Origin of the sequence: Chryseobacterium ginsengisoli, from assembly GCF_039542325.1 — a bacterium.
Taxonomy (GTDB): domain Bacteria; phylum Bacteroidota; class Bacteroidia; order Flavobacteriales; family Weeksellaceae; genus Chryseobacterium; species Chryseobacterium ginsengisoli.
This window is the reverse complement of record NZ_BAABHX010000008.1, coordinates 173014-230684: the sequence shown is the minus strand read 5'-3', so window position 1 is coordinate 230684 and position 57671 is coordinate 173014. Positions and strand designations below refer to the sequence as shown.

41 protein-coding genes, 8 tRNA genes and 1 other RNA gene (2 of these 50 only partly in view) are annotated in these 57671 nt (G+C 34.5%); 14 read left to right on the top strand and 36 right to left on the bottom strand.

The window, feature by feature from the left end; genetic code table 11:
* The 19 genes from ABD940_RS20160 to tuf all read right to left on the bottom strand — a co-directional run.
* On the bottom strand, nt 1–394 hold the 5' end (the start) of the coding sequence (locus ABD940_RS20160) for a hypothetical protein (RefSeq protein WP_345207872.1). It extends 1469 nt beyond the left edge of the window; the window shows 394 of its 1863 coding nt (coding positions 1–394); it begins with the start codon at nt 392–394; its stop codon lies off the left edge, out of view.
* Between the two features lie 25 nt (nt 395–419).
* A complete protein-coding gene (locus ABD940_RS20155) occupies nt 420–1214 on the bottom strand; it encodes a T9SS type A sorting domain-containing protein (RefSeq protein WP_345207871.1) in 795 nt (264 codons plus the stop codon).
* A 144-nt stretch (nt 1215–1358) separates the two neighbouring features.
* The gene (locus ABD940_RS20150; RefSeq protein WP_345207870.1) at nt 1359–2003 is read right to left on the bottom strand and encodes a Crp/Fnr family transcriptional regulator; all 645 of its coding nucleotides are present in this window, start codon (nt 2001–2003) and stop codon (nt 1359–1361) included.
* A gap of 266 nt (nt 2004–2269) precedes the next feature.
* Nucleotides 2270–2575 (bottom strand): DUF3467 domain-containing protein, encoded by a 306-nt coding sequence (locus tag ABD940_RS20145; RefSeq protein WP_034702050.1) that lies wholly within the window; start codon nt 2573–2575, stop codon nt 2270–2272.
* A gap of 87 nt (nt 2576–2662) precedes the next feature.
* Nucleotides 2663–6928: a DNA-directed RNA polymerase subunit beta' gene (gene rpoC / locus ABD940_RS20140; RefSeq protein ID WP_345207867.1), complete on the bottom strand. Its 4266-nt coding sequence runs from the start codon at nt 6926–6928 to the stop codon at nt 2663–2665.
* A 106-nt stretch (nt 6929–7034) separates the two neighbouring features.
* On the bottom strand, nt 7035–10856 hold the full coding sequence (gene rpoB / locus ABD940_RS20135; RefSeq protein WP_345207865.1) for a DNA-directed RNA polymerase subunit beta: 3822 nt from the start codon (nt 10854–10856) through the stop codon (nt 7035–7037).
* Between the two features lie 409 nt (nt 10857–11265).
* Nucleotides 11266–11802, bottom strand: a complete 537-nt coding sequence (locus tag ABD940_RS20130) for a hypothetical protein (protein WP_345207863.1) — start codon at nt 11800–11802, stop codon at nt 11266–11268.
* Between the two features lie 24 nt (nt 11803–11826).
* Nucleotides 11827–14337, bottom strand: a complete 2511-nt coding sequence (locus tag ABD940_RS20125; protein ID WP_345207861.1) for a beta strand repeat-containing protein — start codon at nt 14335–14337, stop codon at nt 11827–11829.
* Nucleotides 14338–14794: 457 nt separating this feature from the next.
* Nucleotides 14795–17398: a T9SS type A sorting domain-containing protein gene (locus ABD940_RS20120; RefSeq protein WP_345207859.1), complete on the bottom strand. Its 2604-nt coding sequence runs from the start codon at nt 17396–17398 to the stop codon at nt 14795–14797.
* Between the two features lie 169 nt (nt 17399–17567).
* Nucleotides 17568–20153, bottom strand: a complete 2586-nt coding sequence (locus ABD940_RS20115) for a T9SS type A sorting domain-containing protein (protein ID WP_345207857.1) — start codon at nt 20151–20153, stop codon at nt 17568–17570.
* A 35-nt stretch (nt 20154–20188) separates the two neighbouring features.
* Nucleotides 20189–21382: a hypothetical protein gene (locus tag ABD940_RS20110; RefSeq protein ID WP_345207855.1), complete on the bottom strand. Its 1194-nt coding sequence runs from the start codon at nt 21380–21382 to the stop codon at nt 20189–20191.
* A gap of 547 nt (nt 21383–21929) precedes the next feature.
* On the bottom strand, nt 21930–22298 hold the full coding sequence (rplL, locus tag ABD940_RS20105) for a 50S ribosomal protein L7/L12 (RefSeq protein ID WP_345207853.1): 369 nt from the start codon (nt 22296–22298) through the stop codon (nt 21930–21932).
* A gap of 44 nt (nt 22299–22342) precedes the next feature.
* Nucleotides 22343–22939 carry a 50S ribosomal protein L10 gene (gene rplJ, locus ABD940_RS20100; protein ID WP_345207851.1) on the bottom strand — a complete coding sequence of 199 codons (597 nt, stop codon included), beginning with the start codon at nt 22937–22939 and terminating at the stop codon, nt 22343–22345.
* A gap of 17 nt (nt 22940–22956) precedes the next feature.
* The gene (gene rplA / locus ABD940_RS20095) at nt 22957–23649 is read right to left on the bottom strand and encodes a 50S ribosomal protein L1 (protein WP_062697382.1); all 693 of its coding nucleotides are present in this window, start codon (nt 23647–23649) and stop codon (nt 22957–22959) included.
* An 11-nt stretch (nt 23650–23660) separates the two neighbouring features.
* Entirely contained in the window at nt 23661–24107 is a 447-nt protein-coding gene (gene rplK, locus ABD940_RS20090) for a 50S ribosomal protein L11 (RefSeq protein WP_047399346.1), read from the bottom strand.
* Nucleotides 24108–24325: 218 nt separating this feature from the next.
* A complete protein-coding gene (gene nusG / locus ABD940_RS20085; RefSeq protein WP_072883530.1) occupies nt 24326–24868 on the bottom strand; it encodes a transcription termination/antitermination protein NusG in 543 nt (180 codons plus the stop codon).
* Between the two features lie 21 nt (nt 24869–24889).
* Nucleotides 24890–25096: a preprotein translocase subunit SecE gene (secE, locus tag ABD940_RS20080; protein WP_029295580.1), complete on the bottom strand. Its 207-nt coding sequence runs from the start codon at nt 25094–25096 to the stop codon at nt 24890–24892.
* A gap of 12 nt (nt 25097–25108) precedes the next feature.
* Nucleotides 25109–25179 (bottom strand) — tRNA-Trp (locus tag ABD940_RS20075).
* Between the two features lie 54 nt (nt 25180–25233).
* Nucleotides 25234–26445 carry an elongation factor Tu gene (tuf, locus tag ABD940_RS20070; protein ID WP_345207845.1) on the bottom strand — a complete coding sequence of 404 codons (1212 nt, stop codon included), beginning with the start codon at nt 26443–26445 and terminating at the stop codon, nt 25234–25236.
* A 329-nt stretch (nt 26446–26774) separates the two neighbouring features.
* Here tuf and ABD940_RS20065 point away from each other — a divergent pair, with 329 nt between their 5' ends.
* Entirely contained in the window at nt 26775–28280 is a 1506-nt protein-coding gene (locus ABD940_RS20065) for a DUF4394 domain-containing protein (RefSeq protein ID WP_345207843.1), read from the top strand.
* An 86-nt stretch (nt 28281–28366) separates the two neighbouring features.
* Here the strand turns inward: ABD940_RS20065 and ABD940_RS20060 are convergent, their stop codons facing one another.
* The 5 genes from ABD940_RS20060 to ABD940_RS20040 all read right to left on the bottom strand — a co-directional run bounded on the left by ABD940_RS20060 (nt 28367) and on the right by ABD940_RS20040 (nt 36188).
* A complete protein-coding gene (locus ABD940_RS20060) occupies nt 28367–31465 on the bottom strand; it encodes an efflux RND transporter permease subunit (RefSeq protein ID WP_345207841.1) in 3099 nt (1032 codons plus the stop codon).
* A gap of 212 nt (nt 31466–31677) precedes the next feature.
* A complete protein-coding gene (locus tag ABD940_RS20055; protein ID WP_345207839.1) occupies nt 31678–32763 on the bottom strand; it encodes an efflux RND transporter periplasmic adaptor subunit in 1086 nt (361 codons plus the stop codon).
* Nucleotides 32764–32765: 2 nt separating this feature from the next.
* On the bottom strand, nt 32766–34007 hold the full coding sequence (locus tag ABD940_RS20050; protein WP_345207837.1) for a TolC family protein: 1242 nt from the start codon (nt 34005–34007) through the stop codon (nt 32766–32768).
* Nucleotides 34008–34141: 134 nt separating this feature from the next.
* Nucleotides 34142–35506, bottom strand: a complete 1365-nt coding sequence (locus ABD940_RS20045) for an ATP-binding protein (protein WP_345207835.1) — start codon at nt 35504–35506, stop codon at nt 34142–34144.
* Between the two features lies 1 nt (nt 35507).
* Complete coding sequence (locus ABD940_RS20040; RefSeq protein ID WP_345207833.1) at nt 35508–36188, bottom strand: response regulator transcription factor; 681 nt, start codon at nt 36186–36188, stop codon at nt 35508–35510.
* 280 nt (nt 36189–36468) lie between these two features.
* Here ABD940_RS20040 and ABD940_RS20035 point away from each other — a divergent pair, with 280 nt between their 5' ends.
* Nucleotides 36469–36984 carry a TIGR02594 family protein gene (locus tag ABD940_RS20035; RefSeq protein ID WP_345207831.1) on the top strand — a complete coding sequence of 172 codons (516 nt, stop codon included), beginning with the start codon at nt 36469–36471 and terminating at the stop codon, nt 36982–36984.
* Nucleotides 36985–37173: 189 nt separating this feature from the next.
* Here ABD940_RS20035 and ABD940_RS20030 read toward each other — a convergent pair.
* From ABD940_RS20030 to rpsU, 10 genes are all read right to left on the bottom strand, one after another.
* A tRNA-Thr gene (locus ABD940_RS20030) sits at nt 37174–37245 on the bottom strand.
* Nucleotides 37246–37288: 43 nt separating this feature from the next.
* Nucleotides 37289–37361: transfer RNA gene (locus ABD940_RS20025), tRNA-Gly, on the bottom strand.
* 86 nt (nt 37362–37447) lie between these two features.
* A tRNA-Tyr gene (locus ABD940_RS20020) sits at nt 37448–37528 on the bottom strand.
* A 21-nt stretch (nt 37529–37549) separates the two neighbouring features.
* Nucleotides 37550–37623 (bottom strand) — tRNA-Thr (locus ABD940_RS20015).
* Nucleotides 37624–37714: 91 nt separating this feature from the next.
* Nucleotides 37715–37787 (bottom strand) — tRNA-Gly (locus ABD940_RS20010).
* A gap of 87 nt (nt 37788–37874) precedes the next feature.
* Nucleotides 37875–37955 (bottom strand) — tRNA-Tyr (locus tag ABD940_RS20005).
* A gap of 18 nt (nt 37956–37973) precedes the next feature.
* Nucleotides 37974–38047: transfer RNA gene (locus ABD940_RS20000), tRNA-Thr, on the bottom strand.
* A gap of 111 nt (nt 38048–38158) precedes the next feature.
* The gene (locus tag ABD940_RS19995; protein ID WP_345207829.1) at nt 38159–38449 is read right to left on the bottom strand and encodes an HPF/RaiA family ribosome-associated protein; all 291 of its coding nucleotides are present in this window, start codon (nt 38447–38449) and stop codon (nt 38159–38161) included.
* Nucleotides 38446–39333: a tyrosine-type recombinase/integrase gene (locus ABD940_RS19990; protein ID WP_345207827.1), complete on the bottom strand. Its 888-nt coding sequence runs from the start codon at nt 39331–39333 to the stop codon at nt 38446–38448. Before ABD940_RS19990 ends, ABD940_RS19995 begins: the two co-directional genes overlap by 4 nt.
* A gap of 82 nt (nt 39334–39415) precedes the next feature.
* The gene (gene rpsU, locus ABD940_RS19985) at nt 39416–39613 is read right to left on the bottom strand and encodes a 30S ribosomal protein S21 (protein WP_062162413.1); all 198 of its coding nucleotides are present in this window, start codon (nt 39611–39613) and stop codon (nt 39416–39418) included.
* Nucleotides 39614–39981: 368 nt separating this feature from the next.
* On the opposite strand from rpsU, the gene ABD940_RS19980 reads away from it, so the two are divergent.
* Both ABD940_RS19980 and ssrA read left to right on the top strand, forming a co-directional pair.
* Nucleotides 39982–43809 carry a T9SS type B sorting domain-containing protein gene (locus ABD940_RS19980; RefSeq protein ID WP_345207823.1) on the top strand — a complete coding sequence of 1276 codons (3828 nt, stop codon included), beginning with the start codon at nt 39982–39984 and terminating at the stop codon, nt 43807–43809.
* Nucleotides 43810–44214: 405 nt separating this feature from the next.
* Nucleotides 44215–44612: a transfer-messenger RNA gene (gene ssrA / locus ABD940_RS19975) on the top strand.
* Between the two features lie 177 nt (nt 44613–44789).
* Here ssrA and ABD940_RS19970 read toward each other — a convergent pair.
* Nucleotides 44790–45317, bottom strand: coding sequence for an antirestriction protein ArdA (locus ABD940_RS19970; RefSeq protein ID WP_345207821.1), 528 nt, complete (start codon nt 45315–45317; stop codon nt 44790–44792).
* Between the two features lie 1092 nt (nt 45318–46409).
* Here ABD940_RS19970 and ABD940_RS19965 point away from each other — a divergent pair.
* The 10 genes from ABD940_RS19965 (at nt 46410) to ABD940_RS19920 (ending at nt 56599) form a co-directional block, all read left to right on the top strand.
* A complete protein-coding gene (locus ABD940_RS19965) occupies nt 46410–47126 on the top strand; it encodes a hypothetical protein (RefSeq protein ID WP_345207819.1) in 717 nt (238 codons plus the stop codon).
* A 157-nt stretch (nt 47127–47283) separates the two neighbouring features.
* Complete coding sequence (locus ABD940_RS19960; RefSeq protein ID WP_345207817.1) at nt 47284–47916, top strand: hypothetical protein; 633 nt, start codon at nt 47284–47286, stop codon at nt 47914–47916.
* Between the two features lie 516 nt (nt 47917–48432).
* Nucleotides 48433–48777, top strand: coding sequence for a hypothetical protein (locus ABD940_RS19955; protein ID WP_345207815.1), 345 nt, complete (start codon nt 48433–48435; stop codon nt 48775–48777).
* Nucleotides 48778–48781: 4 nt separating this feature from the next.
* Nucleotides 48782–49585 carry a hypothetical protein gene (locus tag ABD940_RS19950; RefSeq protein WP_345207813.1) on the top strand — a complete coding sequence of 268 codons (804 nt, stop codon included), beginning with the start codon at nt 48782–48784 and terminating at the stop codon, nt 49583–49585.
* Between the two features lie 339 nt (nt 49586–49924).
* Nucleotides 49925–51400 carry a DNA cytosine methyltransferase gene (locus ABD940_RS19945; RefSeq protein ID WP_345207811.1) on the top strand — a complete coding sequence of 492 codons (1476 nt, stop codon included), beginning with the start codon at nt 49925–49927 and terminating at the stop codon, nt 51398–51400.
* Complete coding sequence (locus ABD940_RS19940) at nt 51400–53076, top strand: GmrSD restriction endonuclease domain-containing protein (RefSeq protein WP_345207808.1); 1677 nt, start codon at nt 51400–51402, stop codon at nt 53074–53076. The genes ABD940_RS19945 and ABD940_RS19940 overlap by 1 nt, the downstream gene beginning before the upstream one ends.
* Entirely contained in the window at nt 53073–54074 is a 1002-nt protein-coding gene (locus tag ABD940_RS19935) for a DUF3696 domain-containing protein (RefSeq protein ID WP_345207806.1), read from the top strand. Before ABD940_RS19940 ends, ABD940_RS19935 begins: the two co-directional genes overlap by 4 nt.
* A gap of 1 nt (nt 54075) precedes the next feature.
* Nucleotides 54076–54975, top strand: coding sequence for a hypothetical protein (locus ABD940_RS19930; RefSeq protein WP_345207804.1), 900 nt, complete (start codon nt 54076–54078; stop codon nt 54973–54975).
* 11 nt (nt 54976–54986) lie between these two features.
* A complete protein-coding gene (locus ABD940_RS19925) occupies nt 54987–56114 on the top strand; it encodes an HNH endonuclease (RefSeq protein ID WP_345207802.1) in 1128 nt (375 codons plus the stop codon).
* A 56-nt stretch (nt 56115–56170) separates the two neighbouring features.
* On the top strand, nt 56171–56599 hold the full coding sequence (locus ABD940_RS19920) for a very short patch repair endonuclease (RefSeq protein ID WP_345207800.1): 429 nt from the start codon (nt 56171–56173) through the stop codon (nt 56597–56599).
* Nucleotides 56600–56629: 30 nt separating this feature from the next.
* On the opposite strand, the gene ABD940_RS19915 is transcribed toward ABD940_RS19920, so the two are convergent.
* On the bottom strand, nt 56630–57671 hold the 3' portion of the coding sequence (locus tag ABD940_RS19915) for a BT4734/BF3469 family protein (protein WP_345207798.1). 272 nt of this gene lie beyond the right edge of the window; 1042 of the gene's 1314 nt are visible here — the last part of the coding sequence; its start codon lies off the right edge, out of view — the gene reads right to left on this strand; its stop codon occupies nt 56630–56632.

Sequence of the window (57671 nt, the reverse complement as noted above, 5' to 3'; positions counted from 1 at the left end):
CCGGAGAATTAAATACGAAACCATTACAGCCACCATATCCACCGGTAGACGGCGTAGGTGATAAAAGCCATAAAAACATTTGCTCTGTCCATCTATAAAAGTTCAGATTTATAAATGCATTTGCAGGATTTGAAGGATGTAATGGTACCGGATTAGCCGCAGCATCATTAAAAGCTAAACCATCAGCAGGCTTTACAAACACATTCTCAACAGGTGTTACTCCAGTTGGCAGCCAAGTATCAAATTCGGATTGAGGAACTATATTTCCTGTATCCATTGCATTTGATGGCATAATAGTACTTTTGAATCCCTGATAGATATCAGAAGTCTTTACAAAGTTATATGTTAATAAAATAGCAGAAGCAAAAGAAATTGTTAATAATATCTTTTTCATAATATTCAAGGTTATTAGTTATAGATTAGTTTTTAATTAGCTGGTGCATGGTAGATTGTTTACCGTCGTATATTTTTACATAATATATTCCGGGAAGCTGATTGCTTAAATCAATAAAGGTATCTTTTGATATCTTATCCATTTTAATAACTCTATTTCCTCTTATATCAAAAACTTCGCAATTCAAACTACCGGAATCCGACGTAATCTGGAATACCCCTTTTGTAGGATTTGGGTATAATACATTCGTGTTACGGCTTAAATTTTGAATATTATCTTTTGCTTTAAATATCATCACCTCATCCAAAACAATCGGATTGGCGCTCTCTGTTTTGTATTGAGTTGAAATAAATCTTACAGCGGACTTATTACTTTTAGAATAATCAGTTAAAGGAATTCTTATTTTTTTCTGTCCGTTATTTTTATTGGCACCGAGAGTTAAAACATTTCGCCATTTTCCGTTTTCCTCAAGAATTTCAACGGATAAAGTGTTATCTGTTCCGTTTTCCTTTTTCTTTTGTAAATACAGGAATTCCAATACTACATTCCCATTTGATAAATCAATAGGTTGAGTACTTAATGATGTTGAAACGGGATGCGTTGCCAAACCATTAAAAAAAACAGCACTGTTTTTACCTTTTAATGGAGACTCAACTCCTATTGCAGAAATTCCAAAATCGATCCAGGTTGTTTCCTGATCAATAAAGTCTTGGGTAAATTTACCTGGAAATCCCCTTTCGAAGTTTTCTTCAAAAATAATTTCCTGTGCATCTAAAAGTGAAAAAGATGCCATGATAGTTAATAAGATAGTTTTTTTCATGATATATTAGTTTTTAAATATATTTAATATTTAATTGATGGTATCACAAACATATAGACTTATTTATTCATAACTGTGTGATAAATGTCACTTATTATATTGTTTTTATCAATTAAATTTAAAAAATACCTAAAACTTTATAAATCAAAATTTCTTAACCAGCTCATTTATACTTATACCTTCTTTCTTCTGAACAAGCTCCCCTTCGTTTTCCATTTTTTTCAATACTCTACTGATAACTTCACGGGAAGTTCCCAAATGACTGGCAATTTCTCTGTGTGTAAGTTTAATCGGATTGTTTCCTGTGATCGAAATCTGTTGTCTAACATAGTTTAAAACTCTTTTATCAAGCCTGTGAAAAACAGCATCATTTACCATATTCATGATATCGGAGAATCTTTTTTCATATTCACTATAAAAAAGTCTGTTGATTTGTGGGAATTTAATCAGCCATTCATGAACTACAGAAACCGGAATTAACATCACCTCTGAATCTTCTTCTGCAACAGCATAAATCCTACTCACATAATCTGTAAAAATTGACGAAAACGTCATCATACAGCTATCATTTTCCCGAATGTAATAGTAAATAAGCTCTCTTCCGTCATTTAATGTAAAAACTCTGATCGAGCCTTTTATTAAAAATGGAACAAATTTATTTTTCTGCCCTTCCCTTACAATTTCAGTTTTTGCTTTAATATCAGTGATTATGGCATGTCTATTAAGTTCATTTGAAAAATCGGCACCCAAAAAGCCGAATTTATTAAGAATAAATTGATTATTTATCATATCGTTATATCATATCTAAAAACAAAGATATAAAATTGGGGAATTCTTATGGAGAATTTTTAATTATTAAATATATATTAATGATAAGGATAGATTTTTAGATTAATTTGAATGCTTAATAATAATTAATACCGTCTTGATAAATGCTATATGTCTTAACACACCAATTTTAGTTCTGTTAATTTTTATTTTGGCTTCATTAAAATTTAAGACAAAAAAAATGCTTCAACCGAAATTGAAGCATCTTATGTATGTTTAAGAAAATCTTAAGCTTGTACGTTGTTACCTCCTAATACGAAAGGCTCAACTTCTTTGATTTCTCCGAATTGCTGCTCGTAGTTTGTAATGTTTTGTTGAAGAGCAGAAAGTACTCTCTTAGCGTGAAGAGGAGCAAGAATGATTCTTGATCTTACTTTAGCTTGTTGTACTCCAGGCATTAATTGGATGAAATCTACAACGAATTCAGATGGAGAGTGGTTTACTAAAGCTAAGTTTGCATAAACTCCAGCAGCTACCATTTCGTTTAATTCGATGTTGATGTTTCCGTCTTGCGGATTTTGATTGTTGTCCATTGTTATAAAATATTTTTTTTATTCGAAATTTTGAGGTTGTGAAAATATAAAAATAAATCCAAACCTCAAATTTCCGAATCATTAATTTTAGTTAAGATCTTCGAATTCTTTCTTAGAACCTACGATCACATTCTGATATTCTTTAAGACCTGTACCTGCAGGAATTCTGTGTCCTACAATTACATTTTCCTTAAGACCGTTCAGATCATCTACTTTACCAGCTACTGCAGCTTCATTAAGAACCTTAGTAGTTTCCTGGAATGATGCAGCAGACATGAATGATTTAGTCTGAAGAGCCGCTCTTGTAATACCTTGAAGTACAGGCGTTGCTGTTGCAGGTAAAGCTTCTCTTACTTCAACTAAAGCCTGATCTTCACGCTTCAATTTAGAGTTTTCGTCTCTTAATTCTCTTGCAGTGATCATCTGACCTGGCTGGAATACTTTAGAATCACCAGCTTCTACAACTACTTTAAGTCCGAATACTCTGTTGTTTTCTTCCAAGAAGTCATACTTGTGCTCAAGAGCTCCTTCAAGGAACTGAGTATCACCTCCATCAACGATAGATACTTTTGTCATCATCTGTCTTACGATGATTTCGAAGTGCTTGTCGTCGATTTTTACCCCCTGAAGACGGTAAACTTCCTGAATTTCATTTACTAAATATTCCTGAACCGCAGTTGGTCCTTTGATTTTCAAGATATCGTCCGGAGTAACTGAACCGTCAGAAAGTGGCGAACCAGCTCTTACGAAGTCATTTTCCTGTACTAAGATCTGGTTTGATAATTTAACTAAATAAATTTTTCTTTCACCAGTTTTAGCCTCAACGATAAGTTCACGGTTACCTCTCTTGATTTTTCCGTAAGAAACTACCCCATCGATTTCTGTAACTACAGCTGGATTAGAAGGGTTTCTTGCTTCGAATAATTCGGTAACTCTCGGAAGACCTCCGGTGATATCCCCTGTTTTCGCAGCTTTTCTTGGGATCTTGATTAAAACTTTACCAGCCTTAATTTTTTCACCATCGTTTACCATTAAGTGGGCTCCTACCGGTAAGTTGTATGCTTTCTGCTCAACACCTTTAGAATCTACCACCTTCAAAGTAGGTACGGCTTTCTTATTTCTAGATTCAGAGATTACTTTCTCTTCAAATCCTGTCTGTTCGTCAATCTCCAGTTGGAATGAAATACCTTGGATAATATCCTCATATTCTACCTTACCTGCAGTTTCTGCAATAATAACCGCGTTATACGGATCCCACTTACAGATAACGTCTCCTTTTTTCACTCTATCACCTGGTTTTACAGCTAATATAGCTCCGTAAGGTACGTTGGCAATCATCAATGGAGTTCTAGATTCGTTATCAGCAACCAATCTAAATTCAGTTGTACGTGAAACGATTACTTCAGCAGTATTACCATTTTCATCTTCAGATGTAATTGTTCTTAATTCATCCAATTCAACGATACCGTCTCTTCTAGCTACAATAGATGGATTTTCTGAAACGTTTGTAGAAACCCCTCCTTGGTGGAAAGTTCTCAACGTAAGCTGAGTTCCCGGTTCCCCAATTGATTGTGCTCCGATAACCCCTACAGCTTCACCCATGTGAATCATTTTACCTGTTGCTAAGTTTCTACCGTAACATTTCGCACAGATACCTTTTTTAGCCTCACAAGTAAGTGGAGAACGTACTTCAACTGATTCTAATCCTGCTTCCTCAATTATCTTAGCTAATTGCTCAGTAATTACCTGATCAGCTTCAGCAATAATTTCATCACTTTCAGGGTCATAGATATTATGTAAAGAAACTCTACCTAAGATTCTTTCAGAGATTCTTTCAACGATCTCGTCATTTTTCTTAAGTGCAGTAACTTCTGTACCTCTTAAAGTTCCACAGTCTGTTTCTGTAACGATAACATCCTGAGCAACGTCTACCAATCTTCTCGTTAAGTAACCTGCATCGGCAGTCTTAAGAGCGGTATCCGCAAGACCCTTACGAGCACCGTGAGTAGAGATAAAGTATTCTAGGATGGAAAGACCTTCCTTAAAGTTGGCAAGGATCGGGTTTTCGATGATTTCCGCACCAGTAGAACCAGCTTTTTGCGGTTTTGCCATCAAACCTCTCATCCCCGATAACTGACGGATCTGTTCTTTAGAACCCCTCGCTCCAGAATCAAGCATCATATATACAGAATTGAATCCACCTTGGTCAACTTTCATTCTGCTCATGATCATTTCAGTTAATCCAGCGTTGGTATTTGTCCAAACGTCGATTACCTGATTATAACGTTCTGTATCGGTAATTAGACCCATGTTATAGTTAGCTCTAATTTCGTCTACAGTTTCAATAGATGAAGCAATCATTTGCTTTTTCTCAACAGGAACTACGATATCACCTAATGAGAATGAAAGACCTCCTTTGAATGCATTTGAATAACCTAAATCTTTCATTGCATCCAAGAACTTCACAGTTGTAGGGAAATCTGTATCAGCAAGTACTTTACCAATAACATTTCTTAATGATTTCTTAGTAAGAAGTTCATTAATATATCCTGACTGTTTAGGAACGATCTGGTTGAATAAGATTCTACCTACAGAAGTTTCAGTTAATTTCGTTGTGATTTCACCGTTTTCTTTAATAGGAAGTCTACATCTTACTTTAGCGTTCAATGAAACTCTACCTTCAGCATAAGCGATCTCCGCTTCTTCCGGAGAATAGAATGCTAAACCTTCCCCTAAAACTTTCTTCTCATCTGTAGAGCTTAATTCTTTAGTCATGAAATAAAGACCAAGAACCATGTCCTGAGAAGGTACCGTAATTGGAGAACCGTTTGCAGGGTTCAGGATGTTTTGAGAACCTAACATCAATAATTGAGCTTCAAGGATTGCTTCTGGTCCTAACGGTAAATGTACCGCCATCTGGTCACCATCGAAATCGGCGTTGAAGGCTGTTGTTACTAATGGGTGTAGCTGGATTGCCTTACCTTCGATCATCTTAGGTTGGAAAGCCTGAATACCTAGTCTGTGAAGCGTAGGTGCTCTGTTCAATAGAACAGGGTGACCTTTCATCACGTTTTCAAGGATATCATAAACTACTGGTTCTTTTCTATCAATAATTCTCTTTGCAGATTTTACTGTTTTTACAATCCCTCTTTCAATCAGTTTTCTGATGATAAACGGTTTGTAAAGCTCAGCTGCCATATCTTTAGGAATACCACATTCGTGAAGCTGCAAGTTTGGACCTACAACAATTACCGAACGCGCCGAGTAATCTACCCTTTTTCCTAATAAGTTCTGACGGAAACGACCTTGCTTACCTTTCAATGAATCTGAAAGTGATTTCAATGGTCTGTTTGATTCAGATTTTACAGCTGAAGATTTTCTTGTATTATCGAATAATGAATCTACTGATTCCTGAAGCATACGCTTCTCATTTCTCAAGATTACTTCCGGAGCTTTGATCTCCAATAATCTCTTCAAACGGTTGTTTCTGATAATAACTCTTCTGTAAAGGTCATTCAAATCGGAAGTAGCGAAACGTCCACCATCCAATGGAACTAATGGTCTTAATTCTGGTGGAATAACAGGAAGTACACGCATGATCATCCACTCCGGTCTGTTGATCATTCTTGTATTAGCACCTCTCAATGCTTCTACAACGTTCAATCTTTTCAGAGCTTCAGTTCTTCTTTGTTTTGAACCTTCGTTGTGAGCTTTGTGTCTCAAGTCGAAAGACAATGCATCAAGATCGATTCTTTTTAATAATTCCTCAACAGCTTCAGCACCCATTTTAGCGATGAATTTGTTTGGATCAGAATCGTCAAGATATTGGTTCTCGATAGGAAGAGTTTCCATGATATCAAGGTACTCTTCTTCTGTTAAGAACTCCATGTTTTCGAAATCAGAACCGTCTAATTTCTTAGCAATACCTTGTTGGATCACCACATATCTTTCGTAGTAAATGATCATATCTAATTTCTTAGAAGGAATTCCTAAAAGGTAACCGATTTTGTTCGGTAAAGAACGGAAATACCAAATGTGAGCGATTGGAACAACAAGGTTGATGTGTCCGATTCTCTCTCTTCTTACTTTTTTCTCCGTAACCTCTACACCACAACGGTCACAAACGATCCCTTTGTAACGAATTCTCTTGTACTTACCACAAGCACATTCGTAATCCTTTACCGGACCGAAGATTTTTTCACAGAACAACCCGTCTCTCTCAGGTTTGTGCGTTCTGTAGTTAATAGTTTCCGGCTTAAGAACCTCCCCTCTTGAGTCTTGTAAAATAGACTCCGGTGAAGCTAAACCGATGGTTATTTTATTAAATCTACTTGATTTATTTTTATTTGACATAATTTTATTTTTGATTAAAAGATTAAAGATTGAAAGCTTTTACACTTTCTCTCTTATCATCTCGGAGTTAATTAATACTTTAATTTTTAAATAATTAAATCTTAATTTACTCCTCCAATCTTACGTCTAATCCAAGACCTTGTAACTCGTGAAGTAATACATTGAATGATTCCGGAATACCTGGTTCTGGCATAGATTCACCTTTTGCAATTGCTTCATAAGTTTTTGCTCTACCAATCACGTCATCCGACTTCACAGTAAGGATTTCTCTAAGGATATTCGATGCTCCGAATGCTTCAAGAGCCCAAACCTCCATCTCCCCGAATCTCTGACCTCCGAACTGAGCTTTACCTCCTAACGGCTGCTGAGTAATCAATGAGTAAGGACCAATAGAACGTGCGTGCATTTTGTCATCAACCATGTGTCCTAATTTCAACATATAGATGATACCAACTGTCGCAGCCTGAGTAAATCTTTCTCCGGTACCACCATCGTAAAGGTGAGTGTGACCGAATTTAGGAACTCCTGCTTTCTCCGTATACTCAGTGATTTGATCAAGAGTAGCACCGTCGAAGATTGGTGTAGCGAACGTCAATCCTAATTTCTGACCAGCCCATCCAAGAACTGTTTCATAGATCTGACCGATGTTCATACGAGAAGGTACCCCAAGTGGATTCAATACGATATCTACCGGTGTTCCGTCTTCAAGGAATGGCATATCTTCTTCACGAACAATTCTCGAAACGATACCTTTGTTACCGTGACGTCCTGCCATTTTATCTCCTACGTTTAGTTTACGTTTCTTAGCGATGTAAACTTTAGCCAACTTCATGATACCTGCCGGAAGCTCATCTCCGATAGAAATTGCAAATTTCTCACGGTTTTTAACCCCTTGAATATCATTGAATTTGATTTTGTAGTTGTGAATTAATTGTTTAATTAATTCATTTTTATCGTTATCAACAGTCCAATCTGAACCGCTAACGTTTACATAATCTTCAACTGAAGTCAATAATTTATGAGTGAATTTCACACCTTTACTGATGATCTCTTCATCTAAGTCATTAGTAACTCCCTGAGAAGTTTTACCGCTGACAAGAATATTTAATTTTTCAATTAAAGTATTTCTCAACTCATCAAACTTAGCCTTGTAAGTGTTTTCAATTTCTTCAAGTTTAAGTTTTTCTTCAGTTCTTTTCTTTTTATCTTTAATGTTTCTTGAGAACAATTTTTTGTTGATAACAACACCTCTCAATGAAGAGTCTGCTTTCAATGAAGCATCCTTTACATCACCAGCTTTGTCACCGAAGATTGCTCTCAAAAGTTTTTCTTCAGGAGTTGGATCAGATTCACCTTTTGGAGTGATCTTACCGATCATAATATCTCCAGGCTTCACTTCAGCACCAATTCTGATCATACCGTTTTCGTCAAGATCTTTAGTAGCTTCTTCAGAAACGTTAGGAATATCTGCTGTAAGTTCTTCCATACCTAATTTAGTATCACGAACTTCAAGAGAATATTCATCTACGTGAATTGAAGTAAACCAATCTTCACGTACAACTTTTTCGTTGATTACGATCGCATCCTCGAAGTTGTATCCTTTCCAAGGCATGAACGCAACCACTAAGTTTCTACCAAGAGCCAATTCTCCTTTTTCAGTAGCATAACCGTCGCAAAGTACCTGTCCTTTTTCTACTACATCACCTACTCTTACGTTTGGTCTTAGTGTAATTGTTGTACTTTGGTTAGTTTTTCTAAACTTAGTCAATTTATATGTTTTAGTTGCAGACTCGAATTGTACTAAATCTTCGTCCTCACTTCTTTCATATTTAATTGTGATCTTATCAGCATCTACATATTCTACAGTACCTGCACCTTCAGCATTAATCAAGATTCTTGAGTCTCTTGCAACTTGCTGTTCCAGACCTGTTCCTACGATTGGAGCTTGTGGCTTCAACAAAGGAACTGCCTGACGCATCATGTTCGATCCCATCAATGCACGGTTCGCATCATCATGTTCCAAGAAAGGAATCAATGAAGCCGAAATACCAGAAATCTGGTTTGGTGCAACGTCGATAAGATTAACCTGAGACGGCTCAACTACCGGGTAGTCACCATCTAGTCTTGCAATAATTCTGTCTGTTAAGAAATCACCATTATCACTCAATTCAACGTTTGCCTGAGCAATTACTTTGTCTTCTTCATCTTCTGCATTTAAATAAATAGGATCTGCAGCAAGATCGATCTTACTGTTTTCTACTTTTCTATATGGAGTTTCGATGAAACCAAGTCTGTTGATTTTAGCATAAATACCTAAAGATGAAATCAAACCGATGTTTGGTCCTTCCGGAGTTTCAATCGGACAAATTCTTCCGTAGTGAGTATGGTGAACGTCACGAACCTCGAAACCTGCTCTTTCTCTTGATAAACCACCAGGTCCTAGTGCAGAAAGTCTACGCTTGTGCGTGATTTCTGATAGAGGGTTGGTTTGGTCCATGAACTGAGAAAGCTGGTTGGTACCAAAGAACGAGTTAATTACAGATGTTAAAGTTTTAGCATTAACTAGATCAAGCGGAGTAAAGATCTCGTTATCTCTAACGTTCATTCTCTCCTTAATAGTTCTAGCAATTCTTGAAAGACCGACACCAAACTGTCCTGCTAATTGCTCACCAACAGTTTTAATTCTTCTGTTTGATAAGTGGTCGATATCATCAACCTCAGCTTTAGAGTTTACAAGCTCGATCAAGTGTCTTACAATCGCAATGATATCTTCTTTTGTAAGAACCTCAGTAGTTTTAGCAATATTAAGACCTAACTTTTTGTTTAGTCTGTAACGTCCAACTTCACCAAGAGAATATCTTTGCTCAGAGAAGAATAATTTTTCAATGATTCCTCTTGCAGTTTCCTCATCTGGTGGATCTGCATTTCTCAACTGACGGTAAATATACTCTACCGCTTCTTTTTCAGAGTTAGTAGGGTCTTTTTGTAATGTATTCTGAATGATAGAGAACTCGTTGCTGTTTTCTTTGTGAATCAAGATAGATTTCACACCAGCATCCAAAATAAGATCTAAATGTTCTTTTTCAAGAATCGTTTCTCTGTCTAGGATGATTTCATTTCTTTCGATAGAAACAACTTCTCCTGTATCTTCGTCTACGAAATCCTCGAACCAAGTGTTCAATACTCTCGCAGCCAATGTTCTTCCTTCTACTTTTTTAAGGGCAGCTTTAGAAACTTTCACTTCTTCAGCAAGGTCGAAGATCTGAAGGATGTCCTTATCAGATTCATAACCGATAGCTCTTAATAGAGTTGTTAATGGTAACTTTTTCTTACGGTCGATATACGCGTACATTACGCTGTTGATATCTGTCGTAAATTCCATCCAAGACCCTTTGAAAGGGATAATTCTTGAATAATACAATTTTGTTCCGTTTGCGTGGTAAGTCTGTCCGAAGAATACACCAGGTGAACGGTGTAACTGCGTAACGATAACTCTTTCAGCACCATTGATGATGAAAGATCCACTAGGCGTCATGTAAGGAACCGGCCCCAAATATACATCCTGAACTACCGTTTGGAAATCCTCGTGTTCAGGGTCTGTACAATACAATTTAAGTCTTGCTTTAAGAGGCACTGAATACGTCAATCCTCTTTCCACACACTCATCGATTGAATAACGTGGAGAATCTACCAAATAATCTAAGAATTCCAAAACGAATTGGTTTCTAGAATCGGTAATCGGGAAATTTTCCTGGAAGGTTTTGTACAAACCTTCGTCAGTTCTGTCTTCAGGAAGAGTGTCTAATTGAAAAAACTCACTGAAAGACTCGATTTGGATATCCAAGAAGTCCGGAGTGATGATCTTTCCTTTCGCTGAAGAGAAGTTAACTCTCTGATTTCCCCTAATTGTAGGTGTTGTTTTACTCATAAAACTTTTAAGAAAGGTTAAAAAATATTTTGATTCATTAAAAAATATCAGAAAAAAGAAAATTGAGAAGGAAAAACCTAAAAAAGACCTTATAATATTGGCGCTATTAGAAACTGTCTTTAATTTTTTCTCTTGATTCTCAGAATCTTATTCCTAACTGCAACGCTGGTATATCTTTTCACAGCGTAATGCAAAATATTTTTATTACTTTTGAGGCAGAGTCGCCGCAAGATCTATACACATGAAAGCCCTTTCATTTAAATGAAAGAGGTGATATTCAATATTTTATAGATTTACAAACAATTATTCGCGCCAAAAGAGACTGCAAATTTACAAAAATTTATCAATACACACAAATAAAAACCACTTCAAAATGAAGTGGTTAAATTATTTTCAACTAAAAATTATTTTATTGTTTCCAAAATGTCCAAGCTGTACCGTTGAAAACTGCAAGCTGTTTATTGGTTGTATCATACACCATCATTCCAGGTGCAGGATTAATAATATTAAGATGCGGGCTTGCTACTTTAGGTAAAATCATAGCTCTATTTGTTGCCTCTAATACTAAAATACCCGGAGTAGAAGTCAGCGTACCGATAGCCATTTTTGCATTTGCATTTTCTGTAGCTGCATTTTGAATCAAAACTCCGTCTACACTTGTTAAAGGATCAACAGTAGTTCCCGCAGCTGCATTTATTGAAAGATCTTTCCAAGCACTTGCATATTTAATTTTTATTTTTTTATCTGCAAGATCATAGATCATTGTTCCGTTCACCACTCCAGTTACCGAAGCTGCTGAAGTTACCCAAGGTAAAATAATTCCTCGGTTTGCTGTTCCAAATTCTAAAGAAACCGATGCTGAAGAAACCGACGTTTTCCCAATAGCTACTTGTGAAAAAGCAATTTCTGAAAACACCATGAATACTATAACAAATATGTTTTTCATTTTTTATTCTTTTCAATTTTAAAATTAATTAGTAGGACACGTCTGTATATTAAAACAAGCCCAACCTCCTGCAGTACCTGTAGTATTTACCTGTAAACAATCTAATGTTGTATTGTAAACCATCATTCCTTCTACGAGATTAGCAGCTGGAATTGCTGCGATTTGTGCCGTTGTCAATCTGTTAATAACAAATCCTTTAGTCTTAGATTCCAATGCTGTCCAAGCTCCTTTTCTTACCATTGGCCAATTAGCACTACTCGCTCCTGCTCTTCCCAAAGAAGTAACGCCCTGAAGTGTATTCAAAACTGTTCCTCCTGTTGTAACAACCGGTTTATAGCAATAACATGAAGATATCAATGCATTTTGAGAATCACCAATTCCCTGTCCTTGAGTTCCCGCTATATCTGCAGCACCTCCTGCATTTACCTGATTTGGAACACCATTCGCATTTACACAACTTGCTGTTGCACATAAGTTCTGATTTGAAGCTGAAGAACCTGTACCCACACTAAGACCCGCCTGTGCATTTACCAACATACTATACGCAACATTTTCATCGCCCTCCATCGCGTCAAGACAACCATCATTATCAGAATCAAGATCCAGACGATTCGGAATACCGTCACCATCCGCATCCGCTGTACAATTTGCATTATATACACCAAATATAATTCCGTGAGGATCATTATTCCCCGTCCAAGTCATAGTTAAAGAAGCTACATCTGCAGGTACAAGGAAAAATGTATATCCTTGCGCAGTACCTAAAGGTGTATTCGTAGTAAAAACAGTACCTGAAGCTCCTGGTGTGGTAGAAACTGTACCATTTAATAAAGAATACAAATTCGTATTAAATACATTCGCATTACTTGCAACTGTAAGCGGAACAGAGAAAGTATTAGTAACAGAATTACCTTCACCTCCTAATCCAGCTATACCAATAACATATTGATATTGATTATTATTTGAACTGATTGAGTTTGCCGTAACTCCAAAATTAATATTTAAAGTTCTTGGAATTGTCCCTGTAAGATCCAGATATGTTGTTGAGAAAGAAGAAGTCTGAGATCCATTCACAGTCATCGTTGCAGTTGTCACACCAGGAGTAAATGTACTCCATGTATTTCCTGTACCTGCAGTTTTCGTAAGTGTTACTCCACCTCCAGGCAATGTAGTTCCCGGAGGAACTAAAGGAACAATCGCAGTATTTGTATTCGTTAAACTTGTCGCCGTTGCTCCAGAAACCAAAGCCATTGTTACCGTTGCAGTACAACCTTCTGCGCTATCTAATATTCCGTCGTTATCATCATCAAGGTCTACACTATTCAGAATACCGTCTCCGTCAGAATCTGCATCAATAAATGCTTGGTAAGTACATGTTGTTGTACTTCCATTCAAATCTACTGTTAATGTACGATAACCTCCTTGTCCCGTTCCATTATATACAAGCGGCACATCAATAAATGTTGAAGTAGAAGTAATCGTCGCTGAATATGCAGGATTGGTAAAATCCGTCCCTGTAACATTAATCGTATAAGTTCCCGGTGCATAAATATTTGAAATAGGAATTCTCAAAGTTCTTGTTGAAGAAGTTCCTGCCACATAAGGAGAAGTTCCCTGCAATGCGATAGATCCGCAAGTAAATGTAAATGGCTGAAAATAATCTACAGAAGCCAAATCAATATTTGATGCGCTCAAACCTGTAGCAGTATATTGTGCCAAATATTCCGAAACCCCTGTAGCAATATTTATTCTATATAATGTTACACCATCGTTACCATTTCCCGAACTTGCAAATACATAGCCATTTAGATACGCAGTTCCTCTGACGTTACCCGTATTGGTATTGGTACTAGTATCAGCATCTGTATTTCTTACTCCAACAGGTCCTGAGATCGTAGCTACCTGCGTCGCCGTTGCCGTTGTTGCACTTGTAATTGCTATACGATATAAATACCTTGTGTATGTTGTTCCTACTACATTTTGAAGAAGTGTATATACATTATTTTGATAATCATAAAATGTATCACTTGCAAAAACAGTTGAAGTTGCAGCATTCCAGATAGCATCACCTGTAATTGCCATTGGGGTCGCAGAAACAGTTGGGTATAATCTATAAAGGTTTTTTCCACTAAACCCGAAAGCCTGACCAAAATATGAACCAATTACATTATTAGTACCCAGTCCACCGATTTGGATTGGTAATGTTAAACCTGTAGCTACACCATTTTTTAATATTGGACTACTAGCCGCTGTATTAGAATTCAGAAAAACTAAAGGTCTACTTGCCTGTGTATCATCATATCCAACCGCCAAATTACTGACAGCCCCCGCATTATTTGCATTATAATAAGAAGGTGTTGTAATACCTGCCGGCAAAGCTGCGGATACAGTAGATGGTGTAGAACCTGTAATGTCGTATACAAAACCTGTTCCTGCAGAAGAAAGATAAAGTTTACTTGAACTTTGAGAAAACAAAAAAATATTCGCACCAAATATTAAAAACAAAGAGAACAAAATACTATAATTAATCTTCATTTTCTTTGAATTTGAAAATTGAACAAAAATTTTAGTTTTAATAAAATCGAATTTTCTAAATAAAAAATTAGCAAACAAATCATCCAAAAATGAAAAATTCCTAAAATTCCTTCGAAATAAATTGTGAACAAATTGTAAATTGAGGTACATAGAGAGTTTATATTAAAATTTTTAATTATATAACGTATTTATATTAAAATTTTTCGCAAAAATATTAAATTATACTTATAAAAATCACCACATGGTGTTAAATCATGTTGACAAACAAAACTTTAACACTTTTTTATTCATCAAAAAGCATTATATGTAGATTTTTTTAAACAAATAAATGATTATTAGTTAAAAATATTAATCATATTTTAAATATGCATTAATGAAAACATAGAAATATTTCTATAAACCATAAAAAAAGGTCATCCATTTCTGGATGACCTGCCCTTATTAATTTACCTCAAAATTACTTCACTATAATTTTAAAAGATTTCGAAGTCGATTTTGTATCAATCTTTATCAAATACATTCCTGAAGGTATTGAAGAAGTGTTGATTTCGGAATTTCCTGAGAATTTCCCTGATCTAATCAATTGTCCCTGCGCTGAGAACAATATATAATTTCCGTCTTCATTAAATCTAATATTAAGATTTTCTCCAGCTTTTACAGGATTTGGATAAATTTTAATATCATTAATGATTGTTTCCACAGGTTTTGTTTCTGAAATTTTTTCAGCTGTTTTTGCCATTTTTCCTGCAAGTTTTTTGACCGAAGCAAAAGGCGAAAGCGGAGAATTCGGAGAACCCCTTTGCACAAGATCCGTATCTACAACTGCCTGAATTCCATCTCCATCTGAGTCATTTATTGTTGAGATAAATCCGGCTCCAAGAATATCAAGATTATCTTTTCCAATTAAGTAAAGATCAAAATCTGTATTATTAGATTTTAAATCAACAAAATCAGCTTTATCGTCTCCATCCGTATTTCTCAATGCATAATTCATAATTCCGGAATCTGGGAAAGTTTCCAGAACATCTGCAATTCCGTTGTTTCCAACTGCAACTCCACTGTCGATAACTCCGTTATGGTCTGCATCAATCTGATCGATCACAGCACTTGAAATTCCAGATTCAAATAAATCTAAAATTCCATCATTATCAGAATCAAGATCCAAATAACTTGAAACACTGTCACCCAACACAGGAATTACCAAGCTGTCACCATCCACATCATCATCTTCGAATCTTCCATTTCCGTTCAGATCTTCCCAAGCATCAGGAATCCCGTCATTATCAGAATCCAGATCACAAGCATCAGGAATTCCGTCTCCATCAGAGTCTATTGTCGAACTTTTATCACTGTTGGAAATACAGCTTTTCGTATCACAAGCATCAGGAATTCCATCTCCATCTGTATCGATATTATCGTCACCATTCGGGCAAATATCTTTACAGTCAGGAACTCCGTCTCCATCAGAATCTATTTCTACAAAAGCATTGTAGATATAATAATTAATACACTGACAAATCTTCGCAGTATGTTTTATTGAAATTCTGATGCGGTTAAACTGTTTTGTAGATTTAAATCCAACCATCGTTTTTCCTCCTGAAATTGTGATCAATTTCAGATCACCTGAAGTACTTTTTTGTTCAACTAAAGTATTTCCATTATATAATTGAATCGAAATTGTTCCCAAAGAACTCCAATCTGTAGAAATATTTTTACCAATTGTGAAACCTGCGAACGTTCCCACCGGATAAATTGTTCCGACAGATTCTACCGTGACGCTTCCTGTTAAATTATTTTTATTGGAAGGAATAGAAAAAGTTGCATACGTTGAAGGATTTGAATCTGTTACATATTCCGCATTATACATCCCTAAATATGAAGATGAAGTACTCCAGGTTCCTGTCCAAGGTTCACGTTTTCCACAATAATATCCACCGTTCGGAAGATTTCCCGAAACGATCATACCCTTATAAGGCGCTGCTTTATTACACTGAAGATATTGAATACAGTCACAACTCTGAGGCTCTTCAAAAGCATAATATACTCTGATTGCCCCCATATTCGAGCAAGAAGAATTCTGAATAATTTTTAATCTTACTTCGTTGAAAGGTTTCGTAGTTGTAATAGAAATTTTCTGTTTGTTTCCACCAAGACTCATTGCAGAGATATTCATTCCGTTGGCATAAGACTGAGAATCTTGTAACTGACCAAACATATAGGTTTCAACGACAAAATTATTCAACACTTTTTCTGTAAAAACAGAATTTGAATTTGCCGGAGAAATCACAAATCCAGCTTTATTTCCCGCCGGATAATATTGGCTTTTATCGAAAACTCCAATGCTGTAACTTCCCGTAAAACCTGAAGGTAACGTTATTGTTCCGTAAGAACTTTTGTCGCCATCGCTGATTTTATCTCTGTCCGTCACAACCGAAGTTGACGAAATCGAGCTGCTACAAGAAATATTTGTGTCTAAATCTGCAAATGAACCTCCGATAATATCGTCGCAAATTCCATTGTTCTCAAGTTTTACATTGGGAGCACAAGTGAAAGCGTAATACACATTCAAGGAATTGCAAGAAGTATTGTTTGATCTTAACAATCGAACTTCGTTGAAAGCTTTTGTTGTTTTAAAATGTAAAAACGATCTGGATTTTTGTCCTCCATAAGCCGGAACAGAAGACAAAGTAGAAACAGAAGAGGTTTCCTGAAGAACACCGTTTTTATATGTTGCGATCGAAAGTGAACTTAATGTAGCAGAAGTCATTGAATTATTAGTAACATCAACATTAAATCCGGCAATTGAACCTGCAGGATATGTTGTGTTATTATTAACAACCGAAATTCCGTTCCCTCCATTGTTCAAAAGAGTTCCGAAACAAGAACCTGTTTCTGTATCTGCATCAATTACATTATTGATATTGGAAGAATTTGCTGTTACACATTGTCCGTTTTGAGCAAGATATGCCCGAATTCCCATTCCACGAATAGGTTTGTAATTTTGTCCGAATGTTATGGCCACAAATAGCATTGTAGTCACTAAGGAGAAAATTTTCTTCATTTTTGTTTTTTTTGTGTTTAAATTTTAATTTGAATAATAACCAAAATATTCCCCGATATCATCCTGAAGAATAATATCTGTTTACATTCTGTGAAAAATATAGTATTGATTTTAAGGAAGAACCACCCTTTCGAGTGGTCCGTAAGTAGAAACGTTTGCTCTTAAAAAACTATTGTACGATAACCTTATACGACTTTACTGTCGATTTTGTTTCTACTTTGATAATATACATGCCTGTCGGCAAAGAGGATGTGCTGATTGTAGCATCACCTGAAAATTTGCCTGATTTGATTAATTGTCCTTGAGCTGAGAACATTGTGAAAGTTCCCTCTTCTCCAGATTTTACATTTAAGTTTTCTCCAGATTTTACAGGATTTGGAAATACCTTAATATCATTCGCAACAGATTTCACTTCAGAAATTGAAGACTTAGCCGTCATTTCACCTTTTTTAGCGAAAGAAGCATAAGGAGAAAGTGGCGAATTTGGAGCACCTCTTTTTACAAGATCTGTATCTACAACCGTCTGAATTCCATCTGCGTCTGCATCGTTAATTGTTGAAATAAACCCACCGCCTAATGTATCAAGATTGTCTTTTCCGATTGTGTAAAGATCATAATCAATATTATTAGACATTAAATCAACAAAATCTGGTTTGTCGTCTCCATCTGTATTTCTTAATGGATACTTCATAATTCCTGAATCTGGTGAAGTTTCTAAAACATCAGCGATTCCGTTGTTTCCAACTGCAACTCCATTGTCTATAACTCCATTGTGATCTGCATCGATTTGATCGATCACAGAAGTTGGGATTCCGGATTCAAATAAATCTAAAATTCCGTCATTATCAGAATCAAGATCTAAATAACTTGAAATTCCGTCACCTAATTCTGCGATAACTAATTTGTCACCATCCACATCATCATCTTCAAATTTTCCATTTCCGTTAAGATCTTCCAATGCATCAGGAATTCCATCATTATCAGAATCTTTATCACAAGCATCAACAATTCCGTCTCCGTCGCTGTCTAAACTTGATGATTTGTCATTTACAGCAGAACAACCCTCCGCACAATCAGGAATACCGTTTCCATTATTGTCAATACTGTCATTTCCGTTCGGACATCTATCGTTACAGTTTGGAACTCCATCCTGATCATCATCAAGCTGAACAAAAGCATTATAAATGTAATATTGTTGAGCCAACGTAATCCCAATTCCCGGGTTGATTTCAATTTTCATTCTGTCAAACGGTTTTGTTGCCGTAAAACCTACATAAAACTGATTGGAAGCCGAAGTAATGAACTGCCCGCTGAATAATCCGCCGGCAGTTCTGGATTCTGTAGCTGTTGTTCCTTTATAAAAAGTAATTGTAATATAATCTAAAGCATTAATTGTAAATAAATTAGCACTTTTTGTCAATGTAAAACCTCCGAAAGTTCCTACAGGATATTCTCCCGTATTACTTTTCACCGTTAATCTTACCGTTGGAGTTAAAAGATTTATTGGCGAAAAATTTACTGTTGCAAAGTTTGAAGTATTTGTATCAACTACGTTGTCTGTATTGGTAATATTTGTCAGTCCGAAAATTGTGCCCGAAGCTCCTGTCCAAGATGCACCGGGAACAATTTCTCCCAATCTTGCAGTTCCTGAAGTCTGAATATATTCATTACAGTCACAGCTTTGAGGTTCTTCAAATGCATAGAAAACTTTCAAAGCACCAAAATTTACACCCAGAGTCTGAGTTATTTTTAATCTAACCTCATTAAAAGGTTTAGTTGTTGTAAGGGAAATTTTTTGTTTGTTGGAACCAAATCTCAATACTTTAATATTGATTAGTCCTCCTCCATCAGATAAGTTTTTAGAATCTTGCAGCTGCCCGAATAAATAGGTTTCGATAGTGATGTTTTTTAAAAATTCAGCACTTAATAATTTCCCCTGATCATCAGGTTCAATTACAAATCCGGCTTTATTTCCTGAAGGATATACCTGGTTTTTATCCAAAACACCCACCGAATAAGATCCTAATAATCCAGCCGGCAAAACAATAGAACCGTAAGAATTTTTATCTCCGTCTCCAATTTTTTCTCTGTCATTCACATAAGAAAGAGGCGCAAGGAAATTACTGCTTCCTGAAACATTTCCGTCTACTCCGCTTCCTGCGATAATATCGTCACAAATTCCGTTGGTTTCCACAGGAACTTTGTTCGGATCAAAAGCAAAAGCATAATAAACATTTAGCGCACTGAAAACAGAAAGCACATTTACCTGATACAATCTTACTTCGTCAAAAGCCTTAGTTGTTTTGAAATGCAAGAAAATTCTGGTTTTCGTACCGCCAAAAGCAGGAACAGAAAGTAAAGTCGAACTATTTGAAGTTTCCTGAAGAACTCCTGCTTTATAAGTACTGATTCTTAAGTTGCTTAAAAAACTTGCTGTAATAACGCTTGTCCCCAAGTCAACATTAAAACCTGTAATAAAACCGGCAGGATATATTGTATTTGTGTTTTTTACAGAAATGCCGTTTCCGCTTACCAAAGTAGCAAAGCTACCCATACTTACGCTGTTATCTAGATTTGCATCTATAACAGGATTCATGCTGCCATTGTAGCATGCAAGACAAATTCCGCTTCCGTTGACAGGTTTTGCTTCTACACCCATTCCTCGAATCGGTGTGTAACCCTGTCCGAAAGCCGTTACAGACATTGCCAATAGCATCAGCAAAGCCGCAACTTTCTCGAATAATTTTTTTGTCATTTTGAATTAATTTATGTTAGAGTTTGTGTATTTTTTTAAAGTGTTTGCCAAGTATAGACTCCTGATGAAATTTTGCAGCCGTAGAAATTTCCTGATGTTCCCGATTTTCCATAAACAATAGCTCCTTCATTACTTGCGTTACAATCTGTTGTCGCCGGAATTCCCGTTGATTTTATTAAAATACCCTTGCTTACTTCCAAATCAGGGATATTAGTTCCGCTAGGTGTCATATTGATCCCAACATCAGTTATTGCCGTTCCAATTACGCCCTGTCCCGAAAAAGCATGAGCCGTATTTGCATAAACCGTCTGATTAGGTATCGTTGCATTAGCATTTGTACCAAAAGCGATTGCACCTCCCGCTCCACTTGCTGTGTTGGCATTACCGAAAGCGTAATTATTAGTTGTAACATTATTTCCCGTTCCAAAAGCAAAACCACCTGAGTTCACATTTGAGTTCCCTACATTTATTCCACTTACATTGACGCTAGCTGTTCCATTGTTATTACCTAAAACAACCGTATTTGCATCTGTTGCAAAATTGCTATTACCAATAACTTTTGCACCATTTAAAGCACTATTCTTTGCGCCGATTGCCGCTCCGGGAAAATTCGCAGCCTGTGCAGCGACCGTATTATCTCTTCCTAATGCTATATTCGATGAAGTGTTGTTTGATAAAGTATTATTTGAACCCCAAGAAATAGAAGCATAAGGAGATGAAGTATTCGAATTTCCTCCTCTTAAATTTCCATTAACGTCAAGAATTGCTTTTACGGAATTATTTGTACTTAAAACTAAGTTTTGATTATCCGTAGTTCCTAAAAAATTACCTGATGAAATCGTAGCTCCCAAAGCTGATGTGGTAGCCGTTGTTCCTGAGTTCCCCACAATTTTCCAATCGGATGACTGAGGTTGTGTAGTCTGCATCCAAACTGTTCCGTCAAAATAATAATATCCCGAACTTGTAACATTGATTGTTTGACCAGCAGGAGCCGTATCCGAAGTTGTTATATACACCATTGCTCCAGTCTGAGCAGCAGTATAATTTTTCGCTCTTAGCTGATCTCCTGTAAGTCTTGGTGCAATAATTCCGTCAAGTTTATTTGTACTGGAAGGAAAACCAACGACATCCAAAGTTGCCTGTCCTAAATTTGTATTAATACCAACTTGAGCACTTCCCATAACACTGAGAAAAGTCAAGACTGATAATCCGAATAATTTAACTCTCATTTTAAAGATATTTGTTGTTTTTTGTGTGTTTTAAAAAAGACAGGAAGCTACAGTTTAGTTAAAACTGAATTTATCCAGTGTATCTAAATTTCTTTATTAAGCTATTCTCAGCTCATTTCTTGAAATAGAATTTGGGAATGTTTGGGAAAGCCTGATATTTGATAGCTCCCATATAAAAAGCTTTGCGCCTTTCATATATAAGCCTAATTATTAATATCAAACTAAAGAGCAAAATCAAGGCTTTGCTCTGAAGAAGAGAATAATTTGTATCCAAAGTTGTGTGTTTTTTTCAGACACAAATATAGTATATTTTTAATTAAAATGATATTTTATTATTAATTTATTTAAATTAATAATAATTTTAACATAAAATAAATAAATTTAAAAGACAAAATATAAAAATAGTTTAATTATAATAAAATATCGTTTAATTAACTTTAACAATAATATATTACAATTGAAAGAATGATGATAAAAATATTATTACATGCATAAAAAAAAGCCTGAACATTTTTGTTCAGGCTTCATTATTTTAGGTAAACTAGAATTATTTCAATTCTACTTCAGCACCAGCTTCTTCTAATTGCTTCTTAAGAGCTTCAGCTTCGTCTTTAGAGATACCTTCTTTGATTGGAGCAGGAGCACCATCTACGATATCTTTAGCTTCTTTAAGACCAGCACCAGTTAAATCTTTTACTAATTTAACGATAGCTAATTTAGAAGCACCTGCAGACTTAAGAATTACGTCGAATTCAGTCTTTTCTTCAGCAGCTTCACCTGCACCAGCAGCAGAAACTACTACTGCAGCAGCAGCTGGCTCAATTCCGTACTCATCCTTAAGGATAGCAGCTAATTCGTTTACGTCTTTTACTGTTAAGTTTACTAGCGTTTCAGCTAAATTTTTTAAATCTGACATTGTTGTAATGTTTTTGTTGATTATTTATTATTTTTTGAGTGTAATTATTCAGCAGCTGGCGTTTCGTCAGTGCTTTCTGCAGCAGGAGCTTCTGGAGCTGCCTCAGCAGGAGTTTCTTCTACAGCAGGAGCAGCAACTTCTTCAGTTGTAGCTTCTACAGTTTCAGATTTGTTTTGAAGAGCAGAAATAACTCTTTGGATTGGAGACTGAAGTAATCCGATGATTTCACCGATCATTTCTTCTCTAGACTTAATGCTTACTAGAGCATCAAGGTTGTTGTCACCAACATAGAAAGTTTCTTGTACGAAAGCTGATTTTAAAGCAGGCTTTTCTTCTTTCTTTCTGAAGTCTTTGATTAATTTTGCAGGAGCGTTAGCTGTTTCAGCAATCATTAAAGCAGAGTTACCTTTGAAAGTTACAAACATTTCAGAGAAATCTACTCCGTCAATTTGCTCCATTGCTTTTTGCAAAAGTGTATTTTTTACAACTTTTACTTTGATATTTTGCTTGAAAGCCTGTCTTCTGAAGTCTGATGCTTTACCAGCATTCAATCCTTCAAGATCTGCAACATATACTACTTTAGCATCCTGAAGCAAATCTTTGATCTCTTGTATCGCTACAACTTTTTGGTCTTTTGTCATTGTCTTAAGGATTATAATTAGTTAACAGATTTAGTATCGATTGCAATACCTGGGCTCATTGTAGAAGACAAATAAATAGACTTCACATAAGTTCCTTTAGCAGCAGTCGGTTTCATTTTAATCAAAGTCTGGATCAATTCCTGAGCATTTTCCTTGATTTTAGCAGCATCGAAAGACACTTTACCAATACCAGCGTGGATAATACCGTATTTATCAACTTTGAAATCAATTTTACCAGCTTTTACTTCAGTTACTGCTTTACCAATTTCCATAGTTACAGTACCTGATTTTGGGTTAGGCATCAAACCTCTTGGTCCTAATACTCTACCCAATGGTCCTAATTTACCCATAACAGCCGGCATAGTAACGATAACGTCAACATCTGTCCAACCGTCTTTGATTTTTTGTAAATATTCATCAAGACCTACATAGTCAGCTCCAGCTTCTTTAGCTTCAGCTTCTTTATCTGGAGTTACTAAAGCCAAAACTTTAACATCTTTACCAGTACCGTGAGGAAGAGATACAACACCTCTTACCATTTGGTTTGCTTTTCTTGGATCTACACCCAATCTTACAGCGATATCTACAGAAGCATCAAACTTTGCAGTGTTCACTTCTTTTACAAGAGCTGAACCTTCTTCAAGGTTATAGATTCTTCCTTTTTCTACTTTGCTTAAAGCTTCCTTTTGCTTTTTAGTCAATTTTGCCATTTCTCTAAGTATTAAGCGTTAAAAGTTGGTTTAGTTCCTGTTACTCTTAATCCCATAGATCTAGCAGTACCTGCAACCATAGAAACTGCAGAATCCATTGTAAAGCAGTTAAGGTCAGTCATTTTATCTTCAGCGATTTTTTTAACCTGATCCCAAGATACAGCACCTACTTTGTTTCTGTTAGGTTCTCCGGAACCACCCTTGATTTTAGCCGCATCCATTAACTGGATTGCTGCAGGAGGAGTTTTAATTACGAATTCAAAAGATTTGTCTTCGTATACTGTAATTACTACAGGTAAAACTTGTCCTGGCTTATCTTGAGTTCTTCCGTTAAATTGCTTACAAAACTCCATGATGTTCACACCTGCAGAACCCAAAGCTGGACCTACTGGTGGAGAAGGGTTGGCAGCGCCACCTTTCACCTGAAGTTTTACCATTTTAAAGACTTTTTTAGCCATTTTTTGTTTTTTAAATTTGAATAATTAATGAGTTTGGAAGCATTTATTATTCAGCAGGTTACCGCACTCACATAAAGTAAGCCTACTTTTCGGATTGCAAAATTATGAATTTTTTTTGAAATAGCAAATTGATATTCTTTATTTTTAGTAAAAATTATCAATAAATAAAAAACCACTCATTTTACAATAAGTGGTTTTAGAATATTTTTAAGTATAATTTATACTTTTTCTACTTGTACATAGCTAAGCTCCATTGGAGTTTTTCTACCGAAGATAAGAACAGAAACTTCAATTTTCTTTTTATCTTCAAGAATTTTTTCTACTGTTCCGTTGAAACCGTTGAATGGTCCGTCAATTACTTTAACGTTTTCTCCAACTACGTAAGGAATTTCAACATCACTCGCAAATTCTGACAACTCATCCATTCTTCCGAGCATTCTGTTTACTTCAGATTTTCTCATTGGAACAGGATCACCTCCTTTTGTTAAACTTAAGAAAGATATAACTCCGGGAATGTTCTTAATAACGTGAGGAATCTCCCCCATCAAATCAGCTTCAATCATTAAGTATCCAGGATAGTAAGGTCTTTCTTTAGGAACTTTTTTTCCGTTTCTAATCTGAATAACCTTTTCCATAGGAATAACTACTTGAGTAACATACTGCTCAAACCCTAAACGTTTGATTTCTGTCTCAATATAGTTTTTCACTTTATTTTCCTGTCCGCTGATTGCTTTCAGCACATACCATTTCAATTCGCTCATTTTTGGAAAATACTTTTATTATTAATTGAACAAGTTGATTAGCATTCCTATGATGTTACTAATTGCTTTAGAAAACAATTCGTCAACTCCGAAAGTAAATAATGCCAAGATAACTGTTGCAATAGTCACTACAATTGTAGAAGATTGCAGGTCAGACCATTTTGGCCATTCAACTTTATGTCTGAATTCGTTATAAGAACCTTTTAAAAAATCGATAAATGAACTCATAATTATTATTTGCACGGGCACAAGGATTCGAACCCTGATCAACGGTTTTGGAGACCGGTATCCTACCATTGGACGATGCCCGTAGATAAAAAGCTTCCGAGAGTTTCCTTTCGGAAGCTTTATTTATTTTAAGATGATTAGTCTAAGATTTCAGTAACCTGACCTGAACCAACTGTTCTACCTCCTTCTCTGATCGCAAATCTAAGACCTACGTTAAGAGCGATTGGTTGTAACAATTCTACAGTGATCTCTAAGTTATCACCAGGCATTACCATTTCCACACCTTCTGGTAAGAAGATCTCACCTGTAACGTCAGTAGTTCTTACGTAGAACTGAGGACGGTACTTGTTGTGGAATGGAGTGTGACGTCCACCTTCTTCTTTAGAAAGGATATAAACAGAAGCTTTGAATTTTTTGTGTGGCTTCACAGAATCTTTCTTAGCGATAACCATACCTCTCTTGATGTCAGTTTTTTCAATACCTCTCAACAATAGACCTACGTTATCTCCAGCTTCACCTCTGTCTAGGATTTTTCTGAACATTTCAACTCCTGTAATTGTAGAAGTTAATTTTTCATCACCCATACCTACGATATCAACTGGATCTCCAGTGTTGATAACACCAGCCTCGATTCTACCAGTTGCTACAGTACCTCTACCTGTAATAGAGAATACATCTTCAATAGGCATCAAGAATGGCTTATCCATATCTCTTGTTGGTTGCTCGATCCAAGTATCAACAGCATCCATTAATTCTTCTACGCTTTTGAACCACTTATCTTCTGTGTTAACAGGGCTTGAAGTAGCTGCAGTAAGTGCACCTAATGCAGAACCTTGAATTACAGGAGAGTTATCTCCGTCGAATTCGTAAGTAGATAATAGGTCTCTAAGTTCCATTTCAACAAGCTCTAATAATTCAGCATCGTCTACCATGTCAACTTTATTCATGAAAACAACAATTCTAGGTACGTTTACCTGACGGCAAAGTAAGATGTGTTCTCTTGTCTGAGGCATAGGTCCGTCAGTTGCAGCACATACTACGATTGCTCCATCCATCTGAGCAGCACCAGTTACCATGTTCTTAACATAATCGGCGTGACCTGGACAGTCAACGTGAGCATAGTGTCTATTTTCAGTTTCGTACTCAATGTGAGCAGTATTGATAGTGATACCTCTTTCTTTTTCTTCTGGAGCAGAGTCAATTGCAGAGAAGTCTTTTTTCTCAGCAAGACCTTTGCTAGCTAATACAGCAGAAATAGCAGCTGTAAGTGTAGTTTTACCATGGTCAACGTGACCAATAGTACCAATGTTCAAGTGTGGTTTGTTACGATTAAACGTTTCCTTTGCCATGATTTAAAATTATTTATTTATTGTTTTTCAAATTTTCGGTGTGCAAATATAATGAATTTTTAAATACCAAAACCTTTTTATTAAAAAAAGTTTCAATATTCAGATCCAATGAAGTACAAACCTTATATTTCAATGTATGAGAGTGCAAATTTACACATTTTTCTTAATAGAAAAAATCACTTCCTATCGTTTTATTAAAATTCCTAACTATCTTATTAATTATGAATACAATAAATGATAAAAAAATGATAATTTCAAAATAATCATTTTTAAAAATCCGTAGCAAATCTTTTCTCGTAGATATAAATACAACTACTAAAATTAATATTATGAGAAAACTATTACACATTTGTTTGGCTGTGTTCGCCATTACTACATTATTTTCGTGTGACAATTCGGATGACAATACTATGAACATGTCGGAAACTATGATTCAGGGTCCCGATCTTATGGTTTATGGACTTACTGCAATGAATGAAATTGTCTACTTTAATTCCAACAATCCAAAAACTTTCACTTCAAAAACGGCTGTAACAGGAGTTCCATCAGGAGAAAAATTATTAAGCATAGATTTCAGACCGGCGACAGGAGAATTGTATGCATTATCTAATGCCAGTAAATTATATATTATTAACACTGCCAATGCTTCAGCCAGAGTCGTAAGCTCAACTGCATTTGCTCCTGCAATTTCAGGAACAACAGCTTCAATTGATTTCAATCCTACCGTTGACAGAATTCGTTTAGTAAGTAATATCGGGCAAAACCTGCGTTTACATCCGGAAACAGGAGCTTTAGCCGCAATGGACACTTCTATTAACGGAACAGGAAGCCCATCAGTAACAGGAGTAGCTTATACAAACAGCAAATCAGGAGCATCTTCTACTATTTTATATGATATTGATCCTGCTGCGGGAAAATTATTTAAGCAAGATCCCCCAAATAACGGGACTTTAGTAGAAGTTGGAAGTTTGGGAACAACGTTTACCGGACAGGCTGCTTTTGATATTAAATATGATAACAGCACAGCTTTATTAGCTTTAAATGATAAATTACACATTCTGGATCTGAATAACGGAAAAGCGACAAGTATAGGATTACTTCAACAGGCAATTATTGATTTGGCAATTCCTACAGAACCGGTAGCTTATGCCATAGATAATTCTAATAATCTTCAAATATTCAATCCAAACAGTCCGATGCCAGTTTCAAAAGCAGTGACCGGTCTGCAAAGTGGTGAAAGTATTTTAGGAATAGATTTCCGACCTTTAAATGGACAATTATATGCATTGGGAAGTACGAGTAGAATTTACACCATCAATTTGGGAACAGGCGCTGCAACTTCTGTTGGAACATCTCCTTTTGCAACTTTACTTTCCGGAACAGATTTCGGGTTTGATTTCAATCCGAGCGTCGACAAAATAAGAGTTGTAAGCAACACAGGACAAAACCTTCGTTTGGATCCTGTAACCGGAGGAATTACAGCTGTAGATACTGCAATAAATCCTGTCGGAGCAATGATAAGTGCTGCAGCTTATACCAATAATTTTGCAGGAACCACCGCTACTACTCTATTTGTAATTGATCATAATACAGACAAATTATATCAGCAAAATCCTCCGAATAACGGAACTTTGGTAGAAACAGGTTCTTTGGGAATCAATATTACAAGCACGAACGGTTTTGATATTGGAAGCATGAGCCAAAAAGCTTATTTAATGGCTTCAGTAGGTTCAGCTACAAAAATTTATACTGTCAATACATCAACAGGAGCTGCAACTTCAGTTGCAGATTATCCGAATAGTGTAAAAGCTTTTGCAGTAGGATTAGGGTTTTAAACTCATAATATTTTTATTTCAATAATGGTGAAGCGCGGAAAACTTTGTTTTCCGCGCTTCTGGTTAATATAATATGAAAGAATAATTTATATCTGTTGAGACTTTTTTGTTCTGTTAAAAATCCAGAAAATGATTGGGAAAATTAACAATGTTAAAACAGTCGCCGTAATCAATCCTCCAATAATGACAATTGCCAAAGGTTTCTGAGATTCCGAGCCAATTCCCGTTGATAAAGCTGCAGGCATTAGTCCAATAGAAGCCATCAATGCTGTCATAATTACAGGACGTGTTCTTGATTTTACACCGTGCAATATCGATTCATCTAAACTTAATCCGTTTTTGACATTCTGATGGAATTCTGTGATAAGAATTACCCCGTTCTGAATACAGATTCCGAGCAATGCAATCATTCCTACTCCTGCAGAAATTCCGAAATTAATTCCGGTTACATGCAACGCTATAATTCCTCCGATCAATGCAAAAGGCACATTTGCCAATACCAAAAGTGAATCTTTCATGTTTCCGAAAAGGATAAATAAAAGGAAGAAAATCCCTAAAATACTGATCGGCACAACCTGAGTCAATCGTTTTGAAGCTCGTTGTTGGTTTTCAAACTGACCTGTCCAACCGACAGAATAACCGTCCGGAAGATCAATTTTAGCCACTTCTTTTTGTGCATCTGCAATCGTACTTCCCAAATCACGGTCACGAATTGAGAATTTCACTCCAATATATCTTTTAATATCGTCTCTGTAAATAAATGCAGCTCCGTTATCTTTTTCGATTGTACTGATTTCTTTTAAAGGAATCTTCGCTCCGTCCTGCGTAGGAACCATCAAAGCTGCAATATCGTTTTCATCTTTTCTGTATTCCTGAGAATAACGGAGACGAATCGGGAATTTTCTTTCACCGTCAAACATTTCTGAAGCTGTCTTTCCACCAAAAGCCATTTCCAAAACCGCTTGTGCATCTGCAGGCATAACTCCGTAAGCTGCCATTTTATCTCTGTCAAGAACTACACTTACTTCCGGCTGACCAATGTTTTTAATAATTCCGGGATCTTTTACACCATTTACGTTTTTAATTTGCTTTAAAACTTTTTCGGCAAGTATATCCAAAGTTTGAAGATTATCTCCATAAATTTTAATACCATTTTCAGCTTTGAAACCAGCCACCGCTTCAGCAACGTTGTCCGAAATCGGCTGCGAATAATTGAATGTAATTCCCTGATAAGTTCTCAGCTTTTTGTCTATTTCCTCGATCAGTTCTTCGTAGGTAATCTTTCGTTTCCATTCATTTTTAGGTTTAAGATTGACGGCAAACTGTACAAATCCAAAACCGTTCGGGTCGGTTCCGTCGTTACTTCTCCCTGTTTGTGCAAGAACATCCGTGACTTCCGAGAAGCTCATAATATCCTTCTTTAAAAGATCGGCTGTTTTTAATGATTCCTTTAATGAAGAACTCATCGGCATTTCTGCGGTGATCCAAAGTGAACCTTCATTCAATTGAGGTAAAAATTCTGTTCCTAAAAATTTTCCTGAGAATAATGTCACCGCCAAGAATGAAATAGCAACAATTAAGCTCATTTTTTTATGTTTAAAAGTAAAATTGAAACCTTTTAAAACAATTCTGTCCCAAAAATTAACGAATGGATTATTCTTTTCCTTCACATTTTTATTTAAAAGGATGTGTGAAAGAACAGGAACCAATGTCAATGTAAAAATCAAAGCTCCCATTAAGGCAAAACCTAATGTAAATGCCAATGGTGAAAACATTTTCCCCTCAACCTTCTGGAATGAGAAAATTGGAATTAAGGAAGTGATAATGATTAATTTTGAAAAGAAAATAGCTTTTCCTAAACCAGTTCCCGTTTGCTTGATCCAACCTCCTTTAGCCATTTTATTGAACTTTTCATCGCCGTATTTGTGAGCTTTGTGATCGAGCATTACAAAGAGTCCTTCAACCATGACGACGGCTCCATCGATGATAATTCCAAAGTCAACAGCCCCTAAAGAAAGTAAATTGGCGCTCATTCCTGCCATTTTTAAGCATAAAAAAGCAAATAATAAGGATAATGGGATGATGATGGAAACAATCAAAGTGGTTCTCCAATCTGCCATGAAAATTAAAACGATAACGGTTACCAGAATAATTCCTTCCAACAAATTGTGCATTACAGTTTCTGTTGTGAAATCCATCAAGTTATCACGGTCGTAGAAAGTGACCATTTTCACATCTTTCGGAAGAATTTTTTCGTTAAGTTCTTTAATTTTAGCTTTTACTCCAACCAAAACTTCACGAGGATTTTCGCCTTTTCTCATCACGACGATTCCTTCTACCGTATCTTCCTGACCATTCAAGCCAGCCTGTCCTACTCTAGGCATTGAGCTTTCATGAACGTCTGCAACATTTTTTACCAAAACAGGGTTTCCTTTATCATTTTCAATGGTAATATTGCCAATATCTGTAACGGATTTTACCAAACCTATTCCTCGTACAACATAAGCCTGTCCGTTTTTCTCGATAACATCACCTCCGACATTCAAGTTACTTTTCGTTACAGCATCATAAACCTGAAGCGGTGTCAGATTATATTTATCTAAAGCTCTCGGATCGATACTTAATTCAAAAACTTTATCCTGACCTCCGAAAACATTGATATCTGCAACTCCCGGAACTCCTCTTAAAGCACGATCGATTACCCAGTTTTGTAAGGTTAATAATTCTCGGGAATCTTTCTTTTTACTCTGTAAAGTATATCTGAAAATCTCTCCGGTCGGTCCGTAAGGCGGCTGAACTTCAGGATCGACTTCATCCGGAAGACTAACTGTTCGCAATTGATTATTCACCTGATTTCTTGCAAAAGTATCGTCTACTCCATCGTCAAAAAGAATTTTAACAATGGAAAGTCCAAACATTGTGGTACTTCTTACACTTGTTTTCTTCTGAACCGGACTCATCGCCAATTCGATAGGTGTCGTTACAAAACGCTCTACTTCTTCCGCGCTTCGTCCATTCCATTGAGTAATGATGACGATTTGAGTATTGGTAACGTCCGGAAAAGCTTCAATAGGCATATTTTTGAAGCTTATAAATCCTGCAACCGCCAAAATAGCTACCCAAATAAAGGTAAATGCCTTATTTTTTAACGAAAAAGCAATTATATTTTTAATGAATTTATTCATGATGAATTTTTTGTGACCTAAAAAAGTCGTTGAAAGAAATTTTTAATTCTTCTTTTTTAAATATTAATTTTGAACCATTAAGGAAATTTAAGCTGATAAGAATTATTAAGTGATTCGCAAGCGAATTGATAATGCTCAATGCTAAAAAATATCTTAGATATTTTCTTAATTAAACTTAACCACTTCAATAACTCTTAATGGTTTAAAATAAATTAACTATTCAAAGAGCGATAAATCAACAATTGATTATTCGTGATCACTTCTTCTCCTTCAGATAAACCTTCCGACACATAAGTGATATCACCAACCTGTTTCAACACTTTTATTTCTTTAACCTTTACATCTGTTCTGGATTTATAAATTACCACAAAACTTCTGTTATCATCAAAAATCACTGCTTTTGAAGGAACAGTCAATGCCATGTTATTTTCAGAGCTTGTGACTTTTATGGTTGCTTTACTGTCAGGAATCAAGAGTCCGTTCTGATTGTCCAAAACCACTCTTGCCTGCATTGCATTCGTATCGGGATCAATGATTTTGAAAATCTTGTCAATTTTTCCATCAAAAACTTTGTCAGGATAAGACAATGTGGAAACCTGCGCTTTCATTCCGAGACTGATTTTATCAATATCAGATTCGTTCACGTTCATGATTGCCCAAACATTGGTTGTATTCGCAACATCAAAAATATTTTCGCTTCTGTCGCTTCTCAACTGCATATCTTTATTGATATTTTTTTGAACAATATATCCTGTAATCGGAGCTACGACACTATAAATATTTCCTTTCTTCACATTATAAACCGTACTTACCGCACCCGCTCTCTGCATTTGATCCTGTGCTTTTTGCAACTGACTTTTAGCTTCCAACACATCTCTTTCTGTGTTTAATTTTCCTTCGTACATTTCTTTTGCAACCCGAAGATTGTTTTGTGCAACCACCAAATCCGTCTTTGCATCGCTTACATCCTTCTGAACTTCCGCCAACTCCGTACTTCTGATGGTTGCCAAAACCTGTCCTTTCGTCACATGATCTCCTAATTCCACGTTGACACTCAGAACATTTCCTCCTACCAACGGATAAACATCGATATAACTGTTTTTATCAGCCGATATTTTTCCGTAAAAATTGTAATCGTCTTCTATATATTTTTTCTCAACTTTTGCTAAATCGATTGAATTCAGCATTGTGTTGCTCAGTTCAAAACCTTTTTTTGCCTGTGGTTTTACTTCCTGTTCTTTTTTTGAACAAGATAAAACTGACAAAGCTATCATTATCGGGATTATATAATTTTTCATGTTTAATAGAAGATTTTCGTTTGTACTAGTTGATTCAATTGTTCTGCCGACTGCATAATGTCGTTTTTCATATCATAAATTTGAAGGGCAGTTTCTCTGTAACTGTCCATAAAGTCTGCAAATTCGATAAGACTAATGTTTCCTTTTCTGAAATTGCTCAACATTCCGTTGTAGACCAGCTCCATATTATTAAGGTCATTCGTTTTGATTTCTGCCAATTGGTCAAACTGTGATTTCCAGGTTCTGTAGGCAGACTGAACTTTAGTTTCAAGATTTAATTTTTGAAATTCTGCATTTTTCTGATTCTGTTGAATGGCAAAATTCGCTTTATCTACATTTCCTTTATTTGATTTCCATAAAGGCAACGGAATTCCGATCATCAGATTGGCTTCATTTTTAAAAGTTCCGCCATTTTGATCCCATCCCGCTCCGACATTAAGATCCGGAACGTTTAAGGATTTTTGCCATTGAGCGTAGAGCTTACTGTTTTCAATTAATTTTAAATTATATTGATAATCTGCATTATTCTCCAATGCTTTTTTCTTAAGTTCCGTTTCGTCACCGAAAGGTTGAGAAGCCAGAATATCTTTTGCTTCCGAGTCTGAAAGTTGTGGATTGATGTCGTCCGTAATTCCTGTAAGAACTTTTAAATTCTGTTCGAATTCAAGAATATTTTTATTAATACCAATTTTATCGTTGTTCAGCTGAATTACAATACTTTGAAGTCTCACTTCGTCTCTCAAAGAAACATTTCCTTTCGCGGACTGCACTTTGTAAGCAGCAAGAAGGTCATTCATATAACCTAGCTGTCTGTTTGTATTTTCAAGTTTTAGTTTTTCGTAATAAAAATCAAAATAAGTAGTACGAAGCTGAGATTTCAAATCAACAAGAAGTTGAGAAAACTGAAGCTGAGCCAATTCTTTATTGGATTTCGCAAAGGCAATTTCATTTTTCTTCTTGCCTCCCATGTAAATTAACTGCGTTACCTGTGCGCCTTTTGCATGCCCTACATCGAAAACTTTTCTGTCTTCAGGATTATATGCATTGATTTGTCCGCTCAGTTGCGGAAGTTCCCAGATTTTAGCCTGCAAAATATCTGCATCGGCCATGTTGATGTTGTACTGTTCGGCGAGCAGTTGTAAATTGTTCTTTTGGAAAGCTTCTTCACAGTCCAAAAGCGACATTTGCTGTTGTGCCGTCACAAATGAGGAAATGACGAGCAACAGCCCTGCAAATTTGTTCATTTTATTGATTTTATGATACAAAAATGCCTTTATGCTATTAAAATGCTCTTAAAGAATCCTTAAAAAAAAATTAAATTGTCTTGAAGCAGTGATTTAAGACGTTGCTATAAATAAAATATGATGTTAATTTACAGTCACTTATTAAATACAACACTAAATTTATTTAATAAGTCTGCAGGAGAAGTATAGATAATTTTTGCTCCGTGATATTCAAGAATTCTTTTAACAATTCTTAAACCGAGCCCAGAACCGGAAATATTTTGAGAATTTTTGCCTCTTTTAAAAGCCTCAAATAATTTTGACTGCTCTTCCTGTGGAATTGTGTTTCCATGAGAAATGACATCGACAATGAGATTTTCGTCCGTTTCAGTAATTAAAACATCAACTTCTACATCATCGGAATAAACTGCTGCATTTTTAAACAAATTAATAAAAACAATATCCAGCAAAGACTGAACACCTTTTATCGTCAATAATGCATTTTCGGAGGTATTTTCAGAAATTAAAAAATCCATTTTCAGTTTTGGATAACTTTTTTCTACTGCTTCGAAAGATTCGAAAATCACTTCATCAATTCTTACTTCTTCATAAATACTCTGAATATTTTCCCTGTCAAATTTTGTCAATAATAATAATGAATTCGTCAAATCCGACAATTGATAGACATCACGTTGAATCTGTTTTAATGCAATTAAAGTTTCGGGAGAATGTTTCTCAAACTTAATTAAATTCTCCAATTGGAAAGCCATTCTGGTAATCGGAGTACGAATTTCGTGGGAAGCGCTTGCGGTAAAATCTTTCTGTGACTGAAAAACATCATCCAATCTTGCAATCATTGTATTGAAAGATTGTGCAAGAACATTAATTTCGTCGTTGGAATTACGAACTGGGATCTGTGTTGTGAGTTTATGTGCCGTAACCTCCGAAATCTCCTGATTGAGATCTTCTAAAGGCTTTAAAAACTGTCCCATAAAATAATAACTGAAAAAACCAATGAGCAAAGTACTCATCACATAAGCCGTTATCAAAAGGTATTTCAGGTAAGCCAGCTTTGAATTTCCGTTCGTATCTAAAGCGCTTGTAAGAATATAATAGTTTTCGCCATTGATGGTTTTGAGAGCCGCATAAATCTCAGGAACTGTTTTTTCGGAATAAACAATCTTTTTTTCGTCCAGTTCTTTTAATAAGGCGCTGTCCCAAGTCACATTCCGATCTTTGATCGTGCTGTAGATAAGTTCTTTTTCAGCATTAAAAATTAAGATCGTCTCATTCAAAAGAATATTATCTGAGTTTTCATTAAAAAAAACAGGCGCTTCTTCTTCAAAATCTTTGGACTTGGCAATAAAATGAGAAGTGAACTCCAATCTCTGTCTGAATCTTTCTTTGAATTCTTCTCTTCTGAAATCATTAAAAGACATATAAATCACCGCCATCACAATACCGAAAAGCAATGAAAAGGCAATACTGAGATTAAGTGCGATCTTCCTTTTTAAAGACATTTTATAATGGACTTAAATAATATCCGAAACCGGAACGTGTATGAATTAGTTTAATTTTAAAATCTTTGTCGATTTTTTTTCGTAAAAAATTGATGTAAACTTCAACCGTGTTTGTATTCGTATTGAAATTATGTTCCCAAACATGTTCGGTGATCTGTTGCTTTGAAACCGTTCTTCCCTGCGCTTCTGCTAAATAAACCAACAATTGAAATTCTTTTAAAGTAAGACTGATTTCATTTCCTGCACGAAAAACTTTTTGTTCGGTTTTATTGACAATTAAATCATCGATTCTTATAATATCCTGGTCAGTGGTTTCAGAAGGTGTTTTTCTTCTTAACAAAGAATTTATACGCAATAATAATTCCTCAAACTGGAAAGGTTTTACCAAATAATCATCCGCTAATCTCGTAAAAGCATCTTTTTTATCGGAAAGATCTCCGTAAGCCGAAATAATAATGATGGGAGTATTTTTATCGAAAGAACGAATCGTCTGACAAACATCCAGCCCGTTGATCTTCGGAACATTGATATCCAACAAATACAGATCGTAAGTGCTGTTCTTTATCTGACGAAGAAATGTCTCACCATCATAGATTTTATCACACGTAAAATTGTTTGACTCCAAAAACTTACAAAGCTCCGCTGACAAAATAAGGTCGTCTTCCAACAAAAGGATATTCATCAATATTTATTTTATACGAATTTAACGAAAATTTTTATGATTGTGAAGGAATTGAACTGACAGGAGAAATACTTTAATTAAATTTTAAGGTGAAGGCTCGATTTATTTAATTGTAAAAAGACTATTAAGAAAGGTGAAAACTCAAACCATTAAGATCCTATAAGAAATCAAGTTTAATTTAATACAGAATCGCGGATTTAATTTAATTTAAATAATTGAAGCTCAGATTGATAAATTATGCTTACATTTATTCTTAACTAAAACCTTAAAACTTAAAAACATGAATTATCCAAACATTTTATTAGGCAGCCCAAAAGTTATCGCAGAAGGTGTGCGTTATTTGGGAATAAATGAGATTAAAGGCAAAATGAACAACGCCACCATTATGTCGTGGGCAAAAGATGTCGGTGTTCAAAAAGATTATACTTCCGACGAGGTGGCATGGTGTGGATTATATGTCGCAAAAGTTGTACAAAAAGCAGGCTTTCAACCCGTAACAGATCCGCTTTGGGCTTTAAACTGGCGAAAATTCGGAACCAAGCAAACTATTGCGATGCTCGGTGATGTTTTAGTATTTACAAGAGAAAATGGCGGTCACGTCGGTTTTTATGTCGCAGAAGATGACAGCTGTTTTCATGTCTTAGGAGGAAATCAAAGTGATTCTGTAAGCATTATCAGAATTGAGAAGAAAAGATGTGTCGGTATTCGCCGTTGCGACTGGAAGATTGCTCAACCGGAAACTGTAAGAAAATATATTGTTGCTGCAAATGGTAAAATTTCTACCAACGAAGCTTAGCGCTAAAAAAATATAATCTGTTTTTATCTCGGACTCGTTTTCTGAATTTTCTTAAGATATAATTAGATAATGTTCAAAATTTAAAGTTCAAAAAAGCTATTAAAATTTCTAAACAATGATCAATATTTTTTAATAAAAACCAGAAGTTCAGGCAAAAAAATATCCCGAGGAAATCGGGATTAAAATGAGAGCCAACTACGGGACTTGAACCCGTGACCTCTTCCTTACCAAGGAAGCACTCTACCGCTGAGCTAAGTCGGCCTTAAACAAAAAAATCACGCTAAATATAGTGTGATTTTTGTTGAGCGGAAGACGAGGGTCGAACTCGCGACATTCAGCTTGGAAGGCTGACGCTCTACCAACTGAGCTACTTCCGCAATTTTGTTTCCAAAACTATTGGTAAACGCTTTGCAAAGCTAAGAAAATTTCTTAAAATCTGCAAGACTTTTTCTAATATAAAATGTGGGGAGAGCAGGATTCGAACCTACGAAGCCGAAGCAACTGAGTTACAGTCAGTCCCATTTAGCCACTCTGGAATCTCCCCAGATATTTTATATTAAAATTGAGCTTCCAGAGGGATTCGAACCCACGACCCCGAGATTACAAATCACGTGCTCTGGCCAGCTGAGCTATGGAAGCGTTTTAATATTCTGAATGAAAGTTTTTGAGAAAATTCTACTCTAAACATTTCATTAGTTAAAAAAATTACTTTTTTCAAGTATTTTTTTTGAGCGGAAGACGAGGGTCGAACTCGCGACATTCAGCTTGGAAGGCTGACGCTCTACCAACTGAGCTACTTCCGCAATTTTGTTTCCAAAATCATTGGTAACGGTTTGCAAATCTAAGAAAACTTCTTGAAACCTGCAAGACTTTTTTTAATAAAAAAACTGTGGGGAGAGCAGGATTCGAACCTACGAAGCCGAAGCAACTGAGTTACAGTCAGTCCCATTTAGCCACTCTGGAATCTCCCCAGGTTTTAGATTAAATTGAGCTTCCAGAGGGATTCGAACCCACGACCCCGAGATTACAAATCACGTGCTCTGGCCAGCTGAGCTATGGAAGCGTTTAAATAACAAAGAATTCAAAAGAACACTGTTCCCTTTTTGCGAGTGCAAATATAGAACGGTTTTTTTGAATTCTCAAATTTTTTAATGACTTTTTTTATCTTTTTTTTCTACGCCAGTTCTTTTTTCTTGATTAATAGCTTTTTAGCAGTATCCACGCACAGGTCTAAACTTTCTTCAAAACTAGCAGATGTCTTTTTCACAACGATATCGTCACCCGGAACCGCCAAAATAAGCTCGGCAGTTTTATTTGCTTTATCTGCATTATTTTCCACTTTTAAAAAGATTTTACATTCTTGAATTTTGTCGTAAAAAGTATCCAATTTACTTACTTTTTTTTCAATGTGTGATTCTAGTGGTTCGTGTGGAGTTAAACCAATTGATTGTACTGTGATCTTCATAATTCTTCTTTTTTTGATGCTCTAGGATGAGCCTGATTAAACACTTTTTTCAATTGTTCGATATTAGCATTCGTATAGACTTGAGTACTCGCAAGACTGGAATGCCCTAATATTTTCTTTACTTTGGAAATCTCCGCCCCATTGTCCAAAACGTGAGTAGCAAAGCTATGACGAAGGATGTGAGGGCTTCTTTTTTCCTTTGTTGTTATAAGACTAAGGTACTTATTAACCACCACATAAACAAATTTTTCGTTGAGTTTTTTACCTTTCTTGTTGACAAAAAAATATGATTGATGTTCTGTCTGTGGCTTCCTTATTTCCAAATAACTTCTAAGCATATCCGATAAATCTTCGGAAATGGGAATATATCTTTCTTTATTACCCTTTCCTATTATTTTCAACTCGTTTCCGCTTAAATTAACATTCTCAAAAGTCATACCACAAAGCTCAGCTTTACGAATTCCTGTCTGGTATAAAACCTCTACAATACATTTTTCCAAAATATCATGAACCTCATCAAAAACCTGATCATTAAGCTTTTGCATTTCAGCTTCAGACATTGGAATCTGTTTTTCGGGATAAAATTTTAATGATGAAATACTTTCTGTGGGAGAAACTTTTATCTCACCGATCTTTAAAAGAAAAAGATAAAAGCTGCGAAGTGATGATAATTTTCGATTGATACTGCGTTTGGAAATATCGTTCTCACTCAGTTCTACAATGAAATTTCTGATAACTTTCTTGTCGGCTTTGGAAATATCTTCAGATGATTCTGTTTTGAGATAAAAATGAGAAAAATCTTCAAGATCTTTTCTGTAACTTGTAATAGTGTGAGGTGAATACCTCTTTTCGAATTCTAAATATTCTAAAAATTTGCTCAGCATTATGCAATGTATAAAAACAAAAATTCACTCTTCAAATATAACTATTTAAAGAGTGAATTAGTATGCGAATTAAGAAAATTTCTTAAGCCTGCTCTTCTTTGCTAAGATTTCTTTGCTTGTGAGCAGCTTTCAATCTAGCTTGTCTTAAAGTTACAGAAGGCTTGATAAACGCTTGTCTAGATCTCAATTGACGAACTGTACCCGTTTTATCAAATTTTCTTTTATATTTTTTTAATGCTCTGTCGATGGATTCACCATCTTTTACTGGAATTATTAACATATATTACATCTCATTTTGGATTGCAAAACTAAGTCTTTTTTATTAAATAACAAAGATTTTATTAAATAAATTATTACCTGATAAAACTCAACAATGGGAGAATATTTAATAAAAAAACATATTTAACAGATAATTCGTAATAATTTTAGATTAATTATTAAATAAAATTCAACAAAATTTATACTTTTGCATTCTTTATTTATTTAGATTTGCAATTTATTTAAAATATTAAAAACCAAACGACTATGCGAATAACTCAACACCTCCCTATTTAAAGGAATTTCTTTCCTAAGAGAACGCTATTCAACAAAAAAATCGATTTTATTTCGATGCTTATATCTGAGTAAAAAACAATATTCCCCTTCATCATGCTTAAAAAATTACTCTTTTCTATTTTAATGCTTTTCTATGTTTCTGTTTTTGCGCAGGAAGACTGTATGTCCGCCATTACGGTTTGCGGAAACTCAAACATTAATTATACTCCGGTCGGAATCGGAAGCATCAACGAAACTCTAGGAGGCTGCCTTTCTTATGAAAATCATTCGGTTTGGTATAAATTTACGATTGCAACGAGCGGAACACTTACGTTCGACCTCGCTCCTACCGGACCTGTTGATTACGACTGGGCAATCTACGGACCAAACGTAACCTGTTCAAACAGAGGCACTCCTATAAGATGTAATGCTTCTGGATATTTTGTGAATACCGGGATGAACATGACTAATACAAACACCTCATCCGGAGCCGGAAACACAGATCCTTATTGTAAATATATGGATGTTGTGGCAGGACAGACGTATTATTTATATATAGACAACTGGTCTACGACAGTTTACACATTCAATTTAACCTGGGGAGGAACAGCGACATTCGTTTCCCCTTTCACAAATTCTACGATTGCGCCGAATCCTTTCATTCCACCGGGAGTTGCAGGACCAACGGCGAGTTCTCCAAGAGAAATCAATATTTGCGGAAGTTCTACAACTTTCAACTTCAGTACTTTATCCGCAGGAATTTTAAATGGAAATCCTAATTTCAGTGTTAATTATTACAGTACTGCCAATAATGCCGCAACAGGAACCAATCCTATTACAGCACCTATTACCGTAAATACAAGTACGACTTATTATTATAATATAAGTTATCAGGATCCGAACAATCCGAACAATTCAATTAATTCCTGTAAACAGACGAATGCAATTGTATTTAAAGATAAAAGTTTAACTGCTTCCATCACTGCTTCATCAACAAAACTATGTTCTGGCGGAAATATTACTTTAACATCAAGCAATGCAACAGGAAATACATGGTCAACGGGAGCGACAACACAATCTATTACTGTAACAACTCCGGGAACTTATACTTTAACAAGCACAAATGGAATCTGTACAAGTCCGCAAGCTTCAGTAACAATTACTCAAGATGTAGATCCAAATCCTCAGATTACGGGAAACCTTGTATTGTGTGAATCACCTTCCACTACCCTTACCGCAACTTCAACAGGAACAGGAAACACCTACTTATGGTCTACAGGAGCTACAACAGCAGCAATAAACGTTACAACTCCGGGAACTTACACTGTAACGGTAAAAACGCCTGCAAATTGCCAGTACACAAAATCTGTAACCGTTGTACAAGGTGTAGTTCCGACAGTTCAAAATGCAACTTTAACGAATTGTTCCAATACAACGACAGCAACATTTGATTTAACGACAGCACAGCCAAACATAAGCACAACTTCAGGAGTAACTTTTGATTATTATGTAAATCAAGCAGATGCTCTTGCAGGAAATACGAGTACAATTGCAACTCCAACAACTTATAACTCGGGAAATGCAACAATATATGTAAGAGTAAAATCTTCAACTTGCGCGAAAGTAGTTTCATTACAATTGAATGTAACGCAAATTGCTGCGCCAACGATCACAAGTTCGTCTTCAACAATTTGTTTTGGAGGAAATGTGATTTTAACATCAAGTGCTGCAACAGGAAATACATGGTCGAACGGAGCAACAACACAATCCATCACAGTAACAATAGGAGGAACTTACTCTGTAACAACTTCCAACGGAGCCTGTACAAGCACACCAGTTTCTATTACCTTAACCGCAGAAAGCGATCCGAATCCTCAAATTTCCGGGAATTTAATTGTTTGTGGAGCTCCAACTACATTAACTGCAACATCTACTGGAACAGGAAATACATATGTATGGTCTACAGGTGCGACAGGAAATACAATTTCAGTTTCTACAGCCGGAACTTATACTGTCACTGTAAAAACTCCGGCAAACTGTCAGTATACAAAATCTGTAACAGTAACTCAAGGAGCTGTTCCGGTTGTGCAAAATTCAACTTTAAGTTTATGTTCAAATACAAATACGGGAATATTTAATTTAACTTCAGCTCAACCGAATATCAGTACAACTTCAGGAGTAATTTTTAGTTATTATTTAAATCAAACAGATGCTTTGGCGGAAAACAGTAATACTATCACAACTCCGACAGCTTATATTTCTGGAAATAATACAATTTATGTTTTAGTTAAATCAGGTTCTTGTTCGAAAGTTGCGGAATTACAATTAATTGTTAATTTAAAACCAATTCCTACGATTACTACTTCATCCAATGTGATTTGTAATAACATTCCGGTTACCTTAACGTCAAGCTCAGCAACAGGAAATACATGGTCAAATGGCGCAACGACACAATCGATCACTGTTTCAACTCCAGGAACTTATACATTAACTTACAATAACGGAACCTGCACAAGTGATCCGGTTTCTACGACAATTACTCAAGGTACAGATCCGAATGTTCAGATCTCAGGAACCTTTACGTTCTGCGAAGGATTTTCAACCCTATTAACAGCTACAGCAAATGGAACAGGAAATACCTATTTGTGGTCAAACGGAGCAACAACTCCAACTATAACCGTTAACACATCTGGAACTTATACTGTAACTGTCACAACTCCAAATGGATGTCAGTATACTAAGTCTGCAACAGCTACAATGGATCCTGCAATTTTCGTTACTATTAATGTTCCGGCACAACTTAATTGTACAACTTCCCAGATTACATTAAATGGAACAGCTTCCGTATATCAACCTGGGTCAACATTTTTATGGACTGCAACAGGTGGCGGAAATATTGTTTCGGGAGCAAATACATTAACTCCGATTGTAAATAGCGCAGGAACTTATACTTTAACTATTACAAGTTCAACAGTAAATGGGTGCGTAAAACAAGGTTCAGTAACAGTGGTTAAAAATATTACTCCACCAATTATCAGTGTTTCAGCACCTAAACTATCAATCTGTAAAGGTGAATCTATTGCCCTTACTGCAGTTGGAGGAGCAACTTACACTTGGACAGGATTAACAGGAACAGGAAATACTCAAATTGTTTCACCAACCACAACAACAACTTATACCGTAACAGGAATTGGGACAAATGGATGTTCAGCAACAACTCCAGCAACAATTACGATCACAGTAGTTCCGGAAATTGTTTCCACCTTACAAAATATCGAAATATGTAAAGGTGATAAAGGAATTTTAAACGCAGGAAGTGGTCCAAACTACACTTACATCTGGAATACAGGAGCAACGAGCCAAACCATTAATGTAGATACACCTGGAACTTATTCCGTAACGATTAGCAACACAGTGTGTTCGAAGACATTTACGGCAACAGTTGGATACATTGTTACTCCTCAAATAAAAGAAATCATTTACAACGATAATCTTTTAACAATTGTTGTTCAAAATCAAGGAAACGTTCCTTTGGAATATTCAATTGACGGAGGTGTAGCTTGGCAAGCATACAATATTTTCAATGTTCTCAGAAATACAAAATATTCAATAAGAGTAAGAAACAGAGGAGCAACCTGTGATACGACTGCAGAATATTACACATTCTTTATGGCAAACGTGATCACTCCGAATAGTGATGGCAGAAATGACGTAATTGATTTTAGTGAGATCAGCAAATACGGAAATTTCGAAGGCGGTATTTTTGACAGATATGGAAAAGAAATATTCAGACCTACTACAAAAACTCCAATCTGGGACGGAAAATACATCGGAAGACCCCTCCCAACCGGAACTTACTGGTACAAATTACAATGGGAAGACCGAATTAATAAAAAGCCAGTCCAACTTTCCGGATGGATTTTATTGAAAAATAGAGATTAAAATTAAATACAAAGTGTCGGAATATTTTCGGCACTTTTTTGTTGCTATAATTGATGTCAAAATTTCAGATCATTTTTGATAAATCTTTTTAAGCTTTTGAATTACTTAAATTAAGAAAGATTTGTCTTTGGATTAATACGGGAAGGAAACAGCTTAATCGATATTGTCAAACCCTGAAATGAACAACTGCAATCCTAGCCCCGATTGAAGCGGCATCCTTTTTTGTTGCGGACGGAGCGAAGCGGAGTCCGTAATAAAAAAGATATAGCGGAAAGCGGGAAATAGCTCCTTAAAAAATAATATAAGTCAACAATATTAAAGCTTTAAATAAAATTTATTAAAAAGCCTCAATCAATATTAATAGTATTTGAACAAAAGTACTATCTTTGCATTCACTTTATTTATGGGGTTGACTGGTTTCGACAGCAAGGTCAATGGGTAAGTAAGCATGCAGAGAACCGTAGCGCGATCTCTATAATCCCTTGCTACAAAATTTTAACTGGCAACGAAGAGTTCGCTCTTGCAGCTTAATATCGAAGTATAGTAGATCAAGCGTTTTCCCGAAGATAGTAAGGAAGCAAGATATTCCACAAATGCTCTGTTCTGCGGCGTTTGATTCTGGGATATAGGAATGCGGAAATAAGGCTTTAGAAACTTCGGCTAAAGCACAAAAATTTAGAAGATAAGCTGGAAGTTGGGTGTCTGCTCTCTGCCTCCAGTCGAAAACCAATAGCAGAATAAGCATGTAGAAAGTTTATGTATTGCTTGTTTGGACGAGGGTTCGAATCCCTCCAACTCCACTTTTTAAACTAAAGAGAATCTGTAAGTTATTGAATTTTAAATAATTACATTTTCTCTTTTTTGTTTTTGTACCCAAAGTTGTACCCGAATTTTTGAAATGTACTTTTTTAAATCTGTTTGAATTCAATTAAGCCTATTTGAATTTTTAAGCACAAAAAATTTATAATAAAACAAATATACTACGATTTGAAATAATGACCATTACATTCAAAATAATCATACATGATGTTTCTTGCTGTAGCTTCCCAATCTATTACAACGAAGCTAGGAAGACCGAAGGGAATATCATTTTCGTATAGCTCTTGTACAAAATCCAGATCACTTGTATATTCGCCTTGATAAAAATTGTTTACATATTCATACAGACTTTGGAAGTCCATTTTACCTAAACAATCCAAACACGCTTCGTAAACCTCTAGGTCATGACCTGAATTGTTGATTTGTTCAATTATTTCGTAAATGTCTTTAGATATGTGGCATTCGCTCAATAATCCCATTTTTTCAATAAAAGGACATTCGTAATCCTGAAACATAAATTCAGGGTCGGATTCGTCACTGTGTAAATCATACATTGCGGTTAGCAGTTCGTCATAATCGGAATAATCAGAAAGGTTTAGCCATTTGCCGTAAAGGCTTCCGTTATTATACTTGGCATACGTGCCACAGTAGATACTAGCAGTATCAAGACAATTTTGTAACTTTGTCATGTTGATAAGTTTTAAGTTGCATTTAAAATTTATTGATTCGCCTAGCAGTACGCCAATACTTCTAGGCATTTTTTTGTAAAAAGTCGCTCACAAAAGCAGTATAAATATACGACAAAAACCTTATAACCACCAGCTTTACAAGCACTTTTTAACCAAAATATCAATCGTTGTTAAAAACTTTTTAACCACTCGGAGCGCAGGAAAACAAAAACAGCCGTCAAAAACAAAAAACTCCATGCAGGGGGTATGTCGAAAAACTCATTGAACCCCACCCATTTTTAGGAATAGTACCTTTCGTGTCCGTGCCTATATGAAAATTTTGAAACTCGTCATAAGGGGCGTCTTATACAGCAAAAATTTGACGGGTGGTGTAAATAGTAGACCAAGTATTATACATTTTTCTGAAACTCTCCAAGTAAAACCATTACCATACCTGAAATAGCGCAATCCGTTTACCATAGCTACCCGAAATATTGGTTAGGATGGTTTAGAAGTGTGTTAGGAAAGGATAAATTATGAGATAAATTTTAGTATATATTGGTACTATCTTGCAGAAATGCTGAAAAAACCTTTATTAATCAATTTTTGCAGAGCTTGTTTGGTGAGATTGTGTAGTTTGGTTTTGGGGTAAATAGGTAGATAATATATTGACAAAAATGTACTTGTTTCAAATCTGATTTTTCAACGCCCGACAAAACCGTAAAGATTACTTACCTAAGTCGCAATAGACCTATAAAAATTTACAAAATGAATCAAATTTTGTAGTTTACAGCGAATGTATAATAACAAAGGAAACTGTAAATTACTATAAAACTATTGCAGATAGATTCATATCCTCAGTTTCTCACAGTACAGATATGATATAATTTTTATTAGTCTGCTTTAATCAAAAATAATATAAATATGCGCCCAAACAAAAAAAAGCATAAAATAATTCATCCGTTGTTATTGAAAATCAAATCATTATGTACATCAATTCATAAAGATTAAAAAAATTGGCGCAATATCTATTGTTATTATTGACGCAATGCGTAAATTAGAAAGTTGTGTGACATACCTAAGTAGAACTCAAATAACCGAAACTATAAAAAAATGGTTCATCCTGAAAAAGAAGAAAATAAAATAAAAAAAGTAGTTTTCGAAAATTTATTAATAATTACTTGCCTTCTTTTACTTTTATATACATTAGTATATCAAATATATTTAGTTGAAATTGTGGAATTTGTAAAATTTGGTCACGAATTAGGAGTCCTTTCGTATAATTTATCTTTATCCATTATTTCTTCTGGAATATTTTACTATTTAGTTGTTTATATTCCCGAAAAAAGAAAAAAGAGAAAGGTAAGACAAGTTATAAATATGCGTTTTGAGCAAATTGAAAGTCAATGTTTGTTTACTTTCAGGGATATACAAAAATATTCACCTCAAAAACAATTAATAGTTGAATTTCCAAAAAATGTTGAGGGTTTTCTACTTTTATGTAACAATATGAAATTGAATTCGAAACCTCCAGATTATTGGGCTGGATCAAGTATGGTTCCTCTAGATAATTGGTATGAATATTTTAAATACAATTTTAGGTATGATGATAAAAATTTAGGTGAATTATATAAATACTCAGAATATTTAGAACCTGAAACAATGCAGTTAATGCATGATCTTTCAAGTCATCCAATCCGAAGTGCCATAAATCAGTATCATTCAAGTTATGAAACTGAAAATTACGCAAAAGAATTTGACAGTCTAGCACATGTACTATATGATTATCTGATTACACTATCTAAATTTAAACAGGACAGTTGGATGTGAAAAGTACGTCACACAACAGCCGTTTGTCGTGATTGGGGCTTTAGTGGAATTATCGTTTTTATTCATATATTCGTTTCGGCAGAAAATACTCTGCTTCGAAATCCCCAACCACGACAAGCGTCGGAACGTTATCTGCAATTTTTTAAAAACTGCATCCATGAAAAATATTTGCAAGCTAATTTTAGTGTTTATTTTACCAATTTTATTTGGATGTAAAGACGAAAAAAAAATACAAAGAAAAGAATTTCTAAAAATTGCAAAAACTTATTTCAGCGAAGAGTTTAAAAATATAGCAGATTATAAATCCTTAGACTCTTTGAGAATATTAAGAATTGACACATTGTCTGATAAAGATGAATTATATGTATATATATGTCAATTATATAGATATAAAAACCATTTATTATCACAATCAAAATCGCCGAAAGATTTGTACGAATTAAAATATGGAACTGATGATTTTGGTTCGCAAATGTATGAAGACTACGTAAATAAGTTAGAATATAAGTCTGTAAAAGAAAAAGAAGCAAAATTTAATGTTCTGAGGGATTCTATTGACATTATTAAAAAACAAATAAAACATTATGAACAATTATTAGTCAAAAAAGATAGTTTAAATTTATGTATGTATGAAGTTGAATATTTTTATCAAATAACAAATAAAAATATGATTACTGAAAAGGGTGTGACAGATTTAATATTTACAAAGGATATGAAAATATATGAAAATAAATATCAGGTTATGACCGAGTACAAAAATCTTGAAAAAAAATTTCCATTTATTAAATAGAAAAACTGCAGATAACATTGTATTGGCAAAATGCGGGATGAAGTACAAAGTTGAACTTTTTGTAATATTTATCCGCCGCTGCTTTTCAATTCCACTTTTTTGCAATTATAGGTTTATCGGAAAAATATAGAGATAGAAGAGACTTTGATAAGAGTCTCTTTTTTAGTGTGTGATAATGCACGAAACATTACATTTCCACAAAGAATAAACTGTCACATAATTACAAAAATTCATATCTTCGTGGCTGAATTTTATCGGAAAAATATAAAGCGTTAGCTTTTATTCTGTAAATAGGAAATCTGACAGTTTCAAAATACCACAGAATAAACAGTTGATGCCCCACGTATGGCGTGTTGGGCAAAAACTTGTTTGTGGTATAAAGGTTTTGTCAGAACCTCCTATTTGCAAATTGAGTTTAGTCCTTCACGCTTTTTGCATTTATTAACCTTCACTTTAGGGACTGGGTGAGCTGACAAATCACTTATGAAAAAAGTCATTATTTCTCTCGTGTTGTTCGTGGGTATAACAGTATTCTCACAGGAAAAATTTGATTGCAACAATCTTTCTAAAACAGATTATCTCAACAAGTATCAGGAACTCAAAAGCTACGGACTAGACAAAATCACACTCAAGGACGGTAGAGAGGTATTGCCATTGGTTATATCTCAAATTTATGACGAAAACAGTTTGAGACAAGTTTGTATAAATGCAGCTTATGCCGACCATAAATACGGCACAGAAAGCCATTACGAGATGTATCGTAAGAATATTTACAATAGTATGTCCCGAGAAACTTTTATGAAAAACTCGGATTACTTCCAAATATTCTTAGAAATGATTGCACAACTCAAAAACCAATAGTCTGATGGAAAAGAAAAATATCCAAATAGACCACAATATCCTAGATTCGACAATGTTAGGGTTTGTATTTTCATTGCTCACAGTCTTTGTATTGGAACACTTTAGTACTTATTCATACGTTCCAAACTTAGGTAAGCAAATTATTAGTTACGGAGGTCAAGTAATTACACCCGATTCATTTGATACAAGCATAACTCCGATAGGAGCATTATATCAAACTACTCCATTCGGAACAAAGATAAGCCTACCGACAAATGGAATGATGTGCAGTGAATTGCTTTTTAAAGATACGGACTTCAAAAGATATTCTAATCAGGCAGTACTATACTTCAAGGCTGTATTTAGCGATTATAAATATCTTTTATTGTTTTGGATAACATATATGCTTATTGTACTGTTTTTCAAAAGATATAGATTAAAAGTCTTGATTTTGGTACTCCCAATTACTATAATAAGCTGTGATAATAAGATCGTGCATGAAAATGCTTCAACAACAGCAATACAAACCGATACGGCTATTCAAACCGCTAATTCAACAACTAACCTACCTCAGTTCAAAACAGCCCAAATAAAATGCTCATTCGTAGTGTTTAAAGTACGTGATAAATTTTTCGAGCATAAAGAATCCATAATAGTTACGAGCATATTTGAAACTCCGTTATTTATCACAAAAGATGAAGAATATCTGATATTGGATAATGTACAGGAACAATGTAAATTAAATTTGTTTGATAAGAATATTATTGAACGATTTATGATGAGATTAATAGTTATGCGGAAGCAAGTCGGGAAAAAGAAAAGATATTAAGAATAAACAGTTCCTCACAAAACAATTCATATACTGAAGAATATGACTTTGAGTTAGTAGATTCTGCTAGACTCGGTCAGCCTTGACAAAATTTAAATTCTAAAATATTCTAATTAATCAAGAAATCCAAAAAAACACGTCAAGTTTTGACGTGTTTTAAATTTAACTTGCAAACACAATATATGACCTATGAAGGGAAATTCAAAAGACTTATTTTTTGTAATAAATACAATGCATAAACGTTCTTATACAAAAATAAAAGTCAAAAAAAATGTTGTAGAAGAATTTACAATTCCATATTTTTGGACACAAATAGTCCAAAACAAAAGACATACAAATATGGAAGTTACATTTGGAGAATATATAAAACAAAAAAGAACTGAATTAGGTTTCCCACTTCGCAAGGTTGCTTCACATATCGATATTGACCCTTCAACACTAGGAAAAATTGAAAAAGATGAACGTCAACTCAATATTGAACAATTTGACAATCTTAGCCAAATTTTGCAAACCGACAAAAACACCTTATTAAATTACCATTATTCAACAAGAATTTTCGACGACTTGAAATACTATCCAAAATACCAAGAGGTGTTGAGCATTGTCAATGACCAATTGACACAACATTTAACTAAGCAAACATCAATAAAATTTGATAACGATTGGAGAGAAAAAGAATTCTCAAATCCTAATGCAACTATCAGAATTGGGACAATGTTCTCAGGAATTGGTGCGATTGAATATGCTTTAAAACGATTAAATTTAAAATCTAAAATTCAATTTGCTAGTGATATTGATAACTTCGCAAAACAAAGTTATTTTGCGAATTATGAAATTGATGAAAGTAATTGGTACAATGATGTTCACGATATTGATGGTAAAAAATATAAAGGAAAACTTGATTTATTAGTTGGTGGAAGTCCCTGCCAATCTTTTTCAATGGTTGGAAAACGCAGAGGTTTTGACGATACAAGAGGAACTTTATTTTATGAATTTGCAAGGGTTGTAAAAGAAAGCCAACCTAATGTCTTTATTTTTGAAAATGTAAAAGGTTTGATAAGCCATGATAGTGGGAATACTTTTGAAACAATAAAAGCAACGTTTGACGAACTTGGCTATAAGTACTTTTATCAAGTTCTAAATGCTAAAAATTATGGAATGCCACAACATAGAGAAAGAATTTTTGTGATAGGCTTCAAGGATAAAAAAGCAGAATTTACTTTTCCAGAACCAGTTGAGTTGGAATACAAAATGCAGGACTTTTTAGAGGATTTTACAGACAGTAAATATTACCTAAAAGAGAAAGGAGTGAAATTCGTTACTAGTTCTAAAAATAGAAATAAGAGATACACTCAAATAAATGGAGAAATTGCACTCTGCCAAAAAGCTAATCAACAATTTAATTGGCACGGTGATTTTGTTTTTGAGCAAGGAGAAAGCGAATTTGATGAATTTATTTTTGATGTAAATGATGTTGAAGAAAAATATTACCTATCCGATAAAGTTCGTGATTATGTTTTGAGTAGCGGAACAAAAACGTTCAAAACCTCAATAAAAACAGACCTTGAAGTAGCAAGACCTCTTTTACAGAGTATGCATAAAATGCATAGAGCTGGAGTAGATAATTATGTGACTCACACTGGAAAAATCAGGAAATTAACACCAAAAGAATGTCTCCGTTTAATGGGGTTCAGAGACGATTTTATACAGACTGTAAGTGATACCCAAATGTACAGACAAGCTGGAAACAGTATAGTTGTTGACGTACTCATTGCATTGCTTAAACAAATGGACATTACCAAATACACAGGATAATGAATCAAATTGAAATATTAGAACAAGACTATGAAATTTTAGGAACGTTAAAGAATATAAATATTGCTGATTCTTTTGTAAGTCCTCTAAATAAAATTGGGGATGGTAATGGAGAAGCTAAGCTATACGTGGGACAAGCTGGAGAAAAAATTACAGATTTTTTTGGAGAAAGGGGATTTGAATCTAATTGCTTTTTATTAAAAGAAGACTTAATTCAGTATTTGGATGAAATTAGAAAAGAGCATATAGCTCCGACACAAGAATATAGAGAAAAAGACAGACTTGACAGATTATGGGAAACTAAGCGTGAAAAAATTCTTCACTTAGATGAGATGATTGAATTCAAAATTAAAGACCAAAATAATTTGCAAGGTCAACGGGTATATATAAATTCCAATTCAGAGGGATATAAATTAATTCGTGAGATTTCTCTGCCAGTAATTTCACATCTTGAAATAACCAAAGTTAAAAATGTTGAAAATAATATAATAAAATATTATTTCTACTTATTTTCAGACTATGTAAATGAAATCATTGAAGAGGAAGAGGCAAAACCAGAAGATTCTGAATTTGAACCATTTAATCCAGAACTGATATCTATTGACACAAAAAAAATAACAATGGATACACTTTTACGACGATTAAAACAAGGCACAATAAACCTCAACCCAGATTTTCAAAGAAATTCCGTTTGGACAATGGATAAAAAATGTCAACTCATTGAATCTCTAATGCTTAAAATTCCACTTCCTATGTTTTATGTTTCAGCAGACGAAATTGGAAATTATACTGTCATAGATGGTTTACAACGACTTTCAACAATAAGAGATTATATTATTGATAAGAAATTTAGGTTGCAAAAATTAGAATTTTGGGGAGATCAGTTTAACAATGCTAAATTTGAGGATTTACCTACGTTTATTGAAAACAGAATTTTAGAAACAGAATTTACTTTTACAGTTATAAATTCTGGAACACCCGAGATAGTCAAAAGAAATATTTTTAAAAGGGTTAATCGTGGAGGCGAACCATTAACCGATCAAGAAATACGACACGCATTATATAGTGGAAAATCTACTATTTTATTAAAGACACTATCTTTAACTAATAAATTCCTAAATGCTACAAATAGCTCAATTAAGGCCAACAGAATGCTTGACAGAGAATTTATATTGAGACTTCTATCATTTATGATACGTGATTATAGCTTGTATCCAAAAAATGGGAATATGGATGAATTTCTAAGTGATACTCTAAAAATAATAAACTCAATGCCTGAAATAAATACCAAAGAGGTGAAAAAAATATCAGAGAATATTATTTCAGAAGTGAAAATTAACGATATAAAAATTCTTAGAGATAAATTTGCTTTAGGTATGTTACGGTCATCTGATATATTTGGTGACCATACTTTTAGAAAAAGCTATCCTGGTAAAAGAAAAACGCCTGTAAATAAATCATTATTCGAAGTTTGGGGAGTTTTATTATCTGAAATTTCAGATTCAAAATTTAATTTATTGAAAAAACGTAAAGATGAGTTTCTAAATGATTATAAAAATAATTTTTTAAAGAATTACAAGTTTGATGATATTATTTCAAGAAATGCTTTAAAATATACTTCAGTGCTCGAGAGATATTCGACAATGAAAGATTTATTACATAAATACACCAAATGATAAACAGTCTAACACTAACGGCATTTAAATCATTCTTTGACAGAGAATTAGATTTAGAAAACCTGACCATTCTTACAGGCTTAAACAGCAGTGGGAAAAGCTCAATAATTCAGTCATTACTAATCCTTGAAAAAGCATTTAAAAATGAAAAAAATTTATTATTAGATGGGCACGGGACAGAATTAGATTTAAGAAACAAAAACTCAAAAGAGAAAACTGAACTTAGCATTACAATAAATGACATTGAATATTCAATAGAATTTCCCGACAATAAAATAAATTTTGAGCCAAATCTGTTTCCTAATGTTTGGTATATCTCCGCAAATAGGTTTGGTCCGCAGTTGTCAATTCCTATTCTAAATGATAATCAATCAAAAAATAAGATAGGAAGTAACGGTGAAAATGTATTACAGTGCATTAAGTATTATGATTCAGTTAATCCAGTATCTCTAGATGAATCAATAAAACACCCTGATACAAATTCTTTTACTCTACTAGAAAATATTCGAGCCTGGCTTAAAGTTATTTCACCTAATGTAAGTTTTAATTATGAAGTTTTGGACATAAGCGATACATCTTATGCAACATATGATGGTCATAGGGCAACAAACGTTGGTTTTGGACTAAGCTATATTCTTCCAGTAATTACAACTCTATTGGTCTCAACATTTGAGAAAAACAGTTTAGTAATTATTGAGAATCCTGAAGCTCATCTACATCCAAAAGGACAAACCGAACTTGCAAAACTAATTTGTCTATGCGCGAAATTAGGCACACAGGTAATCATAGAGACTCATAGCGACCATATATTTACGGGAGTTAGATTATTTATAAAGGAGAATGCTTTTTCTGACAATACATTAATACACTGGTTAGAATTAAACGAAAATAAAAATACTGATATTACAACAATTTATATTGATAAAGATGGTCGTGTAAATGATTGGCCGAAAGGATTTTTTGATCAGTTTGAAATAAATCACTCAAAACTGATTTAATATGAAATTCTTTGTTTTTAACGATTTAATACCAAACGCTGCATCAACTCAAGAAATCATGCTTGCTTTAAAAAATACTGTTATAGAATACAAAATTTTAAAAGAAAAGTATCCAAGTAGTATAGATGGTATTATATCTTGTACGCATTTAAGCGACATTAATTTGAGTGAGAATTTAACTTTAGCAGATACTCTAGAATTAATAGATAATAAAGAAATAAAAGATTACTCATATAGCATTTTCACGAAACATCCAATAGAATTTTTTTTAGATACTGACGTTGTACTGACTGAAGAAAAAGATCATTTTTTTTTATTAGATAAAACCAAAAGAGATGCTTTTTTTATTAAAATCGTGTCAAATGGAAAAGATATTTTGTTTAGCCTGAATCTCCACCCCGATTTAGCAAAGGATATGTTAACTATTGGCTGTAGCGATTCAACAAGCTATTCGGTTGACAATCTGTATGGAATACAGCAGAATACGGCTAATATTGAAGGAATTATCAAAAAAGAAGAAATATCTAAATTGGGTAATTTGGATAAGCTTAAACAAATATTGAATAATGCAACCACATCAAAAAAGTTCGACAATACTTTCAGTAAAATGTCTAAAGAAGTTCAAGAATCAATAATAGAAAATTTTGAATCTGTTATTAGTTATAAATCGAAGGGATTAAATATTCCCGAAACACTATTAAAAGAAGTGACTCATAAAAAGGATACAATTAAAGAATTAAAAATGAGAGATCCTATTGCTAAAAGATTATATTTTGAAGAGATTGATGGTATTTATTACTTAGCCTCTTTGGAAAATAAGCCGCTTAAAGACAGACAAACAAAAGAACAAAGCTCACATATAAAAAATGCCATTTCTATATTTAAGGAATTAAAGAAATAAGATTATTTATTATGCCTGAATACCAAAGAATAAAAATAGATAACATCGAATACAATATAATTGATGCAATACAAGATTTTAGAGCAGAAGACAGCTTTATTCATAGATCAAATAAGCTGGCACAATTTGACGGAAATGGAGAAAGCAAAAAGCATATTGGTACATATAACGGAGAACTTGGCAGACGGATTTCAAATTTTTTCGACTATTATACTTGGGGATTAGAGCATTTTGACAGTAATAAAAAACGAAAAACATTAAACTCCGCAAAAGAGAGTGGAGCTGTTGTTCAAGAGAATACCTGTTTTTTCAGCAAAGCAAATTTGCTTAAATACTTAGATGACGCTAAGGCAGAATATTACAGCCAAGAACAAGTTTACCACAATGATATTAGTGTCTATTACAACAAAAGGTATCAGGAAGTTCAAAATATTGAAACGGAATACATCCCTTTCTCAATATATGACGCTTCTGATAATTTATCACAACGGCAAAACAGAGGTTATATTAGATCTGACGACAGCATATGGAAACTATGGAGGGAGTTAATACTGCCAAAAATAAGCTATCTTTCGATTTTAAAATTAGTCCCTGCTATTCCCTCTGAAGACAGCATTAAACCAATATTTTATTTTAGGATTTTATTAGATTACCAATTCCGAACTTTTGTACATCCTAGCGCCTTGCAATTAGTTGAAGAGATAGCTTTTGATATTCCCGAGATTGAAGAAATAAAAAGATCATATCGAATTGGTCAAGAAAAATATAGAAGAGCTGTAATAGAATATATGCCGCAATGCCCATTTTCGAAAATTTCAGATGAAAGACTTTTAATTGCAAGTCATATAAAACCATATAGCGTTTGCATTAAAGAAAATAATCAGGAAGAAGCTTTAGATTATCTAAATGGTCTCGCTCTCTCACCAACTTATGACAGATTATTTGATCAAGGCTATATTACTTTTCTAGACAATGGAGAATTAATCTGTGGTACTCAATTAAGCTTATATACTTGGGATAAACTTAATATAAATCCAACCGCCAAAAATAAAATGCGAATTTTTCCTGAGTATAGAGAAAAATATTTGGAATACCATAGAAAATATGTGTTCCTAGATGATATTAACGATTTAACATAAGCGCTTAAATTGCTGCTGTTTTTTCGAACAATCCAACCTAATAAATGGAATTATTTATGGCTGACAAACACACTCCCGAACAGAGAAGGTTTAATATGCAACAAATAAAAAGTAAGAATACTAAACCTGAAGTATTATTAAGAAAAATTTTATTTTCCAAAGGTTATAGATACAGAATAAACAGTAAAAATTTACCTGGAAAGCCTGATATTGTTTTGAAAAAATACAATACAATTATTTTTGTAAATGGATGTTTTTGGCACGGACACAAAAACTGCACATACTTTGTTATACCTAAGACAAACACAGATTTTTGGATTAATAAAATTAATGCTAATAAAAATAGAGACCAAAATAATTTCAAATCATTACTTAAACTTGGCTGGAACATAATTACTATTTGGGAATGCGAATTAAAAAAAGACAATATTGAAAAAACAGTAAATAAATTAATAGAGGAATTACAAAATAATATTGAAAAGTAGTGTCTCACTATGTGTAAGTCGAAATATTGACTAATTCAAATCATATTTCATAAGATCATCTAAATTTCTCAACAATGAACTATAATCTAAACTTCTAAAGATCTCAAAACTATTGGACTTATTAATAATAATTTCTGTTTTTAAAGCTTTGTAATAAATCTGAATTGTTTTTTTATTTTTACCTGTCACTTTTTCCAAACTTTTAATTGTCATTTTTCCATCCAGCTCGAAATTCCAATTTTTCATAGACTCTAGTAATTCTGATATGGTTTTATCTTTACGATCTTGATTGATCTTTTTTAGATTAAGCCTTCTTTTATCTGTTGGACTGAGTTTTTTTAACTTGTCATAAATAAATCTACGCTCAGCATTAATAATCGGTTCAATATCATTTAGCTTTCGGTAAACTTTTTCAAAGGTTTCCATTACCTCATTGTTCTCCAAAGGTGGATTCATTTTACCATCGTTAATAGAGTAAAGATATTTTAACAGAATTCCTTTATCTACTTTTTTGTTTAAAGCAACCAATTGATATGCTATACTTTTTAAAGTATTCTCTCTGTTACCTTTGGAAACCTTTTTAAGCGGCACAAATACCTGAGCATACTTTAATTTATTATCCTTACCTAAGTCATAAAAACCATACTCATCATATACAATATTGTATAATTGTAATAGCTCGTCCAAATTGCTAAATCGTAATTTGTACCCATTACAATCATACCCTATTGAGTTATAATTTATAGTATTGTAGTGGGTACTTTTTTCTGTGTCTACTGCTGTACTATCCTGCACAATTTCCACTGGCATCATTTCCGCAACGGGGAAAACCTCTACATTATCATTATAGTAAGCATTAGGATCATATGATAGCACAGTAAGCCGATCAATCGAAACTGCCTGCGGATCATAAGGTATATCTAGCGCATTTGCAATCTCCTGAGTAGCAATTTTAAAATTATCAGGTGTCAATCCATCCACTTTCACTACTAAAGTCAAACCTTTATTAGATAAACTACGCCAGTAAGCACATATATATGCAGTATTGATCTCTATATCCTGTTCAGTCAGG

Excerpts from the sequence above, each read along its gene's own strand:
- ABD940_RS20155 (WP_345207871.1), bottom strand. The coding sequence starts at position 1,214 with ATGAAAAAAACTATCTTATTAACTATCATGGCATCTTTTTCACTTTTA.
- ABD940_RS20150 (WP_345207870.1), bottom strand. The coding sequence starts at position 2,003 with ATGATAAATAATCAATTTATTCTTAATAAATTCGGCTTTTTGGGTGCC.
- ABD940_RS20145 (WP_034702050.1), bottom strand. The coding sequence starts at position 2,575 with ATGGACAACAATCAAAATCCGCAAGACGGAAACATCAACATCGAATTA.
- rpoC (WP_345207867.1), bottom strand. The coding sequence starts at position 6,928 with ATGTCAAATAAAAATAAATCAAGTAGATTTAATAAAATAACCATCGGT.
- rpoB (WP_345207865.1), bottom strand. The coding sequence starts at position 10,856 with ATGAGTAAAACAACACCTACAATTAGGGGAAATCAGAGAGTTAACTTC.
- ABD940_RS20130 (WP_345207863.1), bottom strand. The coding sequence starts at position 11,802 with ATGAAAAACATATTTGTTATAGTATTCATGGTGTTTTCAGAAATTGCT.
- ABD940_RS20125 (WP_345207861.1), bottom strand. The coding sequence starts at position 14,337 with ATGAAGATTAATTATAGTATTTTGTTCTCTTTGTTTTTAATATTTGGT.
- ABD940_RS20120 (WP_345207859.1), bottom strand. The coding sequence starts at position 17,398 with ATGAAGAAAATTTTCTCCTTAGTGACTACAATGCTATTTGTGGCCATA.
- ABD940_RS20115 (WP_345207857.1), bottom strand. The coding sequence starts at position 20,153 with ATGACAAAAAAATTATTCGAGAAAGTTGCGGCTTTGCTGATGCTATTG.
- ABD940_RS20110 (WP_345207855.1), bottom strand. The coding sequence starts at position 21,382 with ATGAGAGTTAAATTATTCGGATTATCAGTCTTGACTTTTCTCAGTGTT.
- rplL (WP_345207853.1), bottom strand. The coding sequence starts at position 22,298 with ATGTCAGATTTAAAAAATTTAGCTGAAACGCTAGTAAACTTAACAGTA.
- rplJ (WP_345207851.1), bottom strand. The coding sequence starts at position 22,939 with ATGACAAAAGACCAAAAAGTTGTAGCGATACAAGAGATCAAAGATTTG.
- rplA (WP_062697382.1), bottom strand. The coding sequence starts at position 23,649 with ATGGCAAAATTGACTAAAAAGCAAAAGGAAGCTTTAAGCAAAGTAGAA.
- rplK (WP_047399346.1), bottom strand. The coding sequence starts at position 24,107 with ATGGCTAAAAAAGTCTTTAAAATGGTAAAACTTCAGGTGAAAGGTGGC.
- nusG (WP_072883530.1), bottom strand. The coding sequence starts at position 24,868 with ATGAGCGAATTGAAATGGTATGTGCTGAAAGCAATCAGCGGACAGGAA.
- secE (WP_029295580.1), bottom strand. The coding sequence starts at position 25,096 with ATGAGTTCATTTATCGATTTTTTAAAAGGTTCTTATAACGAATTCAGA.
- tuf (WP_345207845.1), bottom strand. The coding sequence starts at position 26,445 with ATGGCAAAGGAAACGTTTAATCGTAACAAACCACACTTGAACATTGGT.
- ABD940_RS20065 (WP_345207843.1), top strand. The coding sequence starts at position 26,775 with ATGAGAAAACTATTACACATTTGTTTGGCTGTGTTCGCCATTACTACA.
- ABD940_RS20060 (WP_345207841.1), bottom strand. The coding sequence starts at position 31,465 with ATGAATAAATTCATTAAAAATATAATTGCTTTTTCGTTAAAAAATAAG.
- ABD940_RS20055 (WP_345207839.1), bottom strand. The coding sequence starts at position 32,763 with ATGAAAAATTATATAATCCCGATAATGATAGCTTTGTCAGTTTTATCT.
- ABD940_RS20050 (WP_345207837.1), bottom strand. The coding sequence starts at position 34,007 with ATGAACAAATTTGCAGGGCTGTTGCTCGTCATTTCCTCATTTGTGACG.
- ABD940_RS20045 (WP_345207835.1), bottom strand. The coding sequence starts at position 35,506 with ATGTCTTTAAAAAGGAAGATCGCACTTAATCTCAGTATTGCCTTTTCA.
- ABD940_RS20040 (WP_345207833.1), bottom strand. The coding sequence starts at position 36,188 with ATGAATATCCTTTTGTTGGAAGACGACCTTATTTTGTCAGCGGAGCTT.
- ABD940_RS20035 (WP_345207831.1), top strand. The coding sequence starts at position 36,469 with ATGAATTATCCAAACATTTTATTAGGCAGCCCAAAAGTTATCGCAGAA.
- ABD940_RS19995 (WP_345207829.1), bottom strand. The coding sequence starts at position 38,449 with ATGAAGATCACAGTACAATCAATTGGTTTAACTCCACACGAACCACTA.
- ABD940_RS19990 (WP_345207827.1), bottom strand. The coding sequence starts at position 39,333 with ATGCTGAGCAAATTTTTAGAATATTTAGAATTCGAAAAGAGGTATTCA.
- rpsU (WP_062162413.1), bottom strand. The coding sequence starts at position 39,613 with ATGTTAATAATTCCAGTAAAAGATGGTGAATCCATCGACAGAGCATTA.
- ABD940_RS19980 (WP_345207823.1), top strand. The coding sequence starts at position 39,982 with ATGCTTAAAAAATTACTCTTTTCTATTTTAATGCTTTTCTATGTTTCT.
- ABD940_RS19970 (WP_345207821.1), bottom strand. The coding sequence starts at position 45,317 with ATGACAAAGTTACAAAATTGTCTTGATACTGCTAGTATCTACTGTGGC.
- ABD940_RS19965 (WP_345207819.1), top strand. The coding sequence starts at position 46,410 with ATGGTTCATCCTGAAAAAGAAGAAAATAAAATAAAAAAAGTAGTTTTC.
- ABD940_RS19960 (WP_345207817.1), top strand. The coding sequence starts at position 47,284 with ATGAAAAATATTTGCAAGCTAATTTTAGTGTTTATTTTACCAATTTTA.
- ABD940_RS19950 (WP_345207813.1), top strand. The coding sequence starts at position 48,782 with ATGGAAAAGAAAAATATCCAAATAGACCACAATATCCTAGATTCGACA.
- ABD940_RS19945 (WP_345207811.1), top strand. The coding sequence starts at position 49,925 with ATGGAAGTTACATTTGGAGAATATATAAAACAAAAAAGAACTGAATTA.
- ABD940_RS19940 (WP_345207808.1), top strand. The coding sequence starts at position 51,400 with ATGAATCAAATTGAAATATTAGAACAAGACTATGAAATTTTAGGAACG.
- ABD940_RS19935 (WP_345207806.1), top strand. The coding sequence starts at position 53,073 with ATGATAAACAGTCTAACACTAACGGCATTTAAATCATTCTTTGACAGA.
- ABD940_RS19930 (WP_345207804.1), top strand. The coding sequence starts at position 54,076 with ATGAAATTCTTTGTTTTTAACGATTTAATACCAAACGCTGCATCAACT.
- ABD940_RS19925 (WP_345207802.1), top strand. The coding sequence starts at position 54,987 with ATGCCTGAATACCAAAGAATAAAAATAGATAACATCGAATACAATATA.
- ABD940_RS19920 (WP_345207800.1), top strand. The coding sequence starts at position 56,171 with ATGGCTGACAAACACACTCCCGAACAGAGAAGGTTTAATATGCAACAA.